This window comes from Gordonia araii NBRC 100433 (assembly GCF_000241265.1).
GTDB classification, from domain to species: Bacteria; Actinomycetota; Actinomycetes; order Mycobacteriales; family Mycobacteriaceae; genus Gordonia; species Gordonia araii.
The window spans coordinates 1-57,671 of record NZ_BAEE01000013.1; the positions used below are offsets into that span (position 1 = coordinate 1).

49 protein-coding genes (1 of these 49 running past the window's edge) are annotated in these 57,671 nt (G+C 68.8%); 28 read left to right on the forward strand and 21 right to left on the reverse strand.

Going from position 1 to position 57,671, the window contains the following annotated elements:
• The 3 genes from GOARA_RS02120 to GOARA_RS02130 form a co-directional block, all read left to right on the forward strand.
• A partial coding sequence (locus GOARA_RS02120) for an IS256 family transposase (protein ID WP_007320634.1) occupies nt 1-885 on the forward strand: 885 nt, incomplete at its 5' end.
• Nucleotides 886-963: 78 nt separating this feature from the next.
• Nucleotides 964-1,455 (forward strand): hypothetical protein, encoded by a 492-nt coding sequence (locus GOARA_RS02125; RefSeq protein WP_007320635.1) that lies wholly within the window; start codon nt 964-966, stop codon nt 1,453-1,455.
• Nucleotides 1,412-2,086, forward strand: coding sequence for a DUF6745 domain-containing protein (locus GOARA_RS02130; protein ID WP_138947499.1), 675 nt, complete (start codon nt 1,412-1,414; stop codon nt 2,084-2,086). The genes GOARA_RS02125 and GOARA_RS02130 overlap by 44 nt, the downstream gene beginning before the upstream one ends.
• Before the next feature lie 40 nt (nt 2,087-2,126).
• On the opposite strand, the gene GOARA_RS02135 is transcribed toward GOARA_RS02130, so the two are convergent.
• The 3 genes from GOARA_RS02135 to GOARA_RS02145 all read right to left on the reverse strand — a co-directional run bounded on the left by GOARA_RS02135 (nt 2,127) and on the right by GOARA_RS02145 (nt 3,843).
• Nucleotides 2,127-2,435 (reverse strand): hypothetical protein, encoded by a 309-nt coding sequence (locus GOARA_RS02135; protein ID WP_007320637.1) that lies wholly within the window; start codon nt 2,433-2,435, stop codon nt 2,127-2,129.
• Nucleotides 2,436-2,604: 169 nt separating this feature from the next.
• A complete protein-coding gene (locus GOARA_RS02140; protein WP_040521453.1) occupies nt 2,605-3,378 on the reverse strand; it encodes a hypothetical protein in 774 nt (257 codons plus the stop codon).
• Nucleotides 3,379-3,384: 6 nt separating this feature from the next.
• Complete coding sequence (locus tag GOARA_RS02145) at nt 3,385-3,843, reverse strand: hypothetical protein (protein ID WP_007320639.1); 459 nt, start codon at nt 3,841-3,843, stop codon at nt 3,385-3,387.
• Between the two features lie 132 nt (nt 3,844-3,975).
• Between GOARA_RS02145 and GOARA_RS02150 the strand changes: the two genes are divergently transcribed.
• Complete coding sequence (locus GOARA_RS02150; protein WP_007320640.1) at nt 3,976-4,596, forward strand: helix-turn-helix transcriptional regulator; 621 nt, start codon at nt 3,976-3,978, stop codon at nt 4,594-4,596.
• On the opposite strand, the gene GOARA_RS02155 is transcribed toward GOARA_RS02150, so the two are convergent.
• Genes GOARA_RS02155 through GOARA_RS02170 form a run of 4 tightly spaced genes read right to left on the reverse strand, consistent with a single transcriptional unit; the run spans nt 4,597 to nt 10,810 of the window.
• A complete protein-coding gene (locus tag GOARA_RS02155; protein WP_007320641.1) occupies nt 4,597-7,032 on the reverse strand; it encodes a RyR domain-containing protein in 2,436 nt (811 codons plus the stop codon). It abuts the gene before it with no gap.
• Nucleotides 7,029-8,168, reverse strand: a complete 1,140-nt coding sequence (locus GOARA_RS02160) for an SLC13 family permease (RefSeq protein ID WP_007320642.1) — start codon at nt 8,166-8,168, stop codon at nt 7,029-7,031. Before GOARA_RS02160 ends, GOARA_RS02155 begins: the two co-directional genes overlap by 4 nt.
• On the reverse strand, nt 8,158-9,744 hold the full coding sequence (locus GOARA_RS02165) for a leucine-rich repeat protein (RefSeq protein ID WP_007320643.1): 1,587 nt from the start codon (nt 9,742-9,744) through the stop codon (nt 8,158-8,160). Before GOARA_RS02165 ends, GOARA_RS02160 begins: the two co-directional genes overlap by 11 nt.
• Before the next feature lie 40 nt (nt 9,745-9,784).
• Nucleotides 9,785-10,810, reverse strand: a complete 1,026-nt coding sequence (locus GOARA_RS02170) for a hypothetical protein (RefSeq protein WP_040521455.1) — start codon at nt 10,808-10,810, stop codon at nt 9,785-9,787.
• A gap of 214 nt (nt 10,811-11,024) precedes the next feature.
• Between GOARA_RS02170 and GOARA_RS02175 the strand changes: the two genes are divergently transcribed.
• The 6 genes from GOARA_RS02175 to GOARA_RS02200 are packed head-to-tail and all read left to right on the forward strand — an operon-like array spanning nt 11,025 to nt 17,853.
• Nucleotides 11,025-12,212: a hypothetical protein gene (locus GOARA_RS02175; RefSeq protein WP_007320645.1), complete on the forward strand. Its 1,188-nt coding sequence runs from the start codon at nt 11,025-11,027 to the stop codon at nt 12,210-12,212.
• Nucleotides 12,209-14,086 (forward strand): AAA family ATPase, encoded by a 1,878-nt coding sequence (locus tag GOARA_RS02180; RefSeq protein WP_007320646.1) that lies wholly within the window; start codon nt 12,209-12,211, stop codon nt 14,084-14,086. The genes GOARA_RS02175 and GOARA_RS02180 overlap by 4 nt, the downstream gene beginning before the upstream one ends.
• Nucleotides 14,083-14,736 carry a 4Fe-4S single cluster domain-containing protein gene (locus GOARA_RS02185; protein ID WP_007320647.1) on the forward strand — a complete coding sequence of 218 codons (654 nt, stop codon included), beginning with the start codon at nt 14,083-14,085 and terminating at the stop codon, nt 14,734-14,736. Before GOARA_RS02180 ends, GOARA_RS02185 begins: the two co-directional genes overlap by 4 nt.
• Nucleotides 14,733-15,281, forward strand: a complete 549-nt coding sequence (locus GOARA_RS02190; protein ID WP_007320648.1) for an FHA domain-containing protein — start codon at nt 14,733-14,735, stop codon at nt 15,279-15,281. The genes GOARA_RS02185 and GOARA_RS02190 overlap by 4 nt, the downstream gene beginning before the upstream one ends.
• The gene (locus tag GOARA_RS02195; protein WP_007320649.1) at nt 15,278-16,057 is read left to right on the forward strand and encodes a PP2C family protein-serine/threonine phosphatase; all 780 of its coding nucleotides are present in this window, start codon (nt 15,278-15,280) and stop codon (nt 16,055-16,057) included. The genes GOARA_RS02190 and GOARA_RS02195 overlap by 4 nt, the downstream gene beginning before the upstream one ends.
• Nucleotides 16,054-17,853, forward strand: a complete 1,800-nt coding sequence (locus GOARA_RS02200) for a protein kinase domain-containing protein (protein ID WP_007320650.1) — start codon at nt 16,054-16,056, stop codon at nt 17,851-17,853. The genes GOARA_RS02195 and GOARA_RS02200 overlap by 4 nt, the downstream gene beginning before the upstream one ends.
• A 154-nt stretch (nt 17,854-18,007) precedes the next feature.
• On the opposite strand, the gene GOARA_RS02205 is transcribed toward GOARA_RS02200, so the two are convergent.
• Nucleotides 18,008-19,129 (reverse strand): hypothetical protein, encoded by a 1,122-nt coding sequence (locus GOARA_RS02205; protein WP_007320651.1) that lies wholly within the window; start codon nt 19,127-19,129, stop codon nt 18,008-18,010.
• Nucleotides 19,130-19,278: 149 nt separating this feature from the next.
• Between GOARA_RS02205 and GOARA_RS18760 the strand changes: the two genes are divergently transcribed.
• The 5 genes from GOARA_RS18760 (at nt 19,279) to yidC (ending at nt 24,413) form a co-directional block, all read left to right on the forward strand.
• Entirely contained in the window at nt 19,279-20,037 is a 759-nt protein-coding gene (locus GOARA_RS18760; RefSeq protein ID WP_170265607.1) for a vWA domain-containing protein, read from the forward strand.
• A 167-nt stretch (nt 20,038-20,204) separates the two neighbouring features.
• Nucleotides 20,205-21,251 (forward strand): protein phosphatase 2C domain-containing protein, encoded by a 1,047-nt coding sequence (locus tag GOARA_RS02215; protein ID WP_170265605.1) that lies wholly within the window; start codon nt 20,205-20,207, stop codon nt 21,249-21,251.
• A gap of 29 nt (nt 21,252-21,280) precedes the next feature.
• A complete protein-coding gene (locus tag GOARA_RS02220) occupies nt 21,281-22,189 on the forward strand; it encodes a protein kinase family protein (protein ID WP_138947500.1) in 909 nt (302 codons plus the stop codon).
• Nucleotides 22,186-22,758 (forward strand): protein DA1, encoded by a 573-nt coding sequence (locus GOARA_RS02225; protein WP_040521459.1) that lies wholly within the window; start codon nt 22,186-22,188, stop codon nt 22,756-22,758. Before GOARA_RS02220 ends, GOARA_RS02225 begins: the two co-directional genes overlap by 4 nt.
• Nucleotides 22,755-24,413 carry a membrane protein insertase YidC gene (gene yidC, locus GOARA_RS18765; RefSeq protein WP_007320656.1) on the forward strand — a complete coding sequence of 553 codons (1,659 nt, stop codon included), beginning with the start codon at nt 22,755-22,757 and terminating at the stop codon, nt 24,411-24,413. Before GOARA_RS02225 ends, yidC begins: the two co-directional genes overlap by 4 nt.
• Before the next feature lie 126 nt (nt 24,414-24,539).
• Here yidC and GOARA_RS02235 read toward each other — a convergent pair whose 3' ends face one another.
• The 5 genes from GOARA_RS02235 to GOARA_RS02255 form a co-directional block, all read right to left on the reverse strand.
• Nucleotides 24,540-26,021 carry an ATP-binding protein gene (locus GOARA_RS02235; RefSeq protein ID WP_138947501.1) on the reverse strand — a complete coding sequence of 494 codons (1,482 nt, stop codon included), beginning with the start codon at nt 26,019-26,021 and terminating at the stop codon, nt 24,540-24,542.
• A gap of 5 nt (nt 26,022-26,026) precedes the next feature.
• A complete protein-coding gene (locus GOARA_RS02240; RefSeq protein WP_245548334.1) occupies nt 26,027-27,319 on the reverse strand; it encodes a hypothetical protein in 1,293 nt (430 codons plus the stop codon).
• A 5-nt stretch (nt 27,320-27,324) separates the two neighbouring features.
• Nucleotides 27,325-28,656, reverse strand: coding sequence for a hypothetical protein (locus GOARA_RS02245; protein ID WP_007320659.1), 1,332 nt, complete (start codon nt 28,654-28,656; stop codon nt 27,325-27,327).
• Nucleotides 28,653-29,966 carry a hypothetical protein gene (locus GOARA_RS02250; protein ID WP_007320660.1) on the reverse strand — a complete coding sequence of 438 codons (1,314 nt, stop codon included), beginning with the start codon at nt 29,964-29,966 and terminating at the stop codon, nt 28,653-28,655. The genes GOARA_RS02245 and GOARA_RS02250 overlap by 4 nt, the downstream gene beginning before the upstream one ends.
• A gap of 191 nt (nt 29,967-30,157) precedes the next feature.
• A complete protein-coding gene (locus GOARA_RS02255; protein ID WP_007320661.1) occupies nt 30,158-30,763 on the reverse strand; it encodes a helix-turn-helix transcriptional regulator in 606 nt (201 codons plus the stop codon).
• Nucleotides 30,764-30,943: 180 nt separating this feature from the next.
• Here GOARA_RS02255 and GOARA_RS02260 point away from each other — a divergent pair, with 180 nt between their 5' ends.
• Nucleotides 30,944-31,681: an MSMEG_1198 family transcriptional regulator gene (locus GOARA_RS02260; protein ID WP_007320662.1), complete on the forward strand. Its 738-nt coding sequence runs from the start codon at nt 30,944-30,946 to the stop codon at nt 31,679-31,681.
• Here GOARA_RS02260 and GOARA_RS02265 read toward each other — a convergent pair.
• Nucleotides 31,670-32,689 (reverse strand): ThiF family adenylyltransferase, encoded by a 1,020-nt coding sequence (locus tag GOARA_RS02265; protein ID WP_007320663.1) that lies wholly within the window; start codon nt 32,687-32,689, stop codon nt 31,670-31,672. The two genes, GOARA_RS02260 and GOARA_RS02265, sit on opposite strands and share 12 nt — an antisense overlap.
• Complete coding sequence (locus tag GOARA_RS02270; protein WP_007320664.1) at nt 32,689-34,077, reverse strand: phenylacetate--CoA ligase family protein; 1,389 nt, start codon at nt 34,075-34,077, stop codon at nt 32,689-32,691. Before GOARA_RS02270 ends, GOARA_RS02265 begins: the two co-directional genes overlap by 1 nt.
• A gap of 188 nt (nt 34,078-34,265) precedes the next feature.
• Between GOARA_RS02270 and GOARA_RS20085 the strand changes: the two genes are divergently transcribed.
• The 5 genes from GOARA_RS20085 to GOARA_RS02295 all read left to right on the forward strand — a co-directional run bounded on the left by GOARA_RS20085 (nt 34,266) and on the right by GOARA_RS02295 (nt 40,386).
• Nucleotides 34,266-34,703: a T3SS (YopN, CesT) and YbjN peptide-binding chaperone 1 gene (locus GOARA_RS20085; protein ID WP_007320665.1), complete on the forward strand. Its 438-nt coding sequence runs from the start codon at nt 34,266-34,268 to the stop codon at nt 34,701-34,703.
• A gap of 5 nt (nt 34,704-34,708) precedes the next feature.
• Nucleotides 34,709-36,775: an AAA family ATPase gene (locus GOARA_RS18770; protein ID WP_007320666.1), complete on the forward strand. Its 2,067-nt coding sequence runs from the start codon at nt 34,709-34,711 to the stop codon at nt 36,773-36,775.
• Nucleotides 36,776-36,779: 4 nt separating this feature from the next.
• The gene (locus GOARA_RS02285; protein ID WP_007320667.1) at nt 36,780-37,808 is read left to right on the forward strand and encodes a hypothetical protein; all 1,029 of its coding nucleotides are present in this window, start codon (nt 36,780-36,782) and stop codon (nt 37,806-37,808) included.
• Nucleotides 37,809-37,893: 85 nt separating this feature from the next.
• Nucleotides 37,894-40,086 (forward strand): type IV secretory system conjugative DNA transfer family protein, encoded by a 2,193-nt coding sequence (locus tag GOARA_RS02290; protein WP_245548335.1) that lies wholly within the window; start codon nt 37,894-37,896, stop codon nt 40,084-40,086.
• A 3-nt stretch (nt 40,087-40,089) separates the two neighbouring features.
• Entirely contained in the window at nt 40,090-40,386 is a 297-nt protein-coding gene (locus GOARA_RS02295; protein WP_007320669.1) for a DUF5663 domain-containing protein, read from the forward strand.
• 20 nt (nt 40,387-40,406) lie between these two features.
• Here the strand turns inward: GOARA_RS02295 and GOARA_RS02300 are convergent, their stop codons facing one another.
• The 4 genes from GOARA_RS02300 to GOARA_RS02315 are packed head-to-tail and all read right to left on the reverse strand — an operon-like array spanning nt 40,407 to nt 46,956.
• Nucleotides 40,407-41,792 (reverse strand): alkaline phosphatase D family protein, encoded by a 1,386-nt coding sequence (locus GOARA_RS02300; RefSeq protein ID WP_007320670.1) that lies wholly within the window; start codon nt 41,790-41,792, stop codon nt 40,407-40,409.
• Nucleotides 41,793-44,891 carry a WD40 repeat domain-containing protein gene (locus tag GOARA_RS02305; RefSeq protein ID WP_007320671.1) on the reverse strand — a complete coding sequence of 1,033 codons (3,099 nt, stop codon included), beginning with the start codon at nt 44,889-44,891 and terminating at the stop codon, nt 41,793-41,795.
• Nucleotides 44,888-46,333, reverse strand: a complete 1,446-nt coding sequence (locus GOARA_RS02310; RefSeq protein ID WP_007320672.1) for a tetratricopeptide repeat protein — start codon at nt 46,331-46,333, stop codon at nt 44,888-44,890. The genes GOARA_RS02305 and GOARA_RS02310 overlap by 4 nt, the downstream gene beginning before the upstream one ends.
• A 2-nt stretch (nt 46,334-46,335) precedes the next feature.
• A complete protein-coding gene (locus tag GOARA_RS02315) occupies nt 46,336-46,956 on the reverse strand; it encodes a thioredoxin family protein (protein ID WP_007320673.1) in 621 nt (206 codons plus the stop codon).
• 141 nt (nt 46,957-47,097) lie between these two features.
• On the opposite strand from GOARA_RS02315, the gene GOARA_RS02320 reads away from it, so the two are divergent.
• The 6 genes from GOARA_RS02320 to GOARA_RS02345 all read left to right on the forward strand — a co-directional run bounded on the left by GOARA_RS02320 (nt 47,098) and on the right by GOARA_RS02345 (nt 53,048).
• Nucleotides 47,098-47,994, forward strand: coding sequence for a 2-hydroxyacid dehydrogenase (locus GOARA_RS02320; protein WP_007320674.1), 897 nt, complete (start codon nt 47,098-47,100; stop codon nt 47,992-47,994).
• Nucleotides 47,995-48,083: 89 nt separating this feature from the next.
• Nucleotides 48,084-49,157, forward strand: coding sequence for a sedoheptulose 7-phosphate cyclase (locus tag GOARA_RS02325; RefSeq protein ID WP_170265603.1), 1,074 nt, complete (start codon nt 48,084-48,086; stop codon nt 49,155-49,157).
• The gene (locus GOARA_RS02330; RefSeq protein WP_007320676.1) at nt 49,157-50,419 is read left to right on the forward strand and encodes a DegT/DnrJ/EryC1/StrS family aminotransferase; all 1,263 of its coding nucleotides are present in this window, start codon (nt 49,157-49,159) and stop codon (nt 50,417-50,419) included. Before GOARA_RS02325 ends, GOARA_RS02330 begins: the two co-directional genes overlap by 1 nt.
• Entirely contained in the window at nt 50,416-51,387 is a 972-nt protein-coding gene (locus GOARA_RS02335; protein WP_007320677.1) for a phosphotransferase, read from the forward strand. Before GOARA_RS02330 ends, GOARA_RS02335 begins: the two co-directional genes overlap by 4 nt.
• A gap of 8 nt (nt 51,388-51,395) precedes the next feature.
• Nucleotides 51,396-52,163 (forward strand): sugar phosphate isomerase/epimerase family protein, encoded by a 768-nt coding sequence (locus GOARA_RS02340; protein ID WP_170265601.1) that lies wholly within the window; start codon nt 51,396-51,398, stop codon nt 52,161-52,163.
• Between the two features lie 60 nt (nt 52,164-52,223).
• Complete coding sequence (locus GOARA_RS02345; RefSeq protein ID WP_170265599.1) at nt 52,224-53,048, forward strand: formyltransferase family protein; 825 nt, start codon at nt 52,224-52,226, stop codon at nt 53,046-53,048.
• Nucleotides 53,049-53,070: 22 nt separating this feature from the next.
• Here the strand turns inward: GOARA_RS02345 and GOARA_RS20715 are convergent, their stop codons facing one another.
• Nucleotides 53,071-55,416, reverse strand: coding sequence for a helix-turn-helix transcriptional regulator (locus GOARA_RS20715; protein ID WP_007320680.1), 2,346 nt, complete (start codon nt 55,414-55,416; stop codon nt 53,071-53,073).
• A gap of 131 nt (nt 55,417-55,547) precedes the next feature.
• Between GOARA_RS20715 and GOARA_RS02355 the strand changes: the two genes are divergently transcribed.
• Entirely contained in the window at nt 55,548-56,684 is a 1,137-nt protein-coding gene (locus tag GOARA_RS02355) for a DUF475 domain-containing protein (RefSeq protein WP_007320681.1), read from the forward strand.
• Between the two features lie 113 nt (nt 56,685-56,797).
• Here the strand turns inward: GOARA_RS02355 and GOARA_RS02360 are convergent, their stop codons facing one another.
• A protein-coding gene (locus GOARA_RS02360) for a phytoene desaturase family protein (RefSeq protein ID WP_007320682.1) crosses the window boundary here: on the reverse strand, nt 56,798-57,671 show its 3' portion. 572 nt of this gene lie beyond the right edge of the window; 874 of the gene's 1,446 nt are visible here — the last part of the coding sequence; its start codon lies beyond the right edge, outside the window — the gene reads right to left on this strand; it ends in the stop codon at nt 56,798-56,800.

Here is a 57,671-nt window from a genome sequence, read left to right on the forward strand (position 1 = left end):
CCGCTCGGGGTCGATACCGGCATCTCCAAATCGGAGGTCTCCCGTATTTGCGGCGGACTCGATGAGCAGATCACCGAGTTCCGGGAGCGCACTCTGACCCACACCGAGTTCCCCTACATTTTCGCCGACGCCACCTTCTGCAAAGTTCGGGTCGGGGCCCATGTGGTCTCCCAAGCCCTGGTGGTGGTCACCGGGGTATCGAGCTCAGGAACCCGTGAAGTCCTCGGTACCGCCGTCGGAGACTCCGAATCCTATGAGTTCTGGCGCGAGTTCCTGGCCTCACTCAAAGCCCGCGGCCTGCATGGAGTGCATCTGGTCATCTCCGATGCGCACGCCGGATTGAAGGCCGCGGTCGCTGAGCAGTTCACCGGCGCCGCATGGCAACGCTGCCGTGTGCACTTCATGCGGAACCTGCACGGCGCAGTCTCGGGTCGTCAGGCACCGGTGGTCACCGCCGCAGTCCGCACCATCTTCGCTCACACCGACCCGGCAGACCTGGCCGCCCAGTGGGACCAGGTCGCCGACTCCCTGGCCGAGTCGTTTCCCAAAGTGACGGGCATGATGAACGAGGCGAGAACCGATGTGCTGGCGTTCACCGCATTCCCACAAACCCACTGGCAGAAGATCTGGTCCAACAACCCGATCGAGCGGCTCAACAAAGAGATCAAACGACGTGCCGACGTCGTGGAGATCTTCCCCAACCCGCCGGCGTTCCTGCGGTTAGCGACCGCCGTGGTCATCGAAGCCCACGACGAATGGCAAGTCACCCGCCGCTACCTCTCCGAGGTCTCCATGGCCGAACTGCGCCGCACCATCGCAGCCAAACAACACGCCATAGCCACCGCCGCCACCGAAGCCAGCCCCAACGGGCAAGCGATCGCCTAACCTCAAACCGACTCGTTGATCAATGCGCACCAACGCCGATCCCAAGTCCACCACTCAGCGGGGCGCTGTCTGGCGGCAATGTTGAGCGCGGAGCAACTGGAGTACGCCGCCCGGATCGGCGAGTTCTGGGAGCGGCGCGTGCTCTCCACCGAGCGGTGTGACCGCCATGACGTGCGGTATCTCGTGGACCGGGTCTACCAGGCATTCGGATTTTCCCCGCCGAGCACGGTCACCCGGGTGGACTCGCCGGTCGCCGGGATCGCACACGTCATGCGGTTGGCGGCCGATCACCGTCACCTCGGACCACACATGGGCAAGGACCTCCGCGACGACCTCGACGACCAGTTGGAGCGGATGCTGCTCGACGAGGGTTCGCGCACGCTCGACGAGCGGATCTGGCGGGCGTTGGGCGCGCGTGCGCGGTTGGGCCAGGGAACCGAACTCGATCAGCCGATGTGGCGCCCAGATCGTCCGGCAACTCGACGCCGCCGCCGTCGTCCACAAGGAAGACCGGCTGGTCGACCCCTTGGCCTCCTGGTACTGCTCCGAGCTGAGCGCCTGGTGGGATAGGGTGTGGCTCGCCCGGCTGATCTGCGAGACGACGTTCGCCGGGATCAGTGACACCAGCCGGTTGACGGCAGTCGCCGCGCTGACCGCCGCGGTCGGGTGCTGGTGGCCGATGGACGGTGCGGTGGTTGTGGTGGAGCGTCCGACGGTGATCCGCTGCGACGCCATGGGATGCGTGCACGGCGAGGACGGGCCCGCCCTGATCTTCGCCGACGGGTACGCGGTGTACGCGTGGCACGGCACCGCGGTGCCGGCGGACATGATCCACGCGGAGTCGTGGTCGGTCGCCCGGATCCTGGCGGAGCGCAACCTCGAGGTGCGCCGGTGCGCGGCCGAGCACATGGGCTGGGGCGAGTTCCTCACCCGGGCCGGCGCCCAACTGGTCGCCGAGGCACCAGACCCGGGCAACGCGCCGCATCGGCTGGAGTTGTACGACCTCCCCGACGAGATTCTGGAGGCCTACCCCCGTGACGTCCGAGTTTGCTTGTGCACCAACGGGTCACTGGAGCGGGATGGCAGTGCGCGGCGGTACGGCATCGTGGTGCGCGCCGATCTCGACGATCCGGTGGAGGCGATCGCCGATTCATACGGGGTATCGGCGGAGGTCTATCGGGGTCTGCAGGCGCGGCGCTGAGCCGGCCCCGCACACCGTGGCGGTGTGCGGGGCCGGCCGGTCACTCCCATTCGAACGGGGAGTGCAGCATCCGGATCAACGGCTCGGTGAACAGGTCCTCGCCGGGGATCCCCGCGTACTTGCCGAGCGAGCGGATGAGCAGTTCGACCTCGACGATCGCGATCCGTTGCGACTCCGTCTCGGTGGGGAACTCGGCGTCGTCATCGGCGGCCCACTCGCGCAGCCGGCGGCGGTGCACCCCCGATGCGGCCCGGAGTAGTTCCGAGCGGATCCGGTGGATCATCTCCGGGTCGCGCACCTTGCGGCGCTCGATCGCGTCCTCGACGACGTCGGGGTTGTGGCTGTTCATTTCTCCTCCTTGTGTGGACAGGGCTCAGGGCAGAGCTCACCCCGGATGGGGCGTCGGTGAAGGAGCGAATGCTCGCGATTCGCGCTGGGCGCGGATCCACCAAACTAGCCGTTTCCCCACCGGTGGGCAAGGGGTCGGCCGGGTGAGGGGGCAGCAGGGCGGGGAGTCGTCAGGGCTGGGCGTCGTCGCGGTAGAGGTACCGGTCGCGACGCTGCATGACCTCTTGGACGTGGTTGAGGACGGGTTGGTAGAAGTCCTTGTGGTGCTGGCTCTCCAACACGCTCGAGCCGACGAAGGCGACCGCGGCCACCGAGGCGATCAGGATGCACACCTGGATCAGGACCTGCGGGAGGAACGGCGTACCGATGCGGAAGAGGGTGCCCTGCTCGAGCCACGGCCCGTTCGGGTTGGCCGCCACCGCACCGCTCACCGCGTCGTCGGGGTGAAGCGTCACCATCGAGCAGTGCGAAACCAGGTCGGGCACCTGACCCGGGTTGGCGTTGACCACTCCCGGGCAGATCCAGTCGAGCATCACGTCCTGCGGCACCAGCACGGTGGCCAAGAGGGTGAAGAACAGGAAGGTCATCACCGCCAAGAGGAGTGCCTGCGTGAACTGGACGATGACGACGAGGGCGACCGCGTTCAACCGCTCGGCCCGGGTCAACGGGCGGTAGTCGCCGCGCTCGAGGGCCTCCTGCCGGGAGTGGCGGAGGTTGTCGATCGCCGCGACCAGGATGAACGCCACTCCGGCGAGTCCCAGCAACAGGGCCGCCGACCACAGCCGGGCGCGCGACATGTGGGCGGTGAGTTGCCAGGCCTCCGGCGCACAGAGGAAGAACAGGATGGTCAGCACGAGCATCGGGATCATCTTCCCGACGAAGGCCCACACCGACGCGACCTGCCGCACCGCCTGCTGCGCAGCCCACCGCGGGATGCTCCCCACCCCCCACTAGGCGACGACCAGGGCGATGATCGCCGAGACCACCGCCGAGCACGCGGTGACCGCGGCCGCCGACCCGCCGTCGAGCGCCCACACGGCGGCCACCGCCGCCGCCACGACCGCCGCTGCGGCGACCACCGCCGCCGCGGCGGCGCGCCACGAGCGGGGGAGCAAGCGGAGGACCAGTCCGACCACCCAGGTGACGACCACCGGAAACAGGACCGCGATGGGGAAGATCAGCAGATAGACGGCGTGCTTGATTCCGTGGTCGTTGCGCCATCCCGCGAAGAAGTTCCATCCCGAGACGAGTAAGGCGACCTCCACCGCGAGTGCAAGGACTCCGACGAAGACCGGGGTGGCCCGGACCAACAGTCGGCGTTTGCGCACGGCGGCTTCGACGGAGGTGGGAAAGCCGTTGTCGCGCAGCCATTGTTCGGCCTCGCGGAAGTCGGTGTGGCCGGCGGTCACTGGTCTGCGCCCGGGTCCGGGGTGCCTCGCATGACCGATCACCTTACGCGCGTCGCGCGCGCTGGCGACTCGTGTGGGGAAACGGCTTCCGGGTACCGGTATGCCCGCCGCCGCAAGCACAGGAGGAACCCCATGAGTGAAGCGCTCGATTGGACCGCGACCCCGGCAGCACCCGTGGTCGTCGTCACGGATGGATCGGCATTCGATTGCGCCGCCGCCGCACTGGTCGAGAAATGCGGCTACCGCGCCGATCTCGTCCCGCTGAACGGCGTTGCCGACCAGCGTCCGCGAGTGGTCATCGTGCGCGACGAACTCATGGCGGCGCGGGTCGCGCGGGACCTGCCCGGTCGGCCGGTCCCACTCGTCGTCCTCATCCCGTCCGGACAGTCGTCGCGGCGGGTGGGGCGCACCCACCTGTTGCGCGGATCCTCGGCGGCCAGCGAACTCGGCCGGATCCTGCACAATGCCGTCGGGCCCGCAGCCGGCACCCGGCGCGACCTCGTCCACCTGTCCCACCGCGAGCGCGAAGTCGTCACCGAGTACGTGCTGGGCGCGACGATCACCGAAACCGCTCAGCGGTTCACGCTCGCGGAGGCGACTGTGAAGTCGCACAAGCGGCGGGTGGCGGCCAAATACGAGGCGGCCGGACGGCCGGCGCAGAACAAGGCGCAGCTGCTGTTGCAGATGGTCGCCGACGGTTGGATCACGTTGCCGGGGGCCGAGACCGGTCCGGTCCGCACCTCCGGCGCGTGATCACCGGACGGGCGGAAGATCCTCCGGCGGGCACGACTCGTACGAGTCGGTGAAATGCTGGTCGTCGACGACCCACGACTTGCCGGCCGAGTCGGTGACGACCCACTGTTCTTCGGAGACGTCGAGACGACCCTCGGTGGACATCACCGTCTCACCCGGATTACCGGGCCGTGCGGTCACGACCCCGGTACGCCGATACGTTTCGCCGGAGACGTGCTCATAGGTCCGTTGGAACGCCTCGTCGGCGACCGACCACGAGGGGCCGCCGTCGGTCTCGTGGACCTCCCAGTCGCCCGCCGCCGCCGTCATCGCCGCGCCCGTCCGCGTCGTCCAGGTCCACCCCTCGGCGCGCTGGCGTGCGACGACTTCGCCGCGTCGGCGGAAGTACATGTTCATGGGCACGAATCCGATGGTCGCAAGTGAGTCCAGTGCTTCGCCGACGGACTCGACGACGTAGCGGCGAGAATAGTCGTCGAGCTCCTCCCACGGCACCAGGGACGGATGCCGCAGGGTGCGCCATCGCTTCTCCCGGCGCTCCCCGGGGGCCCACCCGTGGGCGACGTAATAGTCGCACCAGGATTGGTGCTCGAGCTCGGCGAACCGCTCGATCTCCTCGGGCCTCAGCGGCGCGGCGACGGGGGTCCCGATCTTGGGCCGGTGCCACACCCGGCCCGCGCGGGAGGCGATTTCCAGCGCGGCGCCCACCCGTCGGACGCCGCTCTCCCGGTAGAAGTCCGACAACTCTTCCCACGGCCGGGTGTTGGGCTTGCCCGGATCGGCTCGCTCGCCCAGGTGGGCCAGGTAATCCTCGTGCATCCGACGGGCGATCCGGTCCCAGCCTGTTTCGGAGATCACCACCGCGTCGGAACCGGGCAAGGTCGACAGCAGCGTCGGGCCGAAGTGCAGCGCAGTCCCGACGACGGTGGTCGACCCGACGCCGGCGGTTCCCGGGCTGTGGGCCAACAGTCGGATCCCGGGAATGCGCGCGGCCAACCGGTTGACGAGCTGGTCGGAGTCCGGTGCGCTGGGTTCGGTGATGATCACAAATGGCGCAACACTGTCCGCGAGGAGCGCTCGAACCGTCAGCACGTCGGGTTTCGACTCCACCGCGACGACCTCGACGCCGTGGTTGAAAGGGGGGAACCCGCGTTGTTTCCCCTGGTGATCGGCTACGAGATCGTTGGCGCCCTCGCCGATGACGGTGACGCGGAGCGGCGACGGCGCCGCGGTCGCCGACTTCTCCCGCCGGTGCTGGACCAACTCGTCGACGACGGCCAGGGCCAGCGTGTCCGTGCCGATGATGACGATCCCGGTGCACTCCGAGGCGGTGAGGGTATTGATCACGGCCTCGGCGGTCACATTGTTGATGCCGACCGTGTCACCGAGCATCTGGGTGTCGGCGAGCGCCTGCCGGCGCCGCCAGCTGTTCGCCTGGGCGGGATTGTCGAAGCGGACGATCAGACGCGGCCGTGCGCCGTCGTCGCGGGATATGTGAGAGACCCCGGTCAGGGCGGCGACGACGCGTGCGGACTCGTCGATCCGGTCGTTCAAGACGTAGGCGGCGTGGAGGACGCTTCGCCGCCCGCCGATCCCCCACCGGGACAGCAGGCTCCACAGGAATCGGGGGTCGCCGGGATCGCCGACGACGACGAGGACACCCATCTGGCGGACCTCGTCGAGCCTCGGGTGGCTGTGGTCGGCCTCCACCACGACCACCCGTGACCCCAGGGTGCGTTGGCGGTTGAGGACCCCGATGACCGGGATCGTGTTGTCGTCGAGACCGGTGACCAGGACGACCGAGGGGGTCAGGTGGGCCAGCAGGCGGTCCCGGCTGGCCCGGAGCGGGGTGGTCAATGCGGCCATCACGCCGAGAAAGGTCGTCATGATCGCGGTGAGGCGCGCGATCTGGATGGCCAGCGGCATCGGTGCTCCGCAGCCCTGCGGCGGGGCGGTGAAGACGTTCTCGACGCTGCCGACGAAGAGGGAGAGGGTCCACGCCAGCGGTGTCCAGACGGGGGCCTGGTCACCGGTGCACCGCGCGTACGTCGGCATCGCCAAGGCAACGGCGGTAATACTCAGGACCACCCCGGCCACCAGGGCCACCGAGTGGCGCTCCTGGCGGCGTGGCCACCAATACGCCCACACCAAGCCGCCGGCGATGGCACATGCGACGACGAAGGCGAGGCCCGAGGCCGGGGAGGTGAGTCGTTGAAGCCACACCGGCCAGTCCTTGGTGGCGCCCGGATCGGCTCCGGCAGCAGCCACGGCGCCGATGAAGGCGATACCGGCCAGGCCCAAGAGCACCAGGGTGACGTTCGGCAGGCGGGAGTGGCGCGGGTCCGGACGGTTCTGCCGCGGGCGGACGACCCGCCCGGCCAGGATCAGCCGCTTCATCCGCAGGCGGAACGGTATGGCGAAGGGGTCGGTCTTGGTCATAAGGCCCCCGATGCGAACAGGGCCTGCATCGATACCAACAGCACCGCCAGAAACCCGAAGTTGATAATCGAGAATATCCGCATGAAGCGCCGGGACTCGCCGGGTTGGTACTGGTTGTAGTGGCGCAGTGCGATCAGGCTTGCCAGGGAGGCGATGACGGTGCCGACGCCGCCGATGTTCACCCCGACCAAGAGCTGCTGGTAGTTGTCGGTGAAGGGGGCGAACAGGAAAGCGGTCGGGACGTTCGAGATGAACTGGCTGGCCAAGGCGCTCAAGACGAGGACGCGCCCATCGAGCACGTCCGACAGGACGGTATCCACCGCATGGATCTGCTTGATGTTGCCGGTGAGCAGGAAGAATGCGACGAATGTCAGCATCAGCCCGTAATCGACGGAGCGGAGGGCGGCCCGGTCGACGAGGAGGAGTGCACCGATCACGATGGCCCCGCTCCACACCGGGACGACGCGCAGCACAATCGCGACGACGATGCCGAAGAGTAAGGCGTACAGCACGGCCCGACGGACGTCGACGGTTCCGACCGAGTCAAACGGGGTCACCGGCTTCGACCGCACCGCCGCGGAGACGGCGAGGATCAGCACCACCGAGATGAGGAACGGTGGTGACATCACCCGGAGGAACTCGAGGAACGGAATGTGGAACTGCTGGTACAGGTAGAGGTTTTGGGGGCTGCCGAACGGGGTGATCATTCCGCCGAGGTTGGCGGCAACGGCCATCATCACAAACGTGAATGCCAGATAGCGCAGGTTGCCGGTGTTCTTCAGCGCCGTGTAGGCCAGGGGCAGGAAAGCGATCAGCGCCATGTCGTTGGTGATCAGCATCGAAGCGACGAGCGCCAGGAAGACCAACCCGATGATGAGTGCGCGCCGGGATCGCAGCCACCGCACCGTGACCTCGGCCAACTCGTTGATCACGTGGGCGTTTTCCAGCGCCCGGACGACGGCGAGGAAGCAGAAGAGGCTCACCAGCGTGCGGGGCTCGAAATAGTGGAGGTACTCCCGCGACGGACGGACGACGAAACACGAGGCCAGCGCCAGCACCGACGCGACGATCAGGAACAGGTGGCTCTTGACGAAACCGCCGAGTCCCGGCGCAGTCGCCGGTGACTCAGCCGGCATGGTGGATGCCGTTGGCCTCGCAGTACCGGTGGGCGAAGGATCCGGGTGAGCACTCGACCACGAGGTTGGGGCAGTCCAGGAACGCGCCCCAACCGATGTGCCAAACCCGGTCGGGCACGACGAGGCGGCGCAGTGCCGTGCATCCGCGGAAGGCGATGTCGTCAATCCGGGACACCGAGTCGGGCAGCACGATCTCACTGATGTTTTCCGCCGAGTAGAAGGCGCCCTCCCCGATGTCGTCAACGCTGTCGGGGACCGTGAGGTACTCGAGGTTGTCCGCCTGGGTGAAGGACCAATCGCAGATGGTCACGACACTGTCGGGGATATCGAAGGACGTAGCCGCTTTCGCCGAGGGGTACGCCACCAACTGGCTCCGGCTCTTGTTGTAGAGGACGCCGTCGATCGCCTTGTAATAGCGGTTTGCCGGCTCGACCGTGTACTCGTCGAGCGCGGTGCATTCGCGGAAGGCATCGCTGCTGATGTAGGTGAGTCCCGCCGGTAGTCGGACCTTGACGAGCGAAACGCATCCTTTGAACCCGTAGCGGCCGATCTTCGACAGGTTCGCGGGGAAGTCGACGTTCTTGAGCGACGTGCAATCGGCGAAGGCGCTGGCATCGATCTTGAAGAGGGCCGGGGGGAGGTAGAGGTTGTTGAGCTTTTCGCAGTCCTCGAAGGCCGATTCGCCGACGATGCTGAGCGAGTGGGGGAAGGTGAAGTTCTCGAGCGATCCACACGAGTTGAACGACGCCTCGGCAATCTCCTCGCACGTATCGGGGATGTCGACGTCGGTGAGCGACGCGCAGTTCTCGAAGCACCGGCCGATGAACAATGTCTTCGGGTTCTGGACCCGGACCTTGGTGAGCCGCACACAATCGCGGAAGGCGCTGTGCCCGACCGTCTCGAGGCCGGGGCCGAGGGAGAGCTCCCGGAGATTGGAGCACCCCCGAAACGCGCGGGCGCCGATGCTGCGGAGCGATTCGGGCAGGCTGACCCGTTCGAGCTGGAGGCATTCCCGGAAGGCGTCGTCAGCGATGGAGTGAACCCCGTCGGGCACGGTGATGTCGGCGCCGTTGTCTTCGCAACTGAGCACCACGCCGTCTTCGATCTCCAACCGCTTCATCGTCTCCGGCGGCAGGCTCTTGATCAGGCGGTCGACGTAGCGCTGTTCGCCGGTGTGGGCCTTGACGTGCTGGAGGGTGTCGAGGATCAGCTTGAGCGGGGCGGGAACCTCGACGTCGGGTTCGAGCAGGATCGGATAGATCCGCTTGCCCAATTGGTGCGCGGTGATGATCTCCATGCCGCAGTACTTCGAGTTCATCGACGCCTTCGACATGAACAGCACGACCGCTGTGCAGTCGTCGATCTTGCGGTGCAGCTCGCGTCGGAAGTCCTCGCCGGTCTCCATCGTGTCGTCGTACCAGAATCGGAACTTCAGGTCCTGGAGCTGGTGCAGGATGCCGTAGACCTCATCGGTGTTGACGTGCGAGTAGCTGATGAACAGATACTCCTCGGTGCCCTCGTGCGCCTCCAACAGGTCGGTGACGGCGCGAACCGGGATCGTCGTCGAGTCGGTCATGGGGATATCCCACCCTTCTTTTGTGTGGATCGGTCACGGGTCAGCCCGTGAACCAGCCGATCACGATGGCCAGAGCGATTCCGATACATGCCACCCAGACGACGACGTAGCCAACGATCAGCATGACGTAGGTCCACTGGTGCAGGATGCCCAACACGGATCCGACCGCCGCGACGGCGATGATGACGGCCTCTGCGGTGGAATAGCGGTTCTCCGAATCCGGGTCGCCCGATGGCGCCCGGCCCGACTTCCACACGTTCATCACGATGATCAGCACCGTGCACGGGATGACCCACCAGGCCAGGTCGTCGGTGCGCGATACCCCGCCGAACCAGGACACCACCGCCTGCCAGAAACCCCAGACACTCCCCGCCTCGCGTCGGGCCCACTTGTCGGCGCTGTGCGCCAGGGTGGGGGAGGCGCTGGCCATGAGTTGATAGCCGCCGAGGAGGACACCCGCCCAGGACGCGCGGCTCGCGATGCGCAGCTTCGCGCTGGCGGAGGCGGACAACAGCGGGTTCCCGGCGGTGGCCACCGCCGGGGTGTTGTTCGACAGCCAGGCGGCACCGGCGTAGGCCAGCGTCGTAGTCAGGATCGGCAGGAAGAACAACTGTGAGCTGCCGGCGACGCCGAGCCACCAGCCGAGGGAGAAGCCGAGCGAGGTACAGACCGCCAGAATCCAGCGCAGCGGCCGCCCCAGGGCCCGGTCGGAGAAATAGCAGGCCGCGGTGGCCAGGATCGCGCTGATCGCGACACTGATGACCAGGTACCAGACGAGAGACGGGGACGGGTGTTCCAAGTCGAATCCGGCGAAGATCACCAGGCAATAGGGCACCGCGAACAGCACTTTGGTCAGGCCGCGCAGCGATTCGGCGCGGCGCTGGGCACGCTCTTCGGCCGCCCGGGCCTGGGCCTGCGCAGCCGCCTCCCGGCGCTGCGCCTCGAGGCGTGCGCGTTCGGATTGCTCGGCGCGCTCGCGGCGCACCCGCTCGTCGGTGGCGTCGGCATCCGCGGAGGCGGCGAGTGCAGACGCCGCGATCAAACGGCTCAGTGCCTCGTCGTCCACGGTCAACCCCTTTCGAATCTCGTTCTATACCAACCCGGGGCCCCAGAAGCGCCAACGACGGGGATTATCACCCGATCGGGCCAGGGAAGGCGGGCCTGGCGCGGTCGCCAAGCGGTTACTCACCTCTTTGGGTCCTTTACCGGTTTGTCCCCGAATCCCGGCCGCCTCCTCGCCTAGGGTGGACGCTGCAGGCCGGGGCAGGAGGAGGGTGGCAGTGAGCGGTCCGAAAGGGATCGAGTACGAACTCGCCCAAGCCCGGCGGCGCCTGGAGGAGGCACGCGCGCGCTGGCAGGGACTGCGGGCGCGGTGCGACCACCTCGCCCGCCGCGCCGCGGCCCACGGGGTAGCGGTCCCGGCGGTGGCGGTGCCCGAGGCGCTCGGTGACACCGCCGACGACGTCGAGGCCGTGTGCGCCCGGTTCGAGGAGCAGATCGTCGGTGCCGAGGAGCTGTTGAACGCCGCTCTCGTGGAGCGCGCGGGGCGGGCCGTGGCCATCGACATCTCGGCCGGTCTCGACCAGATCGCGGCCCACGACGACGCGGCGCGCCGGGCCGCCGGCAGTCAAGCATCGCCGGCCAGTCAAGCCGAACTGGGCGATGCCGCACCGGCTTTCGATGTCGGCGCGCATCGCCGTGAGGTGGTTGATCGCCTGCGGGCGGCCGCGTTCGTCGACGCCGCGGTCGAGCGCGCCGCCCGCAGCGCCGCGACCGCCAGCACCGCGGCCGAGGCGGCGATGAGCCTGTCGGAACTGTCGTCGACGATCGCCCGGGCGGCCCGCACGCGGGAACACCGCCAGGCACAGCTGTCGCAACTGGGTGCCGTGCGGGCCGCCGTGGGCGCATTGCTGCGCCCGGCGGCGCTGAGCCAGCGCCTCGACCGGGTGGAGGCGTCGATCGACGGTGGCGCCGACGAATCCGCCGCCCTCGACCAGATCGTTGTGCTCGCCCGGACGCAGGCGGCCGACGAACAACGCGAGCGCGACCGTCGCGCCGTCCTGGATTCGCTGCGCGCCTCCCTGGGCGAACTCGGCTACGCCACCGTCGACGTCGGGCTCGACACGCCCGATTCGCTGGTCGCCCGACGTGCCGGTGACGGCCACGCGGTGCAGGTGAGCGTCGGCGACGAGGTCGACATCCGGTCCGTCGTCGCCGACGGACAGGCGACGACCCCGGCCCAGGACAAGGCTGCCGACGATGCCCTGTGCGAGGCTCTGCCGGAGCTGCTGGAGGCGATGACCGCCGACGGCATCACCCCCGGCCGGGTCCGCAAGCAACCCGCCGGACTGGTGCCGGCGAAACGGATCCCAGGTCTGGCGACGGTTCCGTCGACCGGCGGCACCGCCGAGAAGGCGGATCGGCCCGCCCGCAAGCGCCGGCCGCGCCAACAGGGGGCGGGCCGATGACCTCCGGGCAGGCCGACGTCGCGGGGTGGGCCGCGCAGACGCCGACGTGGCTGCGCGAGGCCGACGTCGCGCTGGCGGCCAGCCCGCAGATCGCGGTGTGCGGCAACATCCGCGACCTCGTCCCGGTCCCCAACCCCGACTTCCCGCAGGGACCGCCGCTCACCCCGGTGACCGTGGCCCAGGCCGTCGAGCAGATGCTCGTCACCGCCGGGCACACCAACCTCGTCGTCTTCGACCGGTCCGGCGGCGGACGGGCCGTCCTCGACGGCGGCGGGGTCGCGACCGGCCTGATCGGCCAGGCCCAATCCGCGGCCGGCGACGACGCCGGGCCGCTGGCGGTCCTGCGCGAGTTGGTTCGGGCCGTCGCGCAATCGCCGTCGCCGTGCTGCCTGATCATCGAGGGGGCGTCGCGGCTGCGCGTCGACCCCGAGGCGGTCGAGGAACCGATGCACGACCTGCTCGTCACCGCCGAGGCGATGATGCTCGGCGCACCGCGGAACTCCGTCGACGGCCCGCACCGGAGCCCGCTGTACAACTCGGTCTTCTGGCTCCTCGACCGCGAGGGCGACCTGCCGCATTGGCTCGTCGGCAGCGACCTCATGCGCGTGGTCTCGGTGCCCATGCCGTCGCACGGTGACCGGCGCCGGCGCATCCGGGCGCTGATCAACTCGCTGCCGGGGATTGAGCCGATCCCGTTCACCGCACCGCTGGACGAGGCGACCGAGGAGGTCGTCGACCGCTACGCGAGCCAGACCACCGGACTCTCGCTGCGGTCGATCGACGAGGTCAACCGCCTGGCGATCGACCGCGGGATCACCGCCCAGGACATCGACGACGCGATCCGCACCTACCGCGTCGGCATCCCGGACAACCCGTGGCACGAGGGCGATCTCAAATCGAAGCTCAAGGAGGCCACCGAACGGTTGTCGGCCAGCGTGTTCGGCCAGCCCGCCGCGATCCGCAAAGCCGCCGACATCCTCATCCGGTCGTCGATGGGGCTGACCGGCGCCCAGACCACCAGTTCGAGCAACCGTCCGCAGGGTGTGCTGTTCTTCGCCGGGCCGACCGGCGTGGGCAAGACCGAACTGGCCAAGGCGATGGCCGAACTGGTTTTTGGACTCAAGGACGCCTTCCTGCGCTTCGACATGAGCGAGTTCTCCTCCGAGCACGCCGAGGCCCGACTGATCGGCGCGCCGCCCGGATACATCGGGCACAACGCCGGCGGCGAGCTCACCAACGCCATCCGCCAGCAACCGTTCCGGCTCATCTTGTTCGACGAGGTGGAGAAGGCCCACCCGCGGATCTTGGACAAGTTCCTGCAGATCCTCGAGGACGGGCGGCTCACCGACGGCAACGGGTCGACCGTGCACTTCTCCGAGGCACTGATCGTGTTCACGTCCAACCTCGGCGTGTACGTGACCGGTCCGGACGGGGTGCGTCGGCCGGTCGTGCAGCGGGGTGCGCCCTACGAGACGGTCGAGTCCACCATCCGCGCGGCCGTGCAGGAGCACTTCACCAAGGAGATCGGGCGGCCCGAACTGCTCAACCGGATCGGCGACAACATCGTCGTCTTCGACTTCATCGCCGACGAGATCGGCGCGCGCCTGGTGGCGAAGTTCGTCGCCAACATCGTCGACCGCGTCCGGGAGTCCCCGGGCACCGAGTTGACCGTCTCGGATGCGGCCCTGGCGACGTTGACGCAGGCGGCGTGCGCCAACCTCGACTTCGGCGGCCGCGGCGTCGGCAACGTCGTCGAGTCGATGTTGATCAACCCGCTCGCACGGGCGTTGTTCGCCTACGACCAGGTGCCGCCGGCAGTCGTGCTCGAGGAGTTCGTGAACTCCGACGAGGGGTGGAGCGTGGTGCTCCGATGACCCGGATCGACTTGTCGCGCATCCACTTCCCGGTGACCAACCTCGGTCACGGGACGCGGATCGGTGTCTGGGTGCAGGGCTGCACCGTGCACTGCCGCGGGTGCATCTCCCGCGACACCTGGCCCGCCCGGCCCGACGACGCGGTGGAGGTGGATGCCGTCCTCGACCGGATTGCGGCCGACCTGCCGTCGGCGCACGGCGTCACGATCTCCGGTGGCGAGCCCACCGACCAGCCGGCGGCCCTGCACGAGCTGCTCGCCGGGATCGACCGGTTGCGCGGACGGCGCGACGACCTCGACGTCCTCGTCTACACGGGCCGATCGCTGGCCGAAGCGGTCGAACTCGTCCCGGGGTTGGCGGGCCTGGCCGACGTCGTCATCAGCGAGCCGTTCCTCGCCGACCGCGTCGATGCGACGTTGGCGCTGCGCGGCTCGTCGAACCAGGTGGTCACGCCGATGACGGCGCTGGGCCGGCGGCGGTACGGCCGCGTCGACGCCGACCTGGCGCACCAGCGCGACACGATCGGCCTGCACGTCGACGACGACAGCATCTGGATGGTCGGCATCCCGCGGCCGGGAGACTTGGCCGAACTCGAGACCGCCCTGGCAGCCGACGGGATCACCCTGGGTCGGAGGTCGTGGCTGACATGAGTAGCGCCCAGTGCAAACGCGGCCACACCGGCGACCCGCAGCTGACCCCGCAGTGCCGCGAATGCGGTTCGGACTGGATTGTCGACGCCGGGCCGGCGCCCGACCCGGCCCCGGTGGCCCCGGTGGCCCCGGCGGCACCGGGTGGCCGGGTCTCGCTCCGCAAGGGCGAACCGGTCACCGAGGTCGTGTCGCCGACGCCCGCACCCGTGCCCGAGCCGGCGGCGGTGGTGGCTCCGTTGCGATTGACCGTCGGGGCCCGGGCGATTACGATCGCCGACGGGGAGACCGTCGGCCTGGGCCGCAGCCCCGACTATCCGCATGCGGATCTGTTCGCCCCGGAGAGCGGTTTCGACAACGTCTCGCGCATCCATGCGGCGCTGCGCTACGCGGGCGGGCGCGTGTACGTCACCGACCTCGGGTCGTCCAACGGCACGTTCGTCAACGGCACCCGGATCGAGTCGGGGGCGGAGTACGAGGTCCACCCCGGGCAGGCGCTGCGCCTGGCCGCCGACGTACCCCTCGGATTGGATTGGGGGACACCGTGATCCGATCGCTGTGGGTGGCCGTCGCCTCGCACACCGGGCTGGTGCGCGAACACAACGAGGATGCCGTCGGCATCAACGGATTCGCCCTGCAGGGCGACAAGGCGCGAACCCTCTACCTGACGCTGCCGCTCGACCGCCCGCAGGCGATCGCGGTCTGCGACGGGATGGGCGGACACGCCGGCGGCGAGCGGGCCAGTGTGCTGGCGGCCCAACGGTGCACCACCGTCGACGACGCGACCGCCCTCGACCGGGCCTCGGCCGCCGCGCTGCTGCAACAGGCCTCCGACGAGATCAACACGATCTCCGAAACGTCGGCCGAGTACCGCGGGCTGGGGACGACGGTCGTCGGCGCGTACATCGCGCCCGGCGGCGAGGTGCTGATCGTCAACGTCGGCGACGCCCGGGCCTACCGCATGGAGTCGGGGTTCTTGGCGCAACTGACCATCGACCACCGATCCGCCCAGACCGGCAATCTGACGCAGACGCTGGGCGGCGGTCAACGCTGCGTCCTCGAGCCGGCGGCCTACGACACCGTCGTCGACGAGGCGGGCATCCTGCTGTGCTCCGACGGCATCGCCGACTACGTCGACGACGCCGCCGTCAAAGCGGAGCTGACCCGGACCGACTCGCCGCGCTCGGTGCCCGACCGGCTGGTCGAGTTGGCGTTGGCCGGGGGCGGAGGTGACAACGCGACCGCCGTCCACCTGCGCCTCGCCCCGCCCCGACGCACTCCGCAACCGCCCACCGGGCCGCTGACAGAAGGGTTTTCGCGATGACCGATCCGACGCGACTGGACAACACCGGCGACGAGCCCCGGTCGACCCGGCTCGACGGTGCCGCGCAACCGGCGCCCACCAGCCTCGACGGAGCACCGGCCGGCACCCGGTTGGACGCGTTCGCCGATTCGGCGCCCGGGACCCGGCTCGACAACGCCTTCGGCGCCACCGCCGGTGGCGCGCCGAACACCCGGGTCACCGTGCTGCCGTCGGCCCTCGACCCACACCTGACCCCGATCCGCACTCTGGGGCAGGGCGGGGAGGGGACGGTGTATCTCTGCGTGGACAACACCGGGCTGATCGAGCAGGGCGAGCACTTTGCGGTCAAGGTGTACTCGCACGGCTACGAGCCCGAGTTCGCCATTCCGTTCGCCACCCACGAGTTCGCCGCCCAGTTCCCCTATGAGCACGCCGTCGTCGTCTACCGGCGCGACAAGGATCCCGACGGCCGCCACTACGACGTCATGGAGTACTGCGCGCCGGGCACCCTGGTCGACTTCCTCGACAGCCGCCCGGACGGGCGTGTCGCCAACCACACCCAGGGGTTGTCGGTGCTGCACGAGATCGCCACCGTGCTCCACGCGATCCAGGAACCGGACCGCGGGGTGCGGCTGGTGCACGGCGACATCAAACCGGAGAACGTGCTCGTCCGCACCGTCGCCCCGTTCGACATCGTCCTCACCGACTTCGGGATCAGCGTCGCGATGACCAACCGCTCGCGGGTCACCAACAACGGCAAGGGGACGCTGGCCTACAGTGCACCCGGCGCGTTGGTGCAGTCCTCGTTGGAGGCCGACTGGTGGAGCGTGGGCATGATCATGTTCCGCGTGTTGGTGGGCCGCGACTACTTCACCACCCCCGACGGCCGGCGGTTCAGCGACACGACCATCGAATACAACCTGCAAACCGAGAGCATCTCGCTGGACGCACTCGACGGCGTCGACTGGATGAGCGAGTCGGAGCGCGCCCGGTGGAAGCTGCTGTTGACCGGGCTGTTGACCCGCGCCCCCGCCCGGCGCTGGGGGTTCGGCGAGGTCATGGCATGGATCGACGGCGGTTCGCCGACGGTGGACGGCCAAGCGCTGCAACCGGATTCCGGCGGGGCCGACGGCCAGCCGAAGACCCGGGCCCGCGACCCGTACGCCTTTCCCGGATCGGGCAGCCTCTACACCCTCGACGAGATCGGCGTGGCCGCGACGGCGGACCCCGTCGGATTCGCCGGCAGCCTCAGCGGTCAGGGCGCCGAACAGTTCATCCGCTGGGTACAGGCGGAGTTCGGCGCCGAAGCATGGCCGTTCTCGCGGTACCAGAACTCGTGGCCGCCGCATTTGCGGGCCGTGTACTTCTTGGCGCAGATCGCGCCGGAGCAACAGCTCGTCTACCGCGGGTTCGCGTTGAACGGCCGCGCCGATCTGGCGCGTCTCGGCGTTGCCGCGACCACCGACGACGTCGCGGCCGAGGTCGTCGCCGAGTTGCACGGCACCGGGTTGATCGGCGCGTTGGAGAGTCCGCAGCGGCCGGGGTTCGCCGCGGTGGATGCCGATGCGCACGGGGTCGCGGCGGCCAGCGAGAAGATGATCCGAGACAACGGCCAGCTCCAGCGGCTCACCGGCGGCGGTGGTTTTGACGCCGACCGTGGCACCACGGAGAAGCGGGTCCTCGCACGTCTGGTCTACGGCCCGGCACTCGCGGCGAAGGCCGGTGCGGCCGAGCAGGTGGTCACCGCGCTGCGCGGCAACATCGACGCCCATCCGGGGGCGGCCGAGGTCGACTGGTTCCGGGAAATCCGTGGCTAGCGCAGGAGGTCGGTGGCCCAGGGTTGGTTCAACGACAGTCGCCGCCGAAGTCTCACACGATGGGTGATCGCTGCTCTCCGGTGGTCTGGTCGGGACCAGGGGTGCATCAGCAGCCCATCTGAAGCCACCGACCTCAGAATGAGAAACCAGCGGCCTACGCATCATCCTCTACGGTGTAGAGGCTGACCGTCCAGAAGGCCAGCAGGCAGATCACGTAGATGATCCAGAACAGCCAGCTCGGCGCGGTTGATGCCAGCCATTGGCCCGGGGCGGCGAACCAACCGAAGGGTGCGGTGAACGCTGACGGCAACCCGGCTCCCCATCCCGGGTCGTGGTTGGCCATCCATTCGGTGATGAACCCTATTGGGGCGAGGAGGGCCGCGAGGCCGCCGACGAATAATGAGTACACGGAGAGTTTGCGGTAGAGCCCGAAGATGTCGTCAATGAGGCGAACCAGCATCGGGATCAGGAGGATCGCGGCGACGAAGAAGGCTGCTGAGGCGACTCCGTGCGGTGCGTCGGCGCCGAACATACCAACGAACGGACAGATCGTGATTGCCCGGACGATTCCGGAGAACAGTGCGAGTCCGCCACTGAGCGGCAGCACCATCGAGAAGCCGGGTGGGAGAAGACCAGTCGATGATGACGCACTCGCCTGGGCCTTCGCTGTGGAGCTTGATGTGGTGCGTCGCTTCTTCCCGCTCGTGCGTTTGGCGCCGCTCTTCGCTGCGGCGCCCTTGTTGGGGCCGACGGTAGTGCGATAGTTGGTGTTGCTCTTGACCGTGACCGGCGTCGACGGTCGGGTGGATTTGGGTCGGGCACCAGGCCTGGGTGTGTTCGGACGATCCGCATTCGATCCGCTCGTCGACACCGTCTTGTTCGCGGTCGGTTTGCTCGCGGCCGGCGCCACACTGCCCGATCCGTTGATGAAGGACACCGTCGTGTCGGGAAGCGACTTCAGGTCGTTCAGATGGTCGCGGGTTGCGGCGGTGCCGTAAACACTGATGGCCGTCGCGGACGCACTCGTCGCGCCGATCATGTGCAGCAAGTCGCGGCGCAGACCCACCCCGTCGTCGAGGCCGCCGGGTTGCATGGGCGGCAGTGTCAGGTTCACCGGCGCCTGCGCGGCCCGCATACCGGAGAGGATCGCCCTTGCCGACTTGCCGTCGATGACCACGACCCCGGTGAATCCGTCTCCGCACCGATCGCGGAATGCCGGCCAATCGAAGTCGTCGACCCCGGCCGGATCGACTACTGCGATGTGGAGGGCACTCACCGCGTCCACCCTTCCAGACATTGGTAGAGAAACTCACTCTCGGTGCGATGAATTACCCCATTCGGGGGACGTCGATGTTCGTCGTTGTTGGCTAGGGTTTGGGAATCGGGTCTCGCCGAGGACCTGCGAAGGAGTTAAACACAATGGTGGTGAGTCTCGACAAAGCCAACGACGACGCGCGCAAGCGCCTGCCGGTGTACATGGTGCTCGACACCTCGCAAAGCATGCGCGCCGGCGATCCGCCGCGCATCGATGCGGTGCGCGACATCATCCCCAACGTCCAGACCGCGGCGCTTGAAGAACCGGCGCTGCGCGCGAAGGTGCGCATCAGCTACATCGCGATGGCTGATGATGCGCGGGTGGTCGCCCCACTCGGCTTCGCCGACGCGAATGTCGCCGTCGATTTTGAACCGCGCGGTCGGACGAACTACACCGCGGTGTTCAATCTTCTGCGCACTACCTTTGCCGCCGACTTCGCCCGGCTGCAGGCCGACGGTGACGCCGTGTTGCGACCGGTCGTGTTTTTTCTGACCGATGGTGATCCGAACTGCAAGGCCGACGACCGTCAGGCCGCGTTCGACGCATTGATGGCAGATCCGAGTTGGGCGCCGCGGATCCTGATGTTCGGCGTCGGCAACGACGTCACCCTCGCCGACCTCACCCCGTTTACCGGCCCCAAGGGCTTCGCCGTCGTGTGTCGCGACAACCCGGAGAAGACTTCAGCCGACGCGATCGCCGCTGCGATGAGCAACTTCCTCGGAACCATCATCAAGATGGTCGGCAACGGCGCGCTGGCCGGGACCAGCGCCAGCGACGACGACGACATCGACGACTTCATGCGCCAACTCGCCGACGCCTTCCGTGACGACGACGCGATCGCCGCTGGCCTCAACGAGGCGACCGGATAGACATGGGGCGTCGCGCGCAACCGACACCGGCGCCAGGCGCTGAAGCGGGTCCGGCCGAGGCCGATCCGACCGGTGACCCGGAGGCCCCACCACCCGTGGCACCACCGGCAAGTGGGATTGATCCACTGTCCCCGGTTGACGCGGGTGTCATCGACGTGCCGCCCGTCGTGAAACCGCCCGATGATGTGGGGCCGTACCCGGCGATCGCCCCGGAACCTCCTGTCGCGGAACGGGAGTGGGTGCTGCGCGAGTTGGCCGAGGAGCACGTCGTCGCCACACTGGAGGGCGGCTTCTATGCAGGTCGCCCGATTGCTTCGAGTGGTCCTGACCTCGAGGGCTTGGACCAGACACGCCCCACCGCCGTCGGTCATGCCCGTGGCGGGCATCGTTCCGACGTCGCCGCCGATATGGGCTGGATCAACGACTCTCTGGCTGTCGGAGCGGTGTCGTTGCGCGGGATCGGTCACCATGCGAAGGCGCGGCTCGCGGTGCGCCAAGACGCCTATTCGCTCGGGCACACCGATGACTGGGTCATCATCGCCGTGGCCGACGGGGTGTCGGCGGCACCGTGGTCGCACCTTGCCGCGCAGCACGCGGTGATCCGCGCGTCAACGTTGGTCCGGGCGCTACTCGACGACGTCGGTGACCTGCCGACGCCGGGGCAGTGGGCGACCGTTGCCAAAGAGGTGCGGGCCTCGGTCGAGGCCTTTGCTCGCCGATCGGTGCCAGCACCGGCACCCGGTAGGGATGCGCCGAGCGTAGAGACGTTGGCGTTGGCGCTCTCGACGACACTCGACATCGCCCTCGTGGCTACCGCACCCGACGCCGACGGTCGGTACCGCTATGTGCACGCGTCGATGGCCGGTGACGGGACGTCGTATCTGCTCGATCCGGTACTCGGCTGGTCGACGATTCGCGACGGTCAGCCCGATCAGAAGGACGCGCCGGCCGATTTCGGCGTGGTGCCGCTGCCGCGCGACCCGGGTCGGCCGCCGGTCATCAACGCCGGGCAGCTCGAACCCGGTCAGGCTTTCATGTTGGTCACGGATGGGTTCAGCGGGATGATTGCTGGCGGCGCCGGTGTCGCGGGGGTCTATCTGCACGACGAGTGGGGACATGGCCCGGTCGACGTAGCCCGGCTGATCCAGGCCGCGTCGCTGATGAATCCCTCCGGCGACGACGACCGTACCGCTGTGATTGTGTGGACCTGCTGATGGTGGTGGAGAAGTCGAGCCTCGGCTCGATGGTCAGACTCAATGCCGGCAACCAGGCCACCCTCTATTCCGTGCCGTCGTACCGGCATCCGAAGATCGGGACCGAGGTCGTCTTCAAGGAGTACAAGCGATCACTGCTGGCCGACCACGGGGCCGCGTTGGCGAACGGGCTGCCTCTCATCGTCGACTATCCCGATGGGTTGTCGGAGGCTCGTCGCAAGGATTTGTTGAGTGTGACGGTGTGGCCGCGCGACGTCGTCGTCGACGGCGGGCGTCTGGTCGGCATCTTGATGGGGCGGATCCAGGATCCGTTCTGGTTCGAGATGCGCGGGAAGCAGCTGCCGTTCTCGTTGAAGATGCTGTGCGATGCACCGACCCAGATCCGCAAGCGCGGCTTGGCCGTGCCGTCGCGGTCGGATCTCGTGGGCCTGACGATTCGGTTGATCTATGCATTGCACCTGATTCACGACAATGATCTGGTGGTCGGCGATCTCAGCGGCAACAACGTCGTCTTGACCAATCCGGCGTTGTTTTCCGGCGGCTTCCGGGTGAAGTTCCTCGACGTCGACTCCTTCCGTCTCGCCGACTCCGCGCCACCGATCCCGCAGGGTGACGCGGGGCAGTGGCGGACGCCCGAGACGATGGCGGTCGAGGAAGAGGCGGCCAAGATTGGGGGCTTCCGGGCCGAGATGCTGCTTGCACAGGGACAGGTGCGCACCCGTAGCACCGACATCTTCAAACTGGGGTTGGCCATCATCCGACTGTTCGATGAGACCGAGGATGCGGCGCTGACCTATTCGATCGATGACGCTGCGCCCCGGATCCGGCAGGCATTCCCCGCCGACGCCGCGACCCTGCTGTTGCGAATGGTTACCGCAGCTCCCGATGGCCGGCCGACGACGCGCATGCTCCTGCAGGCGCTCATGCCGAAGCGGTGACGTTCTGCACGTTTTGCCATCGGCCGGCGTCGGTGCACGAGTTCAACTTCCACTACTGTCCGCGATGTGCCGACGAGCGGGTCAGCGCGAAGGAAGCCGGCCGGCTTGGGCTGAAGGCGTTACGGGACTTGCAACGTTTGGGGATGGAATTCTCCATCCAGCCGAGCTTTCGGATGTCGGAGGGCGAAGACAGGTCGCCTGAGCGTCGGCACCTGGTTACCGGTTGGTGTTCGCATTGGACGATCAACGGCAAAGTCACTCGCGTCGAAGTGGTCCTCCGTCGCGGTTTGCCACGTGTCGACGCGATCTCCACCTTCGTCCACGAGTTGGGTCATGCCTACGCGCGAGGTGAGGGCTTCAACGCGAGCGATTCGTTGGAAGAAGGATTCTGTAATGCGATCTCCTACTTCTATCTGAACCGTTTTGTCCCCGGCTCGGAGCGGCACCGAAACGTAATCGTCAACCGGTCCGACAACTATGGCGCGGGGTTCCGTGAAGCAATGACAATTCTCCGCGATGAAGGGATGCCGGCCCTGCTGTGCCGGTTGAAAGAAGGTAAGGCGCAATGAGCCAAATGACGACGGCGATGGGATACGAAATCGCCAGCCTAGATTTTCTCTACTATCCGGTATCGGCATTGTTGTGGTTCTGGCATAAAGTATTCGGACTCGTGTTCGGCCCAGACAGCGGCTGGTCCTGGATGCTTGCCGTCTTCGGGTTGGTGGCCACCGTTCGCCTGCTGTTCATTCCGATGCAAATCAGGATGAAGCGCACGATTATGCGGATGAAGGAGCTTCAGCCGCAAATGCAGGATATTCGGCGTCGGTACAGAGGGGACCAGGCCAGAATGTCCGAGGAGATGCAGAAGCTCCAGCGTCAGGCGGAGTTCAACCCATTGATGGGATGTGTTCCAATATTTCTGCAAATTCCGGTGTTTATCGCCCTTTTTCATGTCATCAAGTCTTTCGGTGATTCCGTTGGGGACGCAGCCAACTACGTCTTCAGTGCTACCGACGTCGATTCCTTCATGGCGGCGCGGGTCGCTGGAGTTCCCTTGGCGGTGGCGATGCGGTCGCCGGATTCAATGCTTGAAGTATTCGGTGCCCATGGCGAAATACCCAGCCGCGCTCGGATCATCGTTGTGATCGGACTGTTGGCAATAATCGGGGCCATCGCTGCGCATGTGAATGCGCGCTATGTGGCCTCCCGTCGGGTCGCTACCTTCACCGAACAAGAACGGTTGATGAACGTGCTGGCGTTGTACGTATTCCCGCTGGGAGTCCTGGTTTCGGCTCCGTTCTTTCCGCTGGCGGTCGTCGGCTACTGGGTGAGCAACAACCTGCTGGTCATCGCACAGGGCAGGTATCTCTATGAGTCGGTCCGCAGCTCGGCGGGGCCATGGGACGTACTCGACCCCGAACCGCGGGTGGCGGCGTCTATCACGGGCAGGTCTCGAGCCGTGCGACATCGCGAAATGGGAGATGCGGATTCCAGGAAGTCGTTCCACCGCAGTGCGTACTACCACTACATGGCTGCTGGGAACGGCTTCGCGCGCAGCGCTGAGCCCGTCGCCACCGTGCTCTCCTACACGGCCGCCGCCGAATCGGCTCGGGTGCATGACCAAGAGCGACACTTCGCGTCGGCCATGGCGAAGGCCAGCCCCCATATCGTCAATCTCGCGAAGACTGGCGGCACGGATGCCAACGTGAAGCGCACCGTCGTCTACGCGGCCCTCATTAAAGTGTTGGGTGAGCGGCAGTTCGGGACCAAGGGTAACGCGGCTCGTGAAGCCACACGCATCCAGAAGTCGGTCAACGGGGTGGTCGGAGCAACCATGCCGATATCGACTGCGGCCGTGTCTGCCAATCCGAGTGAATACCTGTGGCTGGGACACATTATCGCGGTCTCACTGCCCGACCCCGGTCTGGAACGCCGCCAACGCAAATCCCAAGCGAAGATGGTCGCTGATATTGGCACTGCACTCATCGCTGCGGGGTACAACAAAGAAGGCGTCAGTCTACTCAGCTTTGTCGCGCAGATCGCGAAGGAATCATCGATCACCAAGTCGTTGGTGGTGATTGTCAAGGCTGACGCCTTGGACTACTTGAAAGATCAGGTCTCCGACGCAGTCAAAGAGCAACTCGAACCCCTCGTGGTGGATGCTTTGAACGGCATCGGACACAGCATTGAGACTGGTGTCGACGCCATCGGGTCGCTTTATTGACGGGGTCAACCCTGCGGGTAGACCAGCGTTTCTTCGTCCAGCTGCTGAAATCGTTCCTCTGGTGGACCGTCGAGGGAAATGCTCCCTCGAAGCGCTGTCGGGGGGACTTTGTCAGTAGTAGGCGCGTCACCAAGCCGATACGCGCGGAACCGAGGACAGCACGTCGCCCAGTTCCGGGTCGAGGGCGGCGGCCATCGCGCGCTGATGGGCGAGGAGGATCCGGCCGGTGTCGTCGACGAGGGCGGGTGGCGGGCCCAGCGGCAGGGCGTCGGTCGCCAGCAAGGCGGCGGCCCCGAGGGTCAGGGCCAGCCCGTCGTCGGGAATCGGCGACCGCGACGAGGTCGACCCGTCGACGCGCGGCAGGTGGTCGTCGCGGATGTCGGCGCCGTAGACGCCGGCGCTGAGCCGGGTCTCGATGAGGTCGGCGAGCAATCCAGGCGACCCGAGCTGCTCGACGAGCCAGAACGTCGTCGTGGTGCGGTGCTCGAGCATCGTCGTCCACGCGGCCCGACGTCGGGCATCGGTGAACTGGAAGCGCTCGTAGTCCGCGGCGATCAACGCCGACACCGCGGTGTCGACGGCTTCCGCGACGAGTCGGTCCTGCCGGGCGGGGACCGCATCGGCCTCGCGGAGCAGACGGGTGACCCGGTTCCACTGCAGTTTGGCGAGTTGGTGGTGCATGTCGGCGGCCATCAGGCCGGCCGCCGCGGTGGCGAAAGCCGCATCGGCGCCGGCGAAGTCTCCACTGGTCAACAGGTGCGCGGCGCGGACGTAGTCGCAGATCGCCACCTTGTCGGGCCGGTCCATGGACTCGAACTCGCGGCGCACCTGCGCCAACAGCTCGGCGCCGCGCTCGCCGTCACCGGTCGCGACGAGCACCCAGGCCAAACCGAGCCGGGCGTCGAGCGCCTCCTCGACCACCCCCATGGCGCCCAGCGTTGCCGCGGCCCGCTCGTACAGGGGCCGCGCCGTCCACGGCACGCCGTCGTCGACGTGGAGTTCGGCCAGCGACGCCTCGCACAGGGCGTGCTCCACCGAGCCGTCGGCGAAGATCGACAGCAGCGACCCGAACTCCTGCACGGCCAACGCCCGACGCCCGGAGAGTCGGTAGACGTTGGCCAGCGTGATCCGTGCCTGGGCTGCTCCGAACGTGTGGTGGCGGCGGTGATAGATCCGGATGGCGTCGCGGACGGCGCGTTCGGCGTCGTCGAACTCGCCGCATTCCAGCGCCATGGCACCGGCATCGGTCAGGCAGTCGGCCCGCAGTTCGGCAGCGTCGGGGCCGGTGAACTCCCCGGCGGCCTGGCGGTAGGCGCGGTAGGCGTAGTCGTGATCCCCGTCGGCGGCCATGAGCGCCGCAATGTCGACGAGGCACCGGGCCGCCTGGCGCGGGTCGAATCGACGGTAGGCCCGTCGGGCGTCGCGGAGCACGCCGACGACGACCGTGGGGTCGGCGTGGCCGGCGAGGTGGTCGGCGAGCGCGACCTGGGCCGCGGCGAGCTCGCGGGGCTCATCGGCCTGCTGGGCATCCCGGACGCGCAGGGACCGCCGCTCGAACTCGCGCGACCAGGCGGCGAATTCCGGGTCGATGAACTGGGCGTCGGGCACGGCCATCAGGCTAGTCCCGGCGTCGGTTGGACCGCGCGGGGCGGGCACACGTGGCAGGTCACCGACGCCCAGGTCAGCGGGGAGTTGGCCGGACCCGGATCGGCCCGCCAGGCGTGCAGCCGCTGGCGCTGCCAGTGGGCCAGCGCGGCGACCGGATCGGCGGCCCGATGCGTGTCGTCGACGGCGAGGGCCAGCGCGGTCGTGGGGCCGGGCACCGCGTCCACCCCGGCCAACCGGCGGAACGCCTCGTCGGACGGCAAGGCCCACTGGGTCGTGGTCACCACCTCGGCGCCGGCGCTGAAGATGGCCATCACCAGGCCGAACGTCTCCAAGCTGCGGTAGTCGGCACCGCCCTCGCACGCGATCAGCGCAACGCGCGGCGGCATCGGCCACAGTTCGTGCCCGGGCCGGTGGGGCGCGGGTGGGCCGTCCCCGTCGGGGCCGTACTCGGGCGCGGACGTCCCGACGAGCAGGTCGAGCGCCGACAGCGGTACATGGGCCTCGTTGAGGGGGCGGGCCAGCCCCCACGTGTCGGCGTCGTCGGAAAGGTGGACCGACGCCGATCCGGGGATGGCCAGCGTCGAGGAGACGTGGCCGAGGTAGAGCAGGCGGCCCGGGTGGGTGCGCAGGTCGTCGCTCAACTCCCACCGCCCGACGACCCGCCCGACCCCCGACGACGGGGTGTGCGGGCCGGCCGCGACCCGGTCGGCGAGCAGCCGGGCGTTGGCGGACCGGGCGACCGGGCCGAGGATGCGCGAAAGCCCCGATCCCGGGGGGAGTTTCGGGTCGATCACCGACAAGACCGGGCGGGCCGCGACCTCGTCGGTCCACGGCTCGGGCATGCGCCCCCGTCCGGAGTGGATCGCGGCGGGCGGCTCGTAGCAGATTTCGGCGACCTCCAAGAGCCGCCGATCCTCCCCGACGACCAAGAGGCCGAACGGGACGCGGGCCAGCGACGGGCTCGGGGTGACCCGGATGCGGACCGTCCCGCGCCGGGCCCGTCGATCGATCTCGGCGGTGAGCCGGCCCGGCAGGACGGCGGCGGTGACCGCGCGGCTCAGATCCTGTTCGGCGTCGGCCCGCGACAGCGGTCCCAGCAGCGCCCGCTGTACCTGGTGGACCGGGTCGCCGATGGCGCGCGGATCGACGAGGGCGGCGTCCAGCCGGGCCCCGAGTTCGGTGAGCAGCTGCCGGTCGATCGAGTGGACCGTCGGATTGGACGGGTCGTCGAGCCACCGGTAGGACACGTAGGTCGGGCCGGCGTCGACGGCGCGGACGAGCAGGACCGAGTCGCCCACGGCGGTCACCCCAGGGCGACCGAGCACAGCTCGGCCAGCGTCGGGCCGGTGGGACCGGCCACGGCGGGCGGGGCGGCACACACGTCGCGGAAACGGTTCAACGCCGCCGCGCGGCGGGCCAGATCGGTCGTGTCGCGCCGTTTGCGGCGCAACTGCCGGACCAGTCCGAGTGTGGTGTCGGCGGCATCGACGGCGATCGACAGTGCCGTGTCGGCGGCCGCCTGGGCCCGGTCGATCTCGGCGGCGGTGTTTCCCGCGCCGAGTGCGGCGCGCAGGGCGCCGGCGAGGCGGTGCTGGCTCCAGGCATAGCGGCAGTAGCGGTCGATGCGGGTCAGCGCGATGCCCGTCGGGTCCAACCGCAGCGCGTCCAGGTTGGCCGTCGAATCGAGGAACGCGCATCGGATCGAGTGGGGGTCGGCGCCGTTGAGCGCGACCCGGGCACGGATCTGTCCGTCCGCCAGCACGGCCGGCGCATGGGCCACCGGTTCGCCGCTGCGCGCGTCCGCCACCACCGCGAAGATCCCGGCCGCCTGCTCGGTCGTTTCGTCGACGCCGTTGCGCAGTGCCGCGGCGAGGACGACGGTGCCGTCGCCGAGGTGGCGCACGGAGATCTCGGGCTCGTCGGGGCCGTCGAAACGCAGGAGCCGCGGTCGCAGCGGCGCAAGGTCGGCGAGGCCGGCGTCGACGGTGACCGCCCGGTTCAACGACAGGGCCAGCGTCGGCGACGGATCGGCCACATCGGCGGACAACGACTGCCAGGCCCGATCGGTGACGTCGTCGGCGTCGGTCAGTGCGCGCAGCAGTGCGGCGCGGCGGCCCGGCCGGAAGACCGCCGCCGAGGCGGCTTCGACGGCTTCGGCGGTGCGCGCGACGACCGGACCGTGGGCCTGCGCCGCACGCAATTCGTCGACGAGGCGGTCGACGACGGCGGCGCCGAAGGCGTAGTACCGGTCGGCATCGGGATCCCCGGCCAATGCCCGGGCGTGGGCGGTGTCGAGGTGCACGACCGCGTCGTCGAGGGGGCCGAGGTGAACGGCGTCGACCGCGGCGACCGTCGCGATCCGGGCCCAGGCATCGGCCAGCACCGGCGCGTCGACGACCTCGCCGTCTGCGGCCGCGGCAATCCGGCGGACCGAATCCCCGTCGCGGAACCGCGCGGCACGGGTGCGAAGCGCCTCCGGCGATGCCGCGGCGAGGTCGACGACCCGGTCGGGGAAGGCGGCGTCGACCGTGACCCGAACCGCATCGTCACCGACGGTGACCGGCACGACGGCGATCCCGGTATCGGCGCGCACGGAGATGCTGCCGTCGCTGTGGTGGAAAACGGTGCCGCTCATGCGCGTTGCCCCTCGTCGATGCCGTCGGCCTCAAGGGTGGCGCGGGCGACTGCGGTGCGCATGATCAGCAGCACGTCCATCGCGGCGGCCGGCGCGGAGGCCGATCGCGCGTGAGGCGGTACGCCCGACGACCACGCGTCCAGGACGAACCGTCGGGGCGAGTCGGCAGCGAGGTGGGGTTGGGTGAGCAGGGTGTGCGCGGTGTGCGCCTCCCAACACGGCCGCCCGTCGAGGAGGAGGGCCGGGTCGCGTTCGATGAGGGTCGCGGCGATGGCGACGATGTCGGCGGCGCGTTCGGCCCCCTCCGGCAGGGCGTCGAACCGGTCGTGCGCACCGCCGGCGGTGCGGTCGTCGCCCGCGATGAACGCGGTCTCGCGCTGCCGGTGCCGTTTCCGGGCGTCGTCGGCGGCCACTGCCCGGATCCGTGGGCGGATGGCGCGTTCGAGTCCGTCGAGCGGGCGGTCGATGATCTGCCGGTTGACGGCGGAGACCACCAGTCGGCGGAAGGCCTCGTTGACGTCGTCGTGGGTGAAACCGTCGATATCGGCCTCGGCGAAGGCGCGTTCGAGGAAGGCGACCGCGACACGGTGGTACCGGTCGAGCTCCTCCTCGGTGGGGACGCGGGTGGGTGCGGCGTCGAAGTCGTCGACGAGGCGCTCCTCCCACTCGATGAGCAGGTCGCGTTCCTCGTCGGTGAGCCGCATCGTCCGGGTACCGCCGAGGTCGACCAGCTCGGCGATCTTGGTCGCGAAGCCGTTCAGGGCGATCTGTTCGTCGCGGGCGTGGCGGACGCTCGGGTCGCGCAGAAAGGCGCGCAGGGATTCCTCGGACTCCTGCACCGCGGGTTGGTCAGTCATCGCACGTTCCCGCGCCGCCATGTCGTCGTGCACGCGGCGGGCGCCGTAGCGTCGGGCCTCGTGGACCGCGTCGGACAGCGGACGCTGGAAGGTGTTCCACCGCAGCGGTTTCAGGCTGTCGCACCAGCCGGCGGAATAGCGGCTCAGTGGATCGACGAACGCCGTCACCGCTGCGAGGGCTTCGCGGAAGGTCGGTTCGTCCGATCGCACCACCGGGCTGCGCAACGCCAGTGCCGTGGTCGGCTGGGCCGCGCGGAACCAGGGCGCCGCCCCGAGGATCCCGGACCAGGCCTTGAGTGCGTGGTCGAGCGACTTGCCGTCGGGGACCGGACGCACCATCGCGTCCTTGTAGGCGCGCAGGAGGGCGTTGCGCCCGATTCCCTCGTTCGGGATCTCGACGACCACCGACTGCGGCGGTTCCGCGTCGACGACGGGCGGCACGAGTCGTTCCATCTGGCGCACTCCTCCCGTCGTGGATCGGCCTTGCGGCGCTGCTCGTCGATCCAGTCTCGCAGCCGACCGTCGAGCGCCGCGGTCGACGTCTGGTCTCTAGCCGTTTCCCCACATTGGCAGGGGACTGCCAGGGTTCTCCGAGCCGGGTACCAGCCCGACCGGCTAAAGGCGGGGGCGAAGCCGGCGGCGGGTCACTTGAGCTGGTCGGGGGTGACCCAGCCGTCGGCGATCAGTTGGATCAAGAGTCGGGACTTGTTGGTCACCGGTCGGCCGGCATCGCGGTAGCGCCGCATCACCCGGCGAAAGTGGGAGCGCACGGTGTTCTCGGTGATGAAGTGCTGACGGGCGGTGTCGCGGACGGTGGTCCCCAGCGTGTAGGTCACGATGACCTCGCGCTCGCGGTCGCTGAGGTGGACTGGGGCGTGGGTGGGTTCGTCGCGCAGGTCCTCGAGCAGGATCTGGCGCAGGCGCCGCGCCCCGTGCGGGGAGTCGGGCAGGACCACCACGCCGTGCTGCGGGTCGTGGGCGCCGATCGCGATGATCGTGGCGCCGGAGAATTCGCGGATCCACTGCACGCGCATCACCTTGCCCGCGGTGCGGACCACGACGGCGCGGACCGTGGGGTAGGGCCGCTCGTCGTGGTCGAGGTCGACCAGTCGGGTGCTGAGGCCGGAGCCCTCGATGAAGGAATCGAGGACGGTGTCGGTCAGATCGCCCTCGCAGATGATGGCGACTTCGGCGTCAAACCGGGGGCCCAGGTTCAAGGCGGACAGCGTGTCGACGGGGGAGGCGGTCACGAAAACTCCAGTGGATCGGGGGAGGGGTGCGGCGTTCTGTACCTAGATTCACTGGTTTGGATGACCCATACACTTCCGCTATCCGCATATCTGATCCGAATGGGTGAACGGGGACGCACAAATGAGATAGCGCGATACCCGATCGCGCATCGAATATGGGGTTCGCGCATAATCGCGTACATGGATTCGGGTTTGCGGATACTCATCGCGTCACCATTGGGCGACGTCGTGGCGGCGCCGTTGCGGACCGCGTTCGCGGGGGCGCACGTCGTGGTGGCCCATGATCGCGACGCCGTCGCCGACGCCATCGCCGCGCGCGTCCGGTTCGACGTGGTTTCCGCGGACCTGGTGTTCAACCACCCGGCGCACGAGTGGACCTTCGACGGGCTCGACGTGATCGAGATGCTGATCCGGACCAAGCGGACCGCCCCGGTCCTGCTGGCCCGGCAGGGGACCTCCATCGAGGCCGACCTCCTCGCCGAGGCGGTGGCGCGCACCGACGTCGCCGGTGTGGTGTCCAAATCCGACGGTTTGCAGACGTTGATCGAGGCGCTGCGGGCGGTGGCCTTCGGCCAGGGCGTGCGCTACACGGGGCAACTCGACAATCGGCCGTCGCTCTACGAGCACTTCAGCAGCCGGCGGGGGACGACAGCCGGGCGGTTGGCCGGGGCGATCGCCTCGGGGGCGGCGGTGGACAACGCCTCCCTGGCGACGGCGGCAAAGGTCTCGGCGAACACCGCCAGCAAAGTGGCCCCCAACTATCTGGGGCCGATCATGCTGGCCCGCCGCGAGCACGACGACCGGCTGCCGCTCACCCAGGCCGCGGTGTACCGCTGGTGCGGACTGCATGCCCGCTACATCGTCAGCTGGTGCCGGCGTAACGGCCACGAGGACGTGCTGGCGCCGCTACCCGCCTAACGACGCGGCCGACAGGTCATCGAGGCGGATCGACCGCCGCCCGGACGGGACGGGCACACCGCAGACGACGGCCCGGGCCACCGCGGCCCCCGCGGCGCCCGCCAGCGTCGACGCGGTGCCCAACTGCGGCCACGTGGGGATCGTGCGGCCCACCTGACCCAGCGCGGCCCGGGTCCGTTCCCCGATGTCGTCGCCGACGATCGCCGTCACCAGGGCGATCCGCCGTTGCGGGTCGCGCAGCTCGTCGGCGCCCAGGCGCTCGATGCCGTCGGCGCGCCCGTGGAACAGCGGGTAGTCCGGTTCGAGGTCGTAGCGCTCGACGTCGACGATCACCCCGTCGCCGTCGTCGGTGACCATCACGACGGGGATTCCGCGTTCCCGCGCCTGGCGTCGGATCTCGACCTTGGCCGCCAGATCGTCGACTTCTTCGAGGACAACGCCGACCGGTTCGGCCGTGCCGAGAAACCCCGACGCCGCGTCGGCGGTGAATCCGCCGGGGAACGGGGTGACGTCGCTGTAGGGGTCGGTCTCGAGTATGCGGCGCTGCGCGAGAACGGCTTTGGACACACCCAGGTCGCAGACCGATCCGGCCAACCGGTTGAGGTTGGTCAGGCCGAGGACGTCGGGGTCGGCGACGTGGAACCGGCGCGCCCCGGTCATCGAGCAGGTGTGCAGCAGGGCGGCCCCGACGCTGAGGCCGGCGACGGCGATGAGCGACGACGACCAGACCGCCTGCTCGTCGTCGGTGATCAGAAACCGGTTGCGGGCGGTGCGCATCCGCAGGAACGTCGGCGAATCCGGCAGCCGGACGAGCACGCCGCGCCACGGGTAGTGGACATAGCGGCTGATCTCGTCGAGGTCCGGCGGAATCGGCGGCGCCTGATGGTCGAAACGGTTGAGGGCGCCCAACTCGTCGCGGGCGTCGTCCCAGGCGTCGACGGTGGTCAGGGTCGACGCCAGCTGATCGATGCGTGCGCGGTCGTCGACGGGGTGCAGGATCTCGATCATCAGGACCTCCCGGTGTAGCGGTGTTTGGTGGCGGGGGCGAACGGTCCGGAACCCCTGGGGCACAGCCTGACCCGGGGAGTGGCGCGATCGCCGATGCTGGCCCGCAGCGCGCGGTACTCGCGGTTGTTGCGGCTCAACGCCTCGGTGCAGGCGGTGGTCAGGGCAGGGACGATCGCGTCGCCGAGGCCGGCCGCGGTGGAGAGTTCCGCGGTGATCGTCAGCTGTTGGTCGTGCTGGTCGTCGTGCCGGGCCTCGACCACGAACTTCCCGGTGACGTCGTCGGCGAAGCGCGGGTCGTCGAAGGTCTCGCGCAGATCCGCGGGATAGATGTTGAGCGAGTAGAAGGTCTCGGCGACGTCGGGGCGCCCGGCGAGGGTGAGGAATCCGCCCGACGGGGGAACCTGCTCGGCGAGGCCGTGGTGACCCGTCTCGTGGAGGAGGTCGCGGAGCGCGGGCCCGTCGACGACGGCGCCGACGTCGTTGATGCGGTAGCGGATCAACGGCATCGCCGAGGAGTCGCAGGTGAACAGGAGGAACCCGTCGACGGATTCGGTGAAGCGTGCCTGCGGGTCGAACTCGACGAAAGTCGATGTGCGCGAACCCGCTTCGCCGAACAGGAGGCGGTCCAGTGCCGGATCGGCGACGGCGGCGCGCCGGATGTCCGTCGTGAGTGGGGTCTCGTGGCCCATGACGCCGGCCTCGGCGGTGCCGTAGATGAGACAGATGCGGTCGGTCTGGCCCGGCGCCCCGATGCGCCGCAGGAGATGGTCGCGCCACGGCTCGGTGATCGCTTCGCCGGCCAGCAAGATGCGGATCTGTTGGGCGAGCGCTTCGGGCGCCGCTTGGTCGAGGACGTCCTTGACGAAGGGCGGATAACCGGCCAGGACGACCTGGTCGTAGTGCGGCCCGAGTGTGGTGAGGACGTCGACGGCCGCGTCGGCGTCGATCCCGGGCGTCGCCACCGAGATCCGGAGGCCGCGCCGCTTGAGCTCGAGGGCGGCCAGGTAGGTGTAGGTGCCGCCGATCCAGGAGCCCATCGCGAAGCACACCACCACCAGGGTGCTGCGGTGGTGCGCGCCGAAAGCCCGGAAGATCCGGTCGTACGCCGAGGCCGCATTGGCTCCGGCGAGGGCATCGCGGGGGAAGTAGGTCGGCGCGCCGGTCGACCCCGAGGTGGCCGACCAGGTGCCGGCCGTGCTCGGGTCGCCGTGCCACACCAGGTCGGCGACGCGGTAGCGCTGCAAGTAGTCGACCTTGCCGGTCGGCGGCAGCGAACCAAACCCCGCGGCGGTGACCGGGCCCCGGCCACCGGTGAAGTCCCGGTACGCGGGCACGTGGCGCAGTGCCCGGTTGGCGATGTCGACGGCTCGTTCGAGTCCTGGTTTCACGGTGCCTCCTTCAATCGGCGTGGAGGACAGGCCGTTTCCCCGGCCCGGTGCTCGAGGTGGGTCTCCGGTGGGCGAAAGGGGCGATTAGCCCGTTCGAGGGAAGATCCCGCGCATCAGGCGCGAGTGTCGGCGGGCACCGATAGATTGGCGAATCGACACCCGTTTCACCCCAATGCTGAGGAGAACCAATGGCCAACGTGGACGCCGTCAAGAGCAAGGTGCAGGAGTTCCTCGTCTCGAACCTGAACAACGTCGGCCTGACGAAAGACGGGTTCACCATCCGCAACGGCTCGGCACAGATATTCGTCAGCGTGCGCCAGTGGGGCGACAAGGACACCCTGGTCAAGTTCGAGGTCCCCGTGCTGTTCGACGTCCCCCGCTCGCCGGAGTTGTACGAGTACATCGCTTTTCATGCCAGCGACTGGGTTTTCGGCACCATCGGGCTCAACGCCAGCGACGAGGACCCGGGCAAGGTTGTGATTACGCTCGAGCACAGCCTGCAGGGCGACTACCTCGACGAGCCGGAGCTGATGGAAGCCGTGCGGTTGTTGGCCCAAATCGGCGACAAGATCGACGACGAACTGAAGTCGCAGTTCGGCGGGACGCGATTCCACGAAGACGACTGATCGGCATGGACAGTGGTGAAGTCGAGTCACTAGTCGAAGCCAGCCGCTCCGAGGTCAAGCGCTGGGGCGGCGACGCACCCGGATACCTGCACCTGGCCGCGGTCCTGGACCGCCGGTGGTCGGTGGAGTTTCGGGAAGCATTCGGCGAGGACGGCATCGCTGCGGTGGAGGAACGGCTGGGCAATGCCGTCTACGTCGGTGACGAATCCGATGTGCGGGAACTGCTGTCGAGCGGATCGCGTGCGGAGATCCTGGCGAAGCTGCGCGAACTCGTCGATGCGGCGCCGGTGACCGACGACCCGGTCGTGCTCACGAAGAACCGGCCCGCCGAGGCGACGCCGGCGGACGGCGGCGAGGTAGCGGCTGCCGCGGGCGGCTCGACGCCAACTGCGGCGGACGGCTCGGTACCGGAGAGCGAGAAACCGGCGCGGGACCGGGAACAGATCCTCGGCCTGGCCACCCGGGTGGCGGGTGAGCGGATCCAGGGCCGCGAGGCCGAGCACCGCGAGGTTGCCGCGCTGCTGTTGGCCGAATCCGCCGGGCCGATCATCGTCACCGGTGAACGCGGATCGGGCCGCACCAGCTTTATCCACGGGCTGCCCCCGGTGCTGGCCGATGCCGGGGTCGGACTCACCGTGTTCGGCGTCCCCCGCGGCCAGGAAGTCAGTCCGGAGGACCTCTACCGGTTGCTGCGCCAGGCACCCGACGACTCGGTCATCGTCGTCGACGACCTCGACCAGCGCGCCATGCTGCGCGACCAGCTGCCGATGGTGGAGATGCTGCGCGCGCTGCGCGGGGCCAGCGAGAGCACCAAGGCGAGGGTCATCGTCGTCCTCGAACAGGCGAGCCTCGGGCGGTTCGAGTCCTATGTGACCGACTTCGGGCACATCGTCGCCCTGCCGACGATGACCGACGACGCCGGCGAGGCGGCGATCAAGCGGGCCGTCGACAAGATCGCCGCGCGCTACGAAAAGGTGCGACCCGACGACGAGTTGATGTCGGCGGTGTCGGCGCCACCGGCGCGGACCGAGAAATTCGCCCACCCGGGCCTGGCCGCCCGGCGACTCGACATCGCCCTGGCCAGGGCCGCTATCGAGGGACGCGACACCGCGACGATCGTCAACCTGCACCGCGACGGCTCGGTGCCGGCGCTGCGCCGCAAGGTCGAAGAGATGTCGACGGCGATGAAGTCGCGGGTCAAGGGACAGGACAAGGCGATCGAGGCGGTCACCCGACGGCTGGCGCTGACCCGGTCGAACCTGGACCTGCGCCCCGAGCGCCCAAACGGGGTGTTCCTCTTCGTCGGGCCGACCGGTGTCGGCAAGACCGAACTCGCCCGCGAAATCGCACGGGTCGAATACGGCGGCGAGGACGCGCTGATCCGCCTGGACATGTCGGAGTACTCCGACAGCTGGGGGGTCAGCCGCCTGACCGGGCCGATGCCCGGATACGTCGGTTCGGACAGCCCGGACGACTGGCTCACCACCAAGGTCGCCAACCGGCCGCGGTGCGTCGTGCTGCTCGACGAGATCGAGAAGGCGCACCCGGTGGTGTGGAACGTCTTCCTCCAGGTCTTCGACGCCGGGCGGCTCAGCGACAGCCGCGGGGTGACGGCGGACTTCCGTGACGCCGTGGTCGTGATGACGAGCAATATCGGTGTGCGCGAAGCCAATTCGAAACCGTTGGGATTCGGCGCCGCAGCCGGGTTGGAGCGGTCCCGCGAACTGGCCCTGGGTGCGCTGAAGGACACGATGCCGCCGGAGTTGCTCAACCGGATCGACGAAGTCGCCCAGTTCGAGGAGCTCTCGTTGGCGGCGATCACCGAGATCGCGCGGGACGAGGTGGACCGGGCGATCGACATGCTGGCCAGCCGCGGGTGGACCGTCGGCGTCGACGACGAGGTCATCGACTGGCTCGCGACAACGGGCTACGACCCGGCGTACGGGGCGCGGCACCTGCAGCGCAACATCGAACGCCGGTTGCTCTCGGATCTGGTGACGTTCTCCGAAAAGGGGGTGTCCACCGTCCGGGTGCAGGTCCGCGACTCCGATATCGTGATCAGCGAGGCGTGATCGGGTGGACGACGAGGAACTGAGCAAGCTGATCACCGCGTCGGCGTTGGCCGGGGCGGCGGAGGCACAAGCACGCGACGACCAGCTGGAACAGGAGCGCCGCGAGCGGGAACAGCGCGAGCGCGACGAGCGGGACCGCCAAGCACAGCGCGAGCGCGAGGCCGTCGACCGGGCCGCGGCCAAGCGTCGGCGGCGCACCGAGGCGACGGCCGGTTCGATCGCCAAGCTCTGGCTCGGCGTGCCCTATCTGATCGTGGTGTTCGGCAGTTTCCTGATGTCGCTGCCCGACGAGCCGACGCTGACCTCGGGAATGTTTCTCGGGCTGCTCAAAACCGTGGCGATCACCGTCATCGCCGCCGCGGTGGTGTGTTGGCTCAGCGACTACGTCCTCGGCCGCCCGCGCCGGTGGATCCTGGCGGTCCTGGTGGCCGCCGGCTTCTCGATCGGGTGGGCCGGTGAGAGCGGCGCGGGCGGCTACGCCGGTCCGGTGATCGGCGCGGTGATCGGCTATGTGGTGGCCGCGCTGCTCAGCAGGTTCGTGCCCGCCATCGGCGACGAGCGCATCGATGCCCGGGCACCGCGCGGACTGGACCGTCGGCTCGGCGTGGCCTCGACCATCGCGCTGCTCGGCGGCCCGCTGGCGGTGACGCAGATGCTCGCCACCTCGTCGGCGAAGGCGGGGGAGCGACTGGCGGACATGGTCGTCGAGGTGCACCGCGGCGCCTGGGGGTGGATCCCCTCGCTCATGGAGTGGTTCGACGGGATGGCGCGCGTGGTCCCGCACGCCGCGGTGCCCTGGTTGATCCCGCTGTTCACCGCGACCGTGGTGCTCGTCGGGTGGCGCGACGGCGAGGGCGACGCCGGCCAACGCCGTTCGCGTCTGGACGCCGCGCTTCTCATCGTCGTCGCCGTGGGCTCGGTGGTGGCGATCATCGTGCAGTGGCCGCTCGCGGTGGTGGTCACCGGAGTACTCGCGCTGGTGGTGGCGGGCATCGCCCTGGGTATCGGGGCCCTCGTGTTCTTCGGCGGCTGAACGCCGGCGGATGGCCACTGTCGGGGACGCCCACGTGGGGAAACGGCTCACCCCCTACATGCGGATGACAACGGAAGGGGTTGAGATGGGACTCGATTCGGGCGGATTCGAGGCGGGCAGGTTGGACGTCGGGGTCGAGATATCGGCGGAGGGAACGTCGCCGGAGGCCTTCGCCGAGCGGGCGACGCTCACCATTACCGGCCTGCGGCCCAGCGCCGAACCCCACAGTGCCGAGCCCGCCAACGACGCCATCGTCTCGATGCTGCGGTTGGCGCTCGGCGAGACTCTGACCATCCGGTCGGGCGTCGATGACGCCGGATCGGAGGGGCTGGTGGTCCACCTCGACTGCACCGAGTCGCGGGTGTGCGACGAGTTGGCGGTCGTCCTCGACGAGGCCGTGTCCACCGAGCGCACCACCCGGGTCCCGCGCGAGCGGCACCACGTGTGGCACGGCCGACCCGAGTCGACGACGGTCGGGTTCAAACCCCGCACCGAGTCCGGCCGGCGCTGGGACACCGAGGTGCCGGTGAGCGTGCGTGACCGGAACCGGTTGTGGCAGGCCCTGATCAACTGGCCGGACGGGCACGTCGAGGTGGGCGTCACGGCCGTCGACGATGCCTGGTTTGCGATGTCGGTGGCCCTCGTCGGCGGGAGTGAGCCGCCGCTGGGGTTGCGCGCCGCCCTCGCCGACAGCCTGCCCGGGCTCGAGTTCGGCGCGGCGGTCCCGGCCGAGTCGTTCCGCTGCGACGAGTCCGAGGTGCGGTTGGCCCTGCTGCTGCCCGTCGGCGCCGCCGTCCCGCCCGGGTTTCTCGTCGCCCCGCCGCCCGGCATCCCGGTGGCGCAGAAGACCGTCACCTCACCACGGGACTCCGCGATGGTCGTCGGCACGGCGACCACCGATTTCGGTCGCAAGGTCGACGTGGCGCTGGGCGAGCAGGAACTGCTGCGCCACGTCCACGTCGTTGGCGCGACGGGCACCGGCAAGTCGACGCTGCTCTCGACGATGGTCCACCAACTCGCGCACAGCGGACACGGGGCGCTGGTCCTCGACCCGCACGGAACCCTCGTCGACCGGATCGTCGCGGAACTCCCCGCGTCGGCGATCGACCGGTGCATGGTGGTGCGCGCCGACGACCTCGAGCATCCGATCCCGTTGAATCCGTTGGCCGCCGCCGACGACGCGGCTCTCGCGACGGCCATCTCGGACATGGGTGAGATGTTCTACGAGCTGTTCGACCCCAAACGCACCGGAATCGTCGGGCCGCGCTTCGTCGACCGGATCAGCGCGGGACTCCGTGGGCTGGTGACGCTGCGCGGCCGTCGGGCGAGTCTGCTCGACGTGCCGCTGATCTTCGACCACAAGGGGATGCGGGAGGCGCTGATGAAGGCGCAGACCGATCCCCGCGAGGTGCTGTGGTGGCGCAACGAGGTGCGGAACCAGAAGAGCTCCGAGTACGGCGATCTCGTCGGCTGGGTCAACAGCAAGTTCGAGAGCTTCACCGGCAGTCCCGCGCTGCGGGCCATCCTCGGGTCGGGCTACGACGCCTACGATCCGGTCGGCGCGATGGATGGTGGGCGGATCATCCTTGTCGATCTCGCGAAAGGCCAGATCGGATTGGCGGCGTCGCGGCTGCTGGGCTACCTGCTGCTCAACCGGTTCTGGGTGGCCGCGATGAACCGCGACACCGACCGGCGGTTCCACGTCATCGTCGACGAGGCGCACGCGGTGATGGCCGGCTCACTGGTGAACATGCTGTCCGAGGGGCGCAAGTTCGGCCTGTCGGTGACGGCGGCCCACCAATACCTCGGGCAGCTCGCCCCGGAGGTTGCCGAGGCGTTGAGCGGCAACGTCGGCACCTCGGTGGTGTTTCGCGCCTCGGGTCCGCACGTGGCCGAACACGTGCGGGCGACCGGCGGCCAACTGGACGCCGCGACGTTGGCGAACCTGGCGACCTTCCACAGCATCGTCACCCGCAACGCGTCGGCCGTGGTGGCGCCGCAGCCGTTCACGATGGTGGTGGACGCGGTCCGGGAAACGTGCGAGCGGGTCGATCCCGCCGCGCTGATGCGCGCCACCTGGAACGGGGTCGGGCATCTCGACGTGCGACCCCTCGACCCGGACGTCGAGTACCCGGAGAATGTGGCCGTCAAGGGGAAGCCACCGAACCAGGGCGCTTTCCTCGACGAATGGTTGGCCAAACGCAAGAAGCTGGAGAGCCAGGCGGCCGCCCAGGGCGGCAAGCCCGGCGGACAGGTAGACCGAACGGTGGAGGAGTAAACGATGGCCCAGGATTTCGTCGCTCGAATTGCGGCAGTGGTACCCGACGGGATGTCGCGCGAGGAGGTGCGGGAGATCGCGGAACTCGCGTGGGGTGAATTGGAGACCCGCGTGGGCAACAGGTTGTCCGCACGACTCACCGATGCCCAACTGCGGGAGTTCGAGGCCATCCGCGACAGCGACGACGAGGCGGCATCGGTGGCGTTCCTGGACAAGAACATTCCGGGCCACGAGAAGATCACCGTCGAGGAGATGGAGAACCTGCTCCGCGACGTCGGGCAGCGGATGCGGGGCGAGTAGCCGCAGTCCGCGCCGGGACATCAGTGCGTCGGCGGGTGCACCGTCACGGTGTGGAGCAGAGTCGCCGATGAGGTCGGCTCGACGACGGAGGCGACCCCCCACCATTCGCAGGTGAATCTTTCGGCGGTGATGTCGACGACGAGGAACCCGTGGCGATCGAGGTCGCACCACGCCATCTCGGGGACGAGACCGACGAGCTTCTCTTCGTATGGCCGAGACTTTGTGGTGCCCGACCAGCCCATCTTGTCGTCGAAGTTGGGTGAGGTGACCGAGCTGGTCACGCATTCGGCGAGGTTGCCGTATTCGCTGAACGCGGCGAAATGTACGTCGCCGCAGAGGGCCACCGTCCGGCGGGGTCCCTTGCCGAGGGCGTCGACGATGGTCGACTGCTCACCGGCGTAGGAGTCCCACCGGTCCCGAAACGGGGAGCCGTCGGAGGCGGACAACTTGAGCGTGGTCAAGACGAGATCGGTGTCAGAGTGACCCCGGGCCGCCTGGAGGCTCAGCAGCTTTGACGGCATGCCGAGCACAAACCAGTCGTCCCCGGCGTCGGCGGCGGCGAGGAGCTCGGCTCGCTGCGTTGGTCCCAGCGCCGACTTTCCGGGCCCGTCGGGGGCGTCCGGGTCGGTGCGGTTCAGTCGTGTCTCGCAGAGGAACAACGTGGCGACGTCCCCCAGGCGCACCTGCCGCCACAGCGGCTCGCCCGCCGTGGGACGCCGGGTGGTCGGCTGCCATCGCTCCCATGCCGCCAGCGCGCCGTGCAGGCGGTTTGCCCAGGGGCCGTCTTCGGGGAGGTGTTCCTCGGCTCCGCCCGACCAAGCGTTGTCGGCGATCTCGTGGTCGTCGAGGGTGAAGAGCAGGCCGTGGGCCTCGCTGAGTGCGCGGAGTGCCGGGTCGCGGCGGTACTGGGCGTACCGGGTCGAATAATCGTCGAAGGTCACACAATCGTGCCGCGGTTCGAACTCGCGCCCGATGTCGATGCCCGGAGTCTGGCGCCCACGGGGGATTTGGCCGGCCTCGTAGATGAAATCGCCGAGGTGGAGGACGAAATCGAGGTCGGAGCGCTCGGCGATCGCCGCGTAGGCGTTGAAATAGCCGGAGTTGAACTTCGCGCATGACGCCACGGCGAATCGGATTCCACCGTTGCTCGGCAGCGTGCGGAACCGGCCCCAAGGGCTGGGCCCACCGGCCTCGGTGTGGAACCGATAGCGGTGCGGCATACCCGGGTCGAGCGCGCCCAGGGCAACGTGGACGAACCCGTCGGCATCCGCGTGCGTGCTGCCGCGCCGGGAACCGCCCGACGACTCGACCACCCAGTCGATCGGTTCGTCGGGGCCGACCCGCGTCCACAAGACCACCGACGACGTTGAGAGGTCACCCGCGGCAACACCGAACTCGAAGGACATCTATCGGTCCCGGGGCGTGGCGGCGGGCTGGACGTGACCGTCGGCGAACTGGAACAGCGTGCCCCCGGCCGTCGTGCTGACGGCGATGTAGTTGTCGGCCACCGCGAGATCCGTGGGGAAGCCCTCGAGGCTGATCGTGTGCAGGAGTACACGGCTACTGACGTCGCCCACCATGACTTTGCGGTCGCGGCCGACGCTGACCACGGCCAACTGGCCGTACAACTCAAAGGCGTTGACGGCGACCACGTTCAGGCCGTGGCGGTGCATGGACCGGATTGGGCCGTCCACGCCGTGCGCGATCGGCAACGTGTAGACGTGTCCGCTGGCCAGGCCGATGACGGCCAAGTGGAGTTCGGCGACGACGTCGATTGCGGTGACCTCGGAGTCGAAGGTCCGCGACTCCATCACATGCGAGCCGTCCGGCGCGACCAGGGAGAGTGACCCGTCCTGACCGCCGACCAGCACGCGTCCGTAACCGTCGGTGGCCACGGCGGTCACCCGTCCGTACCGGCAGACCATCCGCGACTCGCGGGCCACCCCGGCGATGGCATCCCATCGGGTGATGCCGCCGTCGTTACCGGCGGACCAGAACGAGCCGTCGGTCGAACTCGGCGCCAGGGCCGTCACGCCTTCGTGGGCGATGCCCAGCAGGCGGGCGGGCTGCTCGGGTACGTCGGTGGTGGCCAACCGCAGACTGCCGTCGGCGGCGCCGACGACCAGGCGCATCCCCGACGCGGTCGGCAGCCAGAGGAACGCGGAGATCGCACCCTGATGCCGGGAGGCGACGCCGCCGCGACGGGCATTGGCGCCGTGCCACACTCGGACGTCGCCGTCGTCACCGCCGGTGACCACCTCGACCTCCTCGTCGCTCGCGCGCACGGCGATGGCGCGGATGGCGCCCCGGTGGTGATTGACCTGGAGGTAGGCCAGCGCCTCGTCGATGACTTCCACGTGGCGCCAGATCCGCACGGCGCCTTCCGATCCGCCGGTCAGGCTGACGACCTCTCCGGTGCCGGGGACATCGATCACCGCCTGCGCCCACACCGGTCCGGCGTGTCCGACGAAGACCTTGATCCGGCGCGGTTGGTCGGGGTCGTAGCGGATCCAGACCCCGTCGTTTCGGGCGATGAACCGCGATAGCCCGTCGCGGTGGAGCCGCAACACGACTTCGTTCACCCCGGAGTCGGGGACGCCGGGCAGCTCGAGTCGGTCCACGTCCAGTGGGCTGCCCGGGGACCAGCGCACCTCGAACAGTTCCCCCATGGCGCAGCCGACGACGATCCGCACGTCGTCACCCATGACGATCGCATTCATGCACGACGGGGTGAGGAGCGCGGCCATCCCGGCGTCGGCGGACCATTGCGCCAGGGTGGTCACCGCGAGTTCGTCGTGCGTGTGAAGGTCGACGACGGCCAACCGGCTGTCCACCGCGACGACGATGGCCACGTCGCGGTCATCGAGGTGTGCGGTACGAACACCGCGGATCTCGGCCCCCCAAGAGACCAGGGGGCCGAGATCTTCACCGGTCAACAGATCGTGCACCCACACCGTGCCCGACACTCCGCCGGACAGGACAACGGGCGGGCCGTCGGCGGGCAGGGCGATCGTCGCGGTGGTGAACGGGCTCGACAACGGCTCGTCGTGGCACCAAAGGCGGACAGCGGTCGCGTCCGGACCGGGTGTCACCCGATACGCGGCGAGTGTCGCATCCGAGGCCGCGACCACGATGATGTCGGCGCCGTCGTGCTCGATTGCGGCAAGACCGCGGATCTCGGCCGAACCGGTCTCGTCGCCCAAGTCCAGGAGCTCGCCGTGCGTTCGGGTCACCCGGTGGATCTGTCCGTTGCCGGTGCCGGCATAGGCCCGGAACGGCGACACCCCCGGGATGACGGCCAGCGACAGGACCCCGGCGGTCCCTTCGGCGAGGACGCGGTGCACGTTGGCGGGGCTGGAGTTGGACCACACCGGTCGCCAGGATCGTTCGGGGAGGACTTCGGCGATCTTGTCGGCTGCGCTCGTCAACGACACGCGTCGCAGGGCGAACTCCATCTGGGCTTCGCGGTCGCCACCGCTCGAACGGAGGCGGTGTGCGTGGAGCAGGACCGCTTTGGCGCCCGGGTGGACGGCGAGTTCGGGATCGCGCTCGAGGTAGTCGGCCAGCAACTCGACGTCGGAGGCCAGCATGACGGCCCCGTCCTCGAGGAGCGCGGTGAGGCAGTTGCCGCGGGCCGCGACCAGGGGCAGCGCGGTCCGGATGAATTCGTCGCCGGTGTCGTCGCGGATCAACGACCGCACCGAGCGTCTCGACATCCAGGTGTAGAGATCGGCGTACTCACTGCTCGACCCGGGGACGAAGCCGCTGAAGAGGAGTCGGGTGAACGGGTTGACCGCGGCGACGGTGGGGTTGTCGGCGGTGGAGTCGATGTTGAACAGATCGGTGCATTCGCTGAGGACCAGGTTGATGTCGGCGAGGGTGTAGGCCCGGTTGGAGATCGCCGAGGCGAGGTTCGCCCATTCGTCGCCGAGGTGCATCGGTTGGGGGGCGAGCAGGTACAGCACGCGGCCGAGATCGAGAAGTCGGGTCCCCCCTCGTGACTGGATCGAGCGGAAATGGTCGCGGAAGGCGTCCGACGCCCGGACCGCACCCTCGGTCTGCCGTATTGACGCAGTCGGGTTGCCGATAATCGACGCCCAACCGTGGCTGTCGGCGACGGACGTGAGGGGGCCGAAGCGCTCGACGAACCGCTGCGCCGTGGCCGTGTCGCCGGCGAGGTGTGCGGCCAGGAACGTTGTGGCCAGGTGGGCCGCCCCGGCTGGTCCGATGTCGTGGGGCGGAATCCCGGCGGTGCGGTCGGGTTCCACGATGACCCCGGCGGGTCCGTCGTCGGCCGGGCGGGACGATCGGTCGACGATCGCTCCGCCGGGGAACGTCCACCGTCCCTCCCCCGCGTCGGTCAGCGGCCCCAAGTCCAGGCTCTCGGCCAACCAGTGCACGAAGGTGCGCCCCCCGCCGCCGATCCCAAGCGGTAGCCGGACGGGCTTGGATTCCAGATGTTCCTGAATCGATTCGACGTTGCTGGTCAGCGCGTCGGCGGTCATTGAGCCACCTCGGGGGAGGCGGCGAGCGCGGAGTCGACGATCGTCGCCACCAACTCGCCGCGGGGACCGGTGATCCGGTCGGTGTGGTCGAGGCGGTACCCCAGGAGGGCCAGCTGGATCGTTTCCCACGGCGACCAGTCGGATTCGCCCTGGTGGGCGAGCAACCGGTCCGGCGCGTCGTCGTTGAGGGCGATCCGGGTCAGTTCGATGATCCTCGGTGAGCGGGGATCCAAACTCTCCGCCCGCAGCAGGGATTCCATGGCGACGTCGGTCCAGCCGCGGCGTGCGCACGCGAGGGCGCGGCCCCAATGCGCCGTCGACGAATTGGGTCGCAGGCGGGCGGCCGTCTCAAAGATGCGCAGCGCATCGATGTCACGCGATCGCGCCAGACAGACGGTGCCCAGGCTGTTGAGGGCGCCGCTGTACTCGGGGCGGCTCGCCCGGTCCAGCAGGTCGGTGAGCTCGTCGTCGGCGGCGGTGGCCGCGCGGCAGACGAGCCACGCCGCCGAATTCGGCTGTTCGGCCAACCAGTCGTGCAGGCTCGTACCGGAATTGAAGGTCTCCAGCGAATGCGCGGTGCTGCGGATCGTCGGCAGCGTCGACAAGCTGACCTCCAGGCCCGCGGAGTCGGCGGACCAGCGCGGCGGCAGCGACACCTCGGTGAAAAGGGTGTGCGGAAGACCGGCGGCGAAGCCGAGGACCTTGGCGAGTCCGTCGAAGTTGCGCGACTTACTCGAACGAGGCAAGACGATCTGGAAGTCCTGCAGGGCTTCGATCGGGTTGCCACGCTGCAGTTGGGTTTCGGCGACGAGGAACGGCGCCGCCTCCAGCGGGGCGTCGAGGCCGAGCAGTTCGCGGGCGCCGGTGGCCTCGGACGGCAGCGATTCTTTCGCCGCGAGGGCGAGTTCGAGCTCCCGGCCGAACACCCATTGCGGGTAGGCCTCGCGGATTTCGGCGATCTCGCGGTCGGCGGTCTCGTCCTCGTCGGACTTGAGGGCCCGGTCGACGACGGCGAGTTGGCCCAACACCGTGCCGTGCGCAAGATTCCGTTCTTGGGACTCCATCCACCGGACGTCGAATTCGCCGAGGGCGAAGACCAGTGCGGTGCTGATGAACAGGATGGTCAGCAGGACATCGGTCTGGGTGTTTTCCCAAGCGACGAGACCCATCACGAAGACGACGCAGGTCGCGACGAAGAAGGACCCGTTCACGATGCGCGCGAACTTCGCGACTGCATCGGGCCGGACGCTCACCGCGGCGATGTCTTCGGCGAGGTCGCGGGGGCCGAGATTCTGTCCTTGGTTGAGGGCCTGCCGGATTTTCCACGACCGGTCGGAGAGATCTTTGGACAGCACATCGAAATGCGCGTGGCGCCGCGCGCTCAGGAAGCCCACGGAGAAAGTCAGCACTGTCAGCATGTAGCTGGCGACGTCGAGATACATGGCTATCCGACGTCGAGGATCCAGCGCTGGTCGGGAAGCGCCAGGACGTAGTCCGGCTCATTGCCCGATCGCCACTTGACGCTGCAGCCCAATGACGACGACTGCGGGGTGTTGAGGGCATCGCCGACGCGCACCGCGGTGATGGCACGAGCAAGGCTGTCGCCCGTCACCGGCGTTCCGTCGGCGACGCTGGGGCGGCTCGCGTCGAACTGGCCGTGGTAGGCCAGGCGCCCCGCGGTGTCGTACACGAATATCTCCGGGGTGCAGGCAGCCTGGAACACCTTGGTCACCTCTTGCGATTCGTCGAGGCAGTACGGGAACTCGAAGACCACGTCGCGGGTCGCCTGCTCCCGCATCATCGCGAGGCTGTCGGACGGATAGCTGATGACGTCATTGGGCGAGATTGCGACCACGAAGATCCCCTCGCGCCGGTAGGCGTTCAACTGTTCGGCGAGGACGGTCTCGATGTGGCGCACATAGGGCGAGTGGTTGCAGATGAAGGCGACGATCGCGATTTGCCCGTCACCGACGTCGGAGGCAGCACATTCGTTTCCGTCCAGGTCGGTCAACCGGAACCAGGGCAGACGGGTGCCCAACGGCAGGGGATTGGAGGGTACGGGCACGGGGTGAGTCTAGCGGTCGAAGTCGGTGTTGTGTTTCGTGAATCAGTAGGAGGCCCAGGGTGTCTGCGGGTGTGGGGCGGTGGCGATAGAATCGTGCCGAAGAGTTGCGGAGTCGTCCGTGGCCGTGGTTGGAGGAGTGCCGTGACGACTCGCGTCTTGGTCACCATCCCGGCGCCGGTGCCAGCGCTGGACGGTTCGGTCGAGGCCGTGTACGGCCCGATCGGATCGGCGCCCGATGCAGAGGCGTTGCTCGTCGGGCCGACCGACCGGGTCGACGGCGCGGTCCTCGACTCCATGCCCAGCCTGAGTGTCGTGGCCGTCGCCGGTGCGGGAACCGACGCGGTGGACCAGGACGCGATTTCGGCGCGGGGCATCACGCTGGTGAGCGCCCCGGAGGCCACCGTCGTCCCGACTGCCGAACTCACCGTTTGCCTGATCCTCATGGTGTCGCGGGGGGTGCCTGCGGCCGTCGCCGAACTGGACGACCAGACGTGGCCCGGGTGGGCGTTCGACCACGTCGTCGGTCGCGGCGTCGCCGGGCTGACGCTGGGGTTGGTCGGCTACGGGCGGATAGCCCGACGCGTCGCAGACATGGCCGCCGCGCTGGGAATGACCGTCCTCCACCACCGGCGCACCCCGTCGGAGGAGCCGGGGTTTCGAGCGGCGCTGCCCGATCTCCTCGCGGCCTCCGATGTCGTGTCGATCCACGTGCCGCGCACCCCGGAGACGGTGAACCTGATCGGCACTCGGGAGATCGCGCTGATGCCGCGCGGATCGGTCTTGGTGAACACGAGTCGAGGAGGGATCGTCGACGAGGATGCGCTGCTGCGCGCGTTGGCGAGCGGGCACCTTTCCGGTGCCGGCGTCGACGTCTTCGTCGCTGAGCCGGGTATCCCCAGCCGGTTGCTCGGGGTGCCGAATCTCGTCGTGACTCCCCACATCGGTTCGGCGACCGCGCAGGCCCGTGCGGGCATGGCCGAGGAGGCTGCCGCCCACCTGTTGGCGGCCCTGGATGAGCGGCGGGGAAGGTTCCGATGACGGGAAGTGGACTCGCGAAGGATTCCGCGCCCATCACCGTTCTCCGCGCGACCCGGGAGACGTCGACGGAGATCCGGCGCGCCGCGGTGGTGTCCGACGCCACCGGGGTGGTGGCTGCAGTTCGGGGGCGGCCGGCGCTGATCGTCGTCAGCCCGACGGTGAATCGCCTCTATGCGGCGGCAATCGGCGAGATTCGATCTGCCCTTGGGCTCGCGGCCGCCGATGTGATGGTGGTGCCGACGGGCGAACATGCCAAATCGCTGGCGAATGTCGAACGGATCGTGAATGTCGCCGGCGAGCGAGGACTTGCCCGCGATGGGGTCATCGTGGGAATCGGCGGCGGCATTCTCCTTGACATGGTGGGTCTGGCGGCCGGGCTTTTTCGGCGGGGCGTTTCACACATCAAGATCGGGACGACCTTGATCGCCCAGGTCGACGCCGCGGTCGGCCTCAAATGTGGAGTCAACTCCGGCGGTGCGAAGAACATTGCCGGCGCGTTCAATCCACCCGAGGCGACGCTCACCGACGGGGCATTTCTTGCGACCCTTCCGCCGCGCGAAATCCGTTGCGGCATAGCGGAGATCCTCAAACTCGCGGTAGCCGGCGACGGTGGGCTGTTCGAGCTGTTGGAGCAGCACGGCGCGCTGCTACTCGAACCCGGAGCCCGCGATACCCCGGAGGTGCGCGCGATTGTGGACCGGGCGATTCGTGGGATGGTCGATGAACTCGCCTCGAACCCTTTTGAGTCCGACCTGCGTCGATGTGTCGACTTCGGACATACGGTCAGTGGAATCTTCGAGGTCGAGACGGGTCACCGGCTGGCGCACGGGGAAGCCGTAGCGCTCGACGTGATGCTGTTCTCGGCGGTGTCGGTGCTCCGAGGGTCGCTCGATCGCGCGGCGTACGAGATGATCGTGGAACTCGCCCAACGGCTTGGACTCCAAACGTGGCACCCAATCATGGCTGATCTGTCAGTGATCGAACGGGGTTTGGACGATTCGGCCCGGCACCGCGGACGCAAACTCAACCTGCCGCTGCCGTCGCGCATCGGCGGCACCTACTTCGTGGCCGAACGTGCCGAGATCTCGTCGGAGGCGCTCCGCGATGCCGTCGACCTGGTTGCCGCCACGCGACGCGTGCCTTCGGGTCACCGGGGTGGTTGATGGGCGACCCGGAAACGATTGCCCCGCAACTGCCTCCGCTGGCATGGGGGACGTGGCCGTTCACCACCCCGGAGATCGACGCGGCGGTGCGGCGGGTTCTGCACAGCGGCAGGTGGGCGATCAGCGGTATGAAGGGGCAAGCCCCGAGTGAGGAGAAGCGGTTCGCCGCCGAGTTCGCGGACTATCTCGGTGTCGGGGCCGTGGCGCCGACCGCGAATGGATCGTCGGCGCTGGTCGCGGCGTTAAGCGCCTGCGGCGTGTCCTACGGCGATGAAGTCCTGGTACCGGGACTCGCGTGGGTTGCCTGTGCCTCTGCGGTCGTCCGGGTCGGAGCAGTCCCGGTGTTTGTCGACATCGACCCGGAGACCTTTGCGATGGATCCGCGTGCCGCGGCTGCCCTGATCGGGCCGAGGGTGACGGCAGTGTTGGTCACCCATCTGTCCAGCTCGATCGCCGACCTCGACGAGTTCGAGCAGCTCTGCGAGCGCCACGGGATCGTGATGATCGAAGACTGTTCCCAGGCGCACGGCGCAGTGTGGCGGGGCCGCCGTGTCGGCGCTCACGGCCGGGCCGCGGCCTTCAGTTTCCAGAGTTCGAAATTGCTCACGTCGGGCGAGGGCGGCGCTGCGGTGACTCGCGACCCCAGCCTGTCCGATGGGCTGCAGCAACTTCGCGCCGATGGGCGAGTCTGGTCCGACGAGGGAGTCGACGAGGGGTTCCCCGATCTGGTCCCTGGTCGGGGGTGGCAGGGTCACAACCACTGCCTGACCGAGATTCAGGCGGCCATCCTCAGGGTTGCGTTGCCGATGCTGGACGCGCAGAACGAGGTTCGCGTGCAGCGCGTCGAACACCTGGAGTCGGCTCTGGACGAGGTGGAGGGGGTCCGCACCGTTCGCCGGCGCGATGACCCCCGGGTGGACCGGGAGACATTCTGGCACCTGCCGATCCAGATCGATGCCGACGCCTTCGGCGGGGCGTCGGCCGAGGTGGTGCGGTCGGAGTTGTCGCGGTTGGTGGGACTCTTCCTGGAACCGGTCGGGGCGCCGATGCCCCAACACCGGCTCTACCGTCCGGGGCTGTACCGCAGGTTCCCCGCCGAACACGTCGAACGCCTGGTGCAGCCGGCTGGTGACCTCAGGGGCGCAGAACACCTGGCGGCCACGTGTTTCACCCTGCCGCACCACGCACTCCTGGTGGACCCTTCGGTTTTGGACCGGTTTGTCGAGCGTCTGTCGCTGCTGCAAACCGCGCTCCGGCGGTGACCGCGGATGTCGACGGCCTCCGGTCGGCCGTCGAACAATCCCTGCGGCGTCACTCCCCGACTCCATGGCTTCCCGACCCGGCGAACACCACCGCCACGCTGCTCGTCGACGGCATCTATCACGCCAACTTCCTGGTCTACTCCGGTGGGCAGGTCCACGTCGCCCGGGTCAGCCGTCGCAGTCAGTGGGGGCTCAGCACTATCGCCCAGTTGCAGCGCGAGTTCGCGGTGCTGGTCGACCTCGCACGGCTGGACGTCGCGCCGCGCCCGCTCGCGCTGGTCGATTCTCCGGGGGCGGTCCCGATGATCGTCGAGTCGTTCCTCGGTGGCGACTTCCTCCCGTACCCCGCCGGCCTATCGCACTGCGCTGAAACCTTGGCGACCGTGCATCAATGTGTGCCGCGGCGATCCGGACCGTTGCTCGATTCCCGTCCAGCCAAGGAATTCCTGCTCGGAGAGGCGGAGAAGCTGCTGGACTCGACGGTGCCCGACACCTCTGCCACGCGGGTTCTGCGCCGGTGCGCCGGAGTCCTCGAGCAGCGGGGGCTGCCGGAGACCGAACCGGTCCTGTTGCATACCGACTTGATCCAACACAACATCGTGCTCGCCGCCGACCGGTGCCGGTTCCTCGACTGGGAGGGTGCGCGACGGGGGAGTGCCGCCTGGGACCTCGCGTACCTGCTGTCGCCGATCACCCTGCGGTGGGCCGATTCCTGGGGTGTTGAAGAATTCGGCGACGAGCAGAGCGTGATTCGGGCCTACAGCTCGCACGCGGGCCTCGACGCCGCGACGCTCACCGACCACGTGGCCGCGTTCATGCCGTTCGTGGTTCTCCGCGCGGCGGCGTGGTGTGTGCGAAGGTCGGTCTCGCTTACCCGCAGCGGTGACGCAGTCACCGACCGGCTGGCTCTCTTCAGTTCCCCGGAGTTCCTCGTCGCGCACTTTCGCGACCTCGGTGTCTCCGTATGATCGGGCGGGTGCAGCCGGAGTTGGGGGTGACCGCCTGGACTCTGCCGGTGCGGGGTGTGGCGGCAGTGCGGTGGGCGGCCGAACACGGCTTTGCGCATCTGCACCTGGACCTGGTCGACGTCGAGGCCGCCACGACGGCGGGACTTCGCACGGCGGCGGCCGAGTCGCACGTCCGTCTTGCCGGACTGGCGATCAATCGGCTGGAACTCACCGGGGTGGCCGGGCCGCATGCGGAAGCCGCCGTGGCGGAGGCGATAGACGTGGCATCCGATCTAGAGGTCCGGTATGTCTATCTGCCGTCGTTCGAGCAGGCGGAGATTACCGGTGGTGCCGACCTCGAGCGCACGGCCGAACTTCTGCGCCTGGCTGGTGCGCGCGCCGCTGCGGCGGGGGTCACGGTTGCGACGGAGAACGTGCTGCCTGGCGAGCAACTGTCCACGCTTTTCGCGCTTGTGGGCGACGATGGGGTCGAGCTGCTGTTCGACACCCAGAATCTCGTCGTCGCCGGTGTCGACCATCGGGAGGTCTTGGCGGCCCACACCACCCGGATTCGCTCTTTCGTCCATGTCAAGGACGGGGCCGCAGGCCTGGGCGATCGTCGCTTGGGAGATGGCGGTGCGGATGTCGCCGGCACCATCCGCCAGTTGTGCGCGGGGGGCTTTACCGGTGTCTACGTCATCGAGAACGACTATCGGACGGGTGCGGCGGATGCGGCGGCAGCCGACGCAAGGTGGTTGAGAAAGGTGCTTGCCATGCGAGGGGACGGGACGGAATGACGGAGGGTGCTGATGGCTCCGCGATCAGATGATGGGGTTGGCCGACTCAAGGTCGCGTTGATGCGAGGGGACGACTTCCACAACCTGTATTTGGAACGACTCCTGGCGTCGGAGCTACAACTGGTTTGCACCGTTGAGGAGCCCGGCAGTGCCCAACGGCATGCGATCTGGCGCCGCCGGCGTTGGGTGGACGCGGCGGCGGCCGAGTACCACCGGATCCGGCGTGGCGTATTCGGCAAGAACCGATACCGGCGCCGCTACTTCGATCCCCGTCATGACGGGTTTCCGACCGTGCAGCGCCCGACGCCGTTGGTCGTGGGTGACATCAACGACCAACGGGTCGGCGCCGCGGTCGAGGCATCCGGTGCTGATCTCTGTGTGATCACCTGTACGACGCGGCTGTCGTCGGAGACCATCCGCGCAATCGGGGTGCCGATCGTCAATATCCACGGCGGTCACCTGCCCGACTACCGCGGATGTCACTGCTTCTTCACCGCGATCGGCGATCAAAGGTTCGATGCCGTCGGATCAACGATTCACTTCGTCGACGTCGGCTTGGACACCGGCGACGTCATCGACGCGGTGCGGCCGGTCATCCGTCACACCGACGACCCGGAGCGGCTGTACTCGCGAGCCGAGCGTTTGGCCGCGCAGCGGCTCGTCGGCCACCTCCTCGCCTTGGAGTCGGGTGTGGAGTTGCCGCGGTCACCGCAGGAGTTCCGCGGGCGGTTGGTTCTCCGCCGCCATCGAGGCCCCATCGACGACGTGCGATTCTGGTTACGGCGCAAGACAGGGAGTCTGGTGATACCCGATATCCCCGGACCGGCGCCGCAACACCCGTGGGAGTCCGACGAGACTTCTTCGCCGCCGCCGCGGATCGCCTAGGCGTTTGCGCCGGTGCTGATCGTCACGAACCCCGCACCGGCGCGCCGAGGATTTGTGACGCCCGGTAGAGGTGGCCTTCGACGGTGCGGACGGACACGACGAGGCGTTCGGCGATCTCCTTGTTGGACAGGCCGTTTGCGGCCAGCCGGACGATCTCGCGCTGCCGGTCGGTGAGCCCGTCGTCGGCGACGACGGCCGCCATGGCCGGGGTGTTCGCGCCGCTCTGGTCGGCCAGCGACCGCATTCGCTCGGTGGCGGTGAGCGCCGACCCGGACCACTGCTCGCCGCGGTAGGCCGTCGCAGCCTGTGCGGCGGCGTCGGCCGCCTCGGGCAGGAGGCCGTATCGCTCGTACTCCTCGCTGCTGGCGATCAACGCGGCGCCGTCGGCGGCCGCCACCGCTGCGGCGTGCACCGCGGCCAACCGGGCCCGGGGAAGGTCGGGCAGCGCCTCGGCGAGTGCGGCCAGCCTCTCGGCGGCGGTGGTCGCACCGAAGCGCACCGCGGTCTGCAGGCAGTACACCTCAAACGCGGATTGTCCTGCGGCCCGGGCGGATTCCGCTGCGTCGAGGCACTGCCGAATGGCTGCCGACACCGCACCGGCCAGGGCATCAGACCATGAGGCGACGGCCTGCCACAGCGGCCGCATCGAGGCATAGCCGGCATGGTCGCCGGCACTGAGCCGTTCCAACAGTGCGGTGAGGACCTCGTGGTCACCCGCTTGTGCGGCGACCTCGGCCCGTTCCAACGCGAAGCCGAACCACATCTCGGGCCCGCAGTCCGCGGCGTCGAACTCGGCGAGTGCCTCGTCGAGCGTGGCTCCCGCGGCGCGCAGGTCGCCGCGGGCGCTGGCGGCGATTCCATCGAAGCCGGTCAACCAGCCCGTGACCGCGCCGGGCTGGGGAGGGACCTGGGCGCGTACCGTCTCCCACGCGCGCTGGGCCAAATCGGGTGCGCCCGCGAGCTTCTGGGCGCGCAGGTGGGGGAAGGCCAGGGTCAGGCGCCAATAGCCGATCAGGGCCGAGGTTTCCGCGCGCACCGTCTCCGCGCGCATCACGTCGTCGAGTCCGCTCATCGCGCCGGCCTCCGCCAGGGCGGTCAGCTCGGCCCAGGCCACGGTGATGCGGGCCTGCTCGCTCTGCGGGGCCCCGGCGTGGAACCGGGCAAACAGCCCGATCGCCTCGCGGGGTGCGCCGGCCGCGGTCAGCAGCATGGCCTCGGCGGCCAGGGCCGCGGTCCCGGCGTGCGCGTCGGTCGCCCGGGAGAGGACCCGGGCCGCCCCGGCGGCATCGTTGCGGCTCCACAGCCGGGTGTAGGCCATCAGGACCAGCAGTGATTCCCATTGCGGCGCAGTCAGATCCGCGGTCGAGATCCGGGCATACATGGTTTCGGCGCCGTCGGCGTCACCGAGCACGGTCATTGCGTGCGCCGCCGTCAACTGTGCGGCGGCGAGGTGTGGTCCCGGGCCGACCCGGCTCGCCAGATCGATGGCGAGGGGCAGCGCCGCCAGCCCGATCGCACCCACCGACCCGTCGACGAGCGCGGCATCCCGGTCCGGCGCATCGGATCGGCTCGCCAGCAGTGCACGCTTCACCGCGGCGCTCCGCCGCCTCCACCGCGGCGGCCCCGGTGATCCCGGTGAGCACCGAGTGGGGGAGGGGGTCGCCGAGGGCGACGAGGTCGAGCACCTCGAGCACCTCGGCGGGCAGCGGGCGCAACCGGGTGGCGATGAGATCGACCAGCGTCGTGGGCAGGTTACGGCCGGGGTCGTCGACCTCACCTCCCGCGCCGCGTCGGGGTCGGCCAACAACGCGGTGAGGAACAGGGGGTTGCCCTCCGAGCGGTGCCACAGCCGGGCGAGGGCTTCGTCATCGACGTCGGGGCCCAGGACGGTTCGAGCGAGTGCGTCGACCTCCGGCCGCGGCAGCGGTGCCAGCTCGATCCGGTCCAGGCCGTCGACCCGCAACAGGTCGGCGAGGTCCGGACCCGCCTCCTCATCGCCGGTCCGCCAGATCAGGACCACCGGTACCGCCGGGGACTGCGCGAGGGCGCGGGTGACCGCGAGGGACAGCGGATCGAGTTCTTGGACATCATCGACGACGACGAGGGATTCGCCGGGCGGGCCGGACAAGGCGGCGATCAACTGCCCGATCCGCAGGGCGGGGTCGGCCTCGCCGCCGGTCAGGTACTCCGCATACGCGCCGAGGGGGACCGTCGAGATGGCCGCGCTGCCGCGCACGCGGCGGACGGTCCGCGAGCCGGTGGTGGCCTCCTCGGTGAGCCGGGTCTTGCCGATTCCCGCCGGTCCGGACACGAGAACGGCGCGGACCCCCTCGTCGAGTCCGCTGCGAATCCGGGCGATCTCACTCACCCTCCCCACCAGGGGCCATCGCGGAGCGATCGGTCTCAGAGTAGTGGGAGCGGAACGGGATTGGGCGGTCCCGGGGGGCACTTGGCCCACAGGTCCCCCGTTCGGGGCACACCGCCTGAGAGAATGAACCCGTGTTCCGCATCTTCGGGCTGTCCGTCTTCGTCTCCATCGCCGCGGTGGTCGCCGCCTACCTTTATGGGTTGACCTCCCCGCTGGGGGCCGCGCAGGCCGTCGCGCTGGTCCTCATCCTGGGCATCCTGGAGATCTCGCTGTCCTTCGACAACGCCGTCATCAACGCCTCGATCCTGCGTCAGATGAGCCCGTTCTGGCAGCGGATGTTCCTCACCGTCGGCATCCTCATCGCGGTCTTCGGCATGCGGCTGGTCTTCCCGCTGCTCATCGTCTGGGCCACCACCAACCCGCGGTTGGGGCCGGTGGAGGCGATCCGCCTGGCCCTCAACCCGCCCACCGACGGCAGTCCTACCTACGAGTCGATCATCACCGCGGCCCACCCGCAGATCGCCGCCTTCGGCGGGATGTTCCTGCTGATGCTCTTCCTCGACTTCATGCTCGGCCAGAAGGACCGCCGGTGGATGAGGCGGATCGAAGGGCTGCTGGAGCGGATGGGGCGGGTCGACCAGGCCTCGGTGATCCTCGCATTGGTGGCCCTGGTGGGGACCGCCCAGTTCCTCGCCGACGACGGCCAGCGCCACGTCGTGCTCGTCGCCGGCATCTTGGGTCTGCTGACCTACCTCCTCGTCAACGGGCTCTCGAACTACTTCCACATCGAGCCGCCGGAGGAGGCCCCGATGGCCGACGCCCTGGACTTCGAGGGGTCGCCGGCGCGGACCGGACCCAGCCAAGCGGCCATGGTCACCGGCAAGGCCGCCTTCATGCTCTTCCTCTACCTCGAGGTCCTCGACGCGTCCTTCTCCTTCGACGGCGTCATCGGTGCCTTCGCGATCACGACCGACCCGATCATCATCGCGCTCGGGCTCGGGCTGATCGGTGCGATGTTCGTCCGTTCGCTGACCGTCTTCATGGTGCGCCGCGGAACGCTGGACCAGTACGTCTACCTCGAGCACGGTGCGCACTGGGCGATCGGCGCGCTCGCCGCGATGCTGCTGATCTCGATCGGCCACCACATTCCGGAGGTCGTCACCGGCTTGACCGGGGTGTTCATCATCGCGGCGTCGTTCCTGTCCAGCATCTACTTCCGGAACAAAGCCGACGCGGAGCCGGCCGTCGAGCCGGTCGCGCGGGGTTGACGACGGTCCGGTGCCCACTCGGCGTGGGTGGGGTGCCCACTCGGCGTAGGTGAGGTGCCCACTCGGCGTAGGTGAGGTGCCCACTCGGCGTAGGTGAGGTGCCCACTCGGCGGTTACTCGGCTAGGCCGAAGGACGCGGCCCAGTAGCCGCTCATCCCGTGCACACCGCCGCCCGGCGCCGTCGCCGACGAGCACAGGTACACCCCGGGCACACCGGTGGCGTACGGATTCGGGTTGAGCGGGTTCAGCGGCAACCGGGGTCGTGCGACGACCTGGCGCAGCGACGTCGCGCCGGAGGCGATGTCACCGCCGACGAAATTCGCGTCGTACTCGCCCAGCTGCTGCGCGGTCATCACCCGCGACTCCACGACGACGTCGCGGAACCCGGGCGCGCAGCGGTCCAGCTCGGCGATCATCGCCTCGCCCATGTCGACCGACGACCCGTTGGGCACGTGGCAGTAGGCCCACGCGACGTGGCGCCCGGTGTCTCCGGTCCGGGACGGATCGATGCGGGTCGGTTCCCCGGCGAGCAGCCACGGGCGGTCCGGATGCCGCCCGGCGGCGACGGCCGACTCCGCGTCGGCGATCTGCGCGTAGTCCTGCGCGACGTGCACGGTGGCCGTGCGGGTGGCCGCCTCGGCCCGCCAAGGAATCGATTCGGCGAGCAGGAAGTCGATCTTGCAGACGCCCGGCCCGTAGCGCAGCCGTTCGTACTGTCTGCGCCGACGCGGCGGCAGCCGATCGCCGAGGATCGCGACGAGGTCGCGCGCCGATGTGTCGAAGTAGTACTGGCGCGCGGGCGGCAGCTCGTCGAAACCGGTGATGCGCCGGCCGGTCTCGATGCGCCCGCCCGCTTCACGCAGGCAGGACGCCAAGGCGTCGGCGATCGACTGCGAACCACCGGCCGCGACCGGCCATCCGGTCACCGACGCCGGTGCCAACAGCAACAGGCCGGGACCGGTCGACGCCGCGGCCGAGGTCCGCACT

Bases quoted from the DNA above. Each gene is read 5' to 3' on its own strand.
- GOARA_RS02125 (WP_007320635.1), top strand. From the start codon at position 964: ATGTTGAGCGCGGAGCAACTGGAGTACGCCGCCCGGATCGGCGAGTTC.
- GOARA_RS02135 (WP_007320637.1), bottom strand. From the start codon at position 2,435: ATGAACAGCCACAACCCCGACGTCGTCGAGGACGCGATCGAGCGCCGC.
- GOARA_RS02150 (WP_007320640.1), top strand. From the start codon at position 3,976: ATGAGTGAAGCGCTCGATTGGACCGCGACCCCGGCAGCACCCGTGGTC.
- GOARA_RS02155 (WP_007320641.1), bottom strand. From the start codon at position 7,032: ATGACCAAGACCGACCCCTTCGCCATACCGTTCCGCCTGCGGATGAAG.
- GOARA_RS02160 (WP_007320642.1), bottom strand. From the start codon at position 8,168: ATGCCGGCTGAGTCACCGGCGACTGCGCCGGGACTCGGCGGTTTCGTC.
- GOARA_RS02165 (WP_007320643.1), bottom strand. From the start codon at position 9,744: ATGACCGACTCGACGACGATCCCGGTTCGCGCCGTCACCGACCTGTTG.
- GOARA_RS02180 (WP_007320646.1), top strand. From the start codon at position 12,209: ATGACCTCCGGGCAGGCCGACGTCGCGGGGTGGGCCGCGCAGACGCCG.
- GOARA_RS02185 (WP_007320647.1), top strand. From the start codon at position 14,083: ATGACCCGGATCGACTTGTCGCGCATCCACTTCCCGGTGACCAACCTC.
- GOARA_RS02190 (WP_007320648.1), top strand. From the start codon at position 14,733: ATGAGTAGCGCCCAGTGCAAACGCGGCCACACCGGCGACCCGCAGCTG.
- GOARA_RS02200 (WP_007320650.1), top strand. From the start codon at position 16,054: ATGACCGATCCGACGCGACTGGACAACACCGGCGACGAGCCCCGGTCG.
- GOARA_RS02220 (WP_138947500.1), top strand. From the start codon at position 21,281: ATGGTCAGACTCAATGCCGGCAACCAGGCCACCCTCTATTCCGTGCCG.
- yidC (WP_007320656.1), top strand. From the start codon at position 22,755: ATGAGCCAAATGACGACGGCGATGGGATACGAAATCGCCAGCCTAGAT.
- GOARA_RS02245 (WP_007320659.1), bottom strand. From the start codon at position 28,656: ATGAGCGGCACCGTTTTCCACCACAGCGACGGCAGCATCTCCGTGCGC.
- GOARA_RS02250 (WP_007320660.1), bottom strand. From the start codon at position 29,966: ATGGAACGACTCGTGCCGCCCGTCGTCGACGCGGAACCGCCGCAGTCG.
- GOARA_RS02260 (WP_007320662.1), top strand. From the start codon at position 30,944: ATGGATTCGGGTTTGCGGATACTCATCGCGTCACCATTGGGCGACGTC.
- GOARA_RS02265 (WP_007320663.1), bottom strand. From the start codon at position 32,689: ATGATCGAGATCCTGCACCCCGTCGACGACCGCGCACGCATCGATCAG.
- GOARA_RS20085 (WP_007320665.1), top strand. From the start codon at position 34,266: ATGGCCAACGTGGACGCCGTCAAGAGCAAGGTGCAGGAGTTCCTCGTC.
- GOARA_RS18770 (WP_007320666.1), top strand. From the start codon at position 34,709: ATGGACAGTGGTGAAGTCGAGTCACTAGTCGAAGCCAGCCGCTCCGAG.
- GOARA_RS02290 (WP_245548335.1), top strand. From the start codon at position 37,894: ATGGGACTCGATTCGGGCGGATTCGAGGCGGGCAGGTTGGACGTCGGG.
- GOARA_RS02295 (WP_007320669.1), top strand. From the start codon at position 40,090: ATGGCCCAGGATTTCGTCGCTCGAATTGCGGCAGTGGTACCCGACGGG.
- GOARA_RS02300 (WP_007320670.1), bottom strand. From the start codon at position 41,792: ATGTCCTTCGAGTTCGGTGTTGCCGCGGGTGACCTCTCAACGTCGTCG.
- GOARA_RS02305 (WP_007320671.1), bottom strand. From the start codon at position 44,891: ATGACCGCCGACGCGCTGACCAGCAACGTCGAATCGATTCAGGAACAT.
- GOARA_RS02310 (WP_007320672.1), bottom strand. From the start codon at position 46,333: ATGTATCTCGACGTCGCCAGCTACATGCTGACAGTGCTGACTTTCTCC.
- GOARA_RS02330 (WP_007320676.1), top strand. From the start codon at position 49,157: ATGGGCGACCCGGAAACGATTGCCCCGCAACTGCCTCCGCTGGCATGG.
- GOARA_RS02345 (WP_170265599.1), top strand. From the start codon at position 52,224: ATGCGAGGGGACGACTTCCACAACCTGTATTTGGAACGACTCCTGGCG.